This window comes from Streptomyces sp. LZ34 (genome assembly GCF_053890475.1).
The window spans coordinates 1,267,410-1,323,120 of the sequence record NZ_CM132680.1; the positions used below are offsets into that span (position 1 = coordinate 1,267,410).

Annotated in this window: 55 protein-coding genes and 3 pseudogenes (2 of these 58 only partly in view); 30 read left to right on the forward strand and 28 right to left on the reverse strand. The window is 72.0% G+C overall.

What is annotated here, in order from left to right; translation table 11 throughout:
* The 3 genes and pseudogenes from ACWY4P_RS04235 to ACWY4P_RS04245 all read left to right on the forward strand — a co-directional run.
* Positions 1-545 carry the final stretch of a right-handed parallel beta-helix repeat-containing protein gene (locus tag ACWY4P_RS04235; RefSeq protein ID WP_456208744.1) on the forward strand. It extends 802 nt beyond the left edge of the window, so 545 of the gene's 1,347 nt are visible here — the last part of the coding sequence; the start codon falls outside the window, past its left edge; it ends in the stop codon at positions 543-545.
* Positions 546-706: 161 nt separating this feature from the next.
* A pseudogene (locus tag ACWY4P_RS04240) lies at positions 707-970 on the forward strand (aldehyde dehydrogenase family protein); the annotation flags it as partial.
* Between the two features lie 8 nt (positions 971-978).
* Complete coding sequence (locus ACWY4P_RS04245) at positions 979-1,392, forward strand: aldehyde dehydrogenase family protein (RefSeq protein ID WP_456208746.1); 414 nt, start codon at positions 979-981, stop codon at positions 1,390-1,392.
* 11 nt (positions 1,393-1,403) lie between these two features.
* Here the strand turns inward: ACWY4P_RS04245 and ACWY4P_RS04250 are convergent, their stop codons facing one another.
* Positions 1,404-2,843 (reverse strand): MDR family MFS transporter, encoded by a 1,440-nt coding sequence (locus tag ACWY4P_RS04250; protein WP_456208747.1) that lies wholly within the window; start codon positions 2,841-2,843, stop codon positions 1,404-1,406.
* Positions 2,844-2,976: 133 nt separating this feature from the next.
* On the opposite strand from ACWY4P_RS04250, the gene ACWY4P_RS04255 reads away from it, so the two are divergent.
* Positions 2,977-3,582: a TetR/AcrR family transcriptional regulator gene (locus ACWY4P_RS04255; RefSeq protein WP_456208748.1), complete on the forward strand. Its 606-nt coding sequence runs from the start codon at positions 2,977-2,979 to the stop codon at positions 3,580-3,582.
* Positions 3,583-3,719: 137 nt separating this feature from the next.
* On the opposite strand, the gene ACWY4P_RS04260 is transcribed toward ACWY4P_RS04255, so the two are convergent.
* The 6 genes from ACWY4P_RS04260 to ACWY4P_RS04285 all read right to left on the reverse strand — a co-directional run bounded on the left by ACWY4P_RS04260 (position 3,720) and on the right by ACWY4P_RS04285 (position 9,265).
* Positions 3,720-4,721 carry a PfkB family carbohydrate kinase gene (locus ACWY4P_RS04260; RefSeq protein ID WP_456208749.1) on the reverse strand — a complete coding sequence of 334 codons (1,002 nt, stop codon included), beginning with the start codon at positions 4,719-4,721 and terminating at the stop codon, positions 3,720-3,722.
* Positions 4,718-6,211, reverse strand: coding sequence for a purine-cytosine permease family protein (locus ACWY4P_RS04265; RefSeq protein ID WP_456208750.1), 1,494 nt, complete (start codon positions 6,209-6,211; stop codon positions 4,718-4,720). The genes ACWY4P_RS04260 and ACWY4P_RS04265 overlap by 4 nt, the downstream gene beginning before the upstream one ends.
* A gap of 85 nt (positions 6,212-6,296) precedes the next feature.
* Positions 6,297-7,304: an ADP-ribosylglycohydrolase family protein gene (locus ACWY4P_RS04270; RefSeq protein ID WP_456208751.1), complete on the reverse strand. Its 1,008-nt coding sequence runs from the start codon at positions 7,302-7,304 to the stop codon at positions 6,297-6,299.
* Between the two features lie 46 nt (positions 7,305-7,350).
* Positions 7,351-8,067, reverse strand: a complete 717-nt coding sequence (locus tag ACWY4P_RS04275) for a GntR family transcriptional regulator (RefSeq protein WP_456208752.1) — start codon at positions 8,065-8,067, stop codon at positions 7,351-7,353.
* A gap of 102 nt (positions 8,068-8,169) precedes the next feature.
* Positions 8,170-8,517, reverse strand: coding sequence for a hypothetical protein (locus tag ACWY4P_RS04280; protein ID WP_456208753.1), 348 nt, complete (start codon positions 8,515-8,517; stop codon positions 8,170-8,172).
* Between the two features lie 499 nt (positions 8,518-9,016).
* Entirely contained in the window at positions 9,017-9,265 is a 249-nt protein-coding gene (locus ACWY4P_RS04285; RefSeq protein ID WP_456208754.1) for a hypothetical protein, read from the reverse strand.
* Between the two features lie 33 nt (positions 9,266-9,298).
* Here ACWY4P_RS04285 and ACWY4P_RS04290 point away from each other — a divergent pair, with 33 nt between their 5' ends.
* Positions 9,299-9,766, forward strand: coding sequence for an aldehyde dehydrogenase family protein (locus tag ACWY4P_RS04290; protein ID WP_456208755.1), 468 nt, complete (start codon positions 9,299-9,301; stop codon positions 9,764-9,766).
* A gap of 29 nt (positions 9,767-9,795) precedes the next feature.
* On the opposite strand, the gene ACWY4P_RS04295 is transcribed toward ACWY4P_RS04290, so the two are convergent.
* Both ACWY4P_RS04295 and ACWY4P_RS04300 read right to left on the reverse strand, forming a co-directional pair.
* Positions 9,796-10,167: a fic family toxin-antitoxin system, toxin component gene (locus ACWY4P_RS04295; RefSeq protein WP_456208757.1), complete on the reverse strand. Its 372-nt coding sequence runs from the start codon at positions 10,165-10,167 to the stop codon at positions 9,796-9,798.
* Positions 10,164-10,391, reverse strand: coding sequence for an antitoxin (locus ACWY4P_RS04300; protein WP_456208758.1), 228 nt, complete (start codon positions 10,389-10,391; stop codon positions 10,164-10,166). Before ACWY4P_RS04300 ends, ACWY4P_RS04295 begins: the two co-directional genes overlap by 4 nt.
* Positions 10,392-10,499: 108 nt before the next feature.
* On the opposite strand from ACWY4P_RS04300, the gene ACWY4P_RS04305 reads away from it, so the two are divergent.
* The 3 genes from ACWY4P_RS04305 (at position 10,500) to ACWY4P_RS04315 (ending at position 13,485) form a co-directional block, all read left to right on the forward strand.
* Positions 10,500-10,925, forward strand: a complete 426-nt coding sequence (locus ACWY4P_RS04305; RefSeq protein WP_456208759.1) for a GNAT family N-acetyltransferase — start codon at positions 10,500-10,502, stop codon at positions 10,923-10,925.
* Between the two features lie 122 nt (positions 10,926-11,047).
* Positions 11,048-12,484, forward strand: coding sequence for a hemolysin family protein (locus tag ACWY4P_RS04310; protein ID WP_456208761.1), 1,437 nt, complete (start codon positions 11,048-11,050; stop codon positions 12,482-12,484).
* Complete coding sequence (locus tag ACWY4P_RS04315; protein WP_456208762.1) at positions 12,481-13,485, forward strand: hemolysin family protein; 1,005 nt, start codon at positions 12,481-12,483, stop codon at positions 13,483-13,485. The genes ACWY4P_RS04310 and ACWY4P_RS04315 overlap by 4 nt, the downstream gene beginning before the upstream one ends.
* A 70-nt stretch (positions 13,486-13,555) precedes the next feature.
* Here ACWY4P_RS04315 and ACWY4P_RS04320 read toward each other — a convergent pair whose 3' ends face one another.
* Both ACWY4P_RS04320 and ACWY4P_RS04325 read right to left on the reverse strand, forming a co-directional pair.
* Positions 13,556-13,777 (reverse strand): hypothetical protein, encoded by a 222-nt coding sequence (locus ACWY4P_RS04320; RefSeq protein ID WP_014181418.1) that lies wholly within the window; start codon positions 13,775-13,777, stop codon positions 13,556-13,558.
* A 134-nt stretch (positions 13,778-13,911) separates the two neighbouring features.
* Positions 13,912-14,115, reverse strand: coding sequence for a hypothetical protein (locus ACWY4P_RS04325; protein ID WP_456208763.1), 204 nt, complete (start codon positions 14,113-14,115; stop codon positions 13,912-13,914).
* Between the two features lie 61 nt (positions 14,116-14,176).
* On the opposite strand from ACWY4P_RS04325, the gene ACWY4P_RS04330 reads away from it, so the two are divergent.
* The 3 genes from ACWY4P_RS04330 to mug all read left to right on the forward strand — a co-directional run bounded on the left by ACWY4P_RS04330 (position 14,177) and on the right by mug (position 17,036).
* Positions 14,177-14,947, forward strand: coding sequence for an SGNH/GDSL hydrolase family protein (locus tag ACWY4P_RS04330; protein WP_456208764.1), 771 nt, complete (start codon positions 14,177-14,179; stop codon positions 14,945-14,947).
* A gap of 93 nt (positions 14,948-15,040) precedes the next feature.
* A complete protein-coding gene (gene purB / locus ACWY4P_RS04335) occupies positions 15,041-16,474 on the forward strand; it encodes an adenylosuccinate lyase (RefSeq protein WP_456208765.1) in 1,434 nt (477 codons plus the stop codon).
* Positions 16,475-16,493: 19 nt separating this feature from the next.
* On the forward strand, positions 16,494-17,036 hold the full coding sequence (mug, locus tag ACWY4P_RS04340; RefSeq protein WP_456208766.1) for a G/U mismatch-specific DNA glycosylase: 543 nt from the start codon (positions 16,494-16,496) through the stop codon (positions 17,034-17,036).
* A gap of 4 nt (positions 17,037-17,040) precedes the next feature.
* Here the strand turns inward: mug and ACWY4P_RS04345 are convergent, their stop codons facing one another.
* The 3 genes from ACWY4P_RS04345 to ACWY4P_RS04355 form a co-directional block, all read right to left on the reverse strand.
* Complete coding sequence (locus ACWY4P_RS04345; protein ID WP_456208767.1) at positions 17,041-17,481, reverse strand: hypothetical protein; 441 nt, start codon at positions 17,479-17,481, stop codon at positions 17,041-17,043.
* A gap of 73 nt (positions 17,482-17,554) precedes the next feature.
* Positions 17,555-18,277 (reverse strand): ABC transporter permease subunit, encoded by a 723-nt coding sequence (locus ACWY4P_RS04350; protein WP_456208768.1) that lies wholly within the window; start codon positions 18,275-18,277, stop codon positions 17,555-17,557.
* Positions 18,278-18,283: 6 nt separating this feature from the next.
* Positions 18,284-19,261 (reverse strand): ABC transporter ATP-binding protein, encoded by a 978-nt coding sequence (locus ACWY4P_RS04355; protein WP_456208769.1) that lies wholly within the window; start codon positions 19,259-19,261, stop codon positions 18,284-18,286.
* A 101-nt stretch (positions 19,262-19,362) separates the two neighbouring features.
* Here ACWY4P_RS04355 and ACWY4P_RS04360 point away from each other — a divergent pair, with 101 nt between their 5' ends.
* The gene (locus ACWY4P_RS04360; protein ID WP_456208770.1) at positions 19,363-20,721 is read left to right on the forward strand and encodes a sensor histidine kinase; all 1,359 of its coding nucleotides are present in this window, start codon (positions 19,363-19,365) and stop codon (positions 20,719-20,721) included.
* Positions 20,722-20,730: 9 nt separating this feature from the next.
* Entirely contained in the window at positions 20,731-21,384 is a 654-nt protein-coding gene (locus ACWY4P_RS04365; protein WP_456208771.1) for a response regulator, read from the forward strand.
* A 119-nt stretch (positions 21,385-21,503) separates the two neighbouring features.
* Here ACWY4P_RS04365 and ACWY4P_RS04370 read toward each other — a convergent pair whose 3' ends face one another.
* Positions 21,504-21,842, reverse strand: coding sequence for a hypothetical protein (locus tag ACWY4P_RS04370; protein ID WP_456208772.1), 339 nt, complete (start codon positions 21,840-21,842; stop codon positions 21,504-21,506).
* A 193-nt stretch (positions 21,843-22,035) separates the two neighbouring features.
* Here ACWY4P_RS04370 and ACWY4P_RS04375 point away from each other — a divergent pair, with 193 nt between their 5' ends.
* Complete coding sequence (locus ACWY4P_RS04375; RefSeq protein WP_456208773.1) at positions 22,036-23,751, forward strand: serine/threonine-protein kinase; 1,716 nt, start codon at positions 22,036-22,038, stop codon at positions 23,749-23,751.
* Positions 23,752-24,489: 738 nt separating this feature from the next.
* On the opposite strand, the pseudogene ACWY4P_RS04380 reads toward ACWY4P_RS04375, so the two are convergent.
* Positions 24,490-24,613: pseudogene (locus ACWY4P_RS04380) on the reverse strand (transposase); the annotation flags it as partial.
* Positions 24,614-24,794: 181 nt separating this feature from the next.
* Here ACWY4P_RS04380 and ACWY4P_RS04385 point away from each other — a divergent pair.
* The 3 genes from ACWY4P_RS04385 (at position 24,795) to ACWY4P_RS04395 (ending at position 28,099) form a co-directional block, all read left to right on the forward strand.
* A complete protein-coding gene (locus tag ACWY4P_RS04385) occupies positions 24,795-26,090 on the forward strand; it encodes an RNA-guided endonuclease InsQ/TnpB family protein (RefSeq protein WP_456208774.1) in 1,296 nt (431 codons plus the stop codon).
* A 43-nt stretch (positions 26,091-26,133) separates the two neighbouring features.
* On the forward strand, positions 26,134-27,393 hold the full coding sequence (locus ACWY4P_RS04390) for an ROK family protein (protein ID WP_456208775.1): 1,260 nt from the start codon (positions 26,134-26,136) through the stop codon (positions 27,391-27,393).
* A gap of 94 nt (positions 27,394-27,487) precedes the next feature.
* Positions 27,488-28,099 (forward strand): hypothetical protein, encoded by a 612-nt coding sequence (locus ACWY4P_RS04395; protein WP_456208776.1) that lies wholly within the window; start codon positions 27,488-27,490, stop codon positions 28,097-28,099.
* A gap of 163 nt (positions 28,100-28,262) precedes the next feature.
* On the opposite strand, the gene ACWY4P_RS04400 is transcribed toward ACWY4P_RS04395, so the two are convergent.
* The 7 genes and pseudogenes from ACWY4P_RS04400 to ACWY4P_RS04430 all read right to left on the reverse strand — a co-directional run.
* A complete protein-coding gene (locus tag ACWY4P_RS04400; RefSeq protein ID WP_456208777.1) occupies positions 28,263-29,315 on the reverse strand; it encodes a LacI family DNA-binding transcriptional regulator in 1,053 nt (350 codons plus the stop codon).
* A 9-nt stretch (positions 29,316-29,324) separates the two neighbouring features.
* Positions 29,325-30,188: a glycerophosphodiester phosphodiesterase family protein gene (locus ACWY4P_RS04405; protein ID WP_456208778.1), complete on the reverse strand. Its 864-nt coding sequence runs from the start codon at positions 30,186-30,188 to the stop codon at positions 29,325-29,327.
* The gene (locus ACWY4P_RS04410) at positions 30,070-32,007 is read right to left on the reverse strand and encodes an ABC transporter permease (protein WP_456208779.1); all 1,938 of its coding nucleotides are present in this window, start codon (positions 32,005-32,007) and stop codon (positions 30,070-30,072) included. The genes ACWY4P_RS04405 and ACWY4P_RS04410 overlap by 119 nt, the downstream gene beginning before the upstream one ends.
* Before the next feature lie 41 nt (positions 32,008-32,048).
* On the reverse strand, positions 32,049-33,080 hold the full coding sequence (locus ACWY4P_RS04415) for an ABC transporter ATP-binding protein (RefSeq protein WP_456208780.1): 1,032 nt from the start codon (positions 33,078-33,080) through the stop codon (positions 32,049-32,051).
* 7 nt (positions 33,081-33,087) lie between these two features.
* Positions 33,088-34,149, reverse strand: a complete 1,062-nt coding sequence (locus tag ACWY4P_RS04420) for an extracellular solute-binding protein (RefSeq protein ID WP_456208781.1) — start codon at positions 34,147-34,149, stop codon at positions 33,088-33,090.
* Between the two features lie 408 nt (positions 34,150-34,557).
* On the reverse strand, positions 34,558-35,046 hold the full coding sequence (locus ACWY4P_RS04425; RefSeq protein ID WP_456208782.1) for a DNA glycosylase AlkZ-like family protein: 489 nt from the start codon (positions 35,044-35,046) through the stop codon (positions 34,558-34,560).
* A 167-nt stretch (positions 35,047-35,213) separates the two neighbouring features.
* A pseudogene (locus ACWY4P_RS04430) lies at positions 35,214-35,717 on the reverse strand (DNA glycosylase AlkZ-like family protein); the annotation flags it as partial.
* Between the two features lie 88 nt (positions 35,718-35,805).
* On the opposite strand from ACWY4P_RS04430, the gene ACWY4P_RS04435 reads away from it, so the two are divergent.
* Positions 35,806-36,516: an SMI1/KNR4 family protein gene (locus tag ACWY4P_RS04435; protein ID WP_456208783.1), complete on the forward strand. Its 711-nt coding sequence runs from the start codon at positions 35,806-35,808 to the stop codon at positions 36,514-36,516.
* A gap of 80 nt (positions 36,517-36,596) precedes the next feature.
* On the opposite strand, the gene ACWY4P_RS04440 is transcribed toward ACWY4P_RS04435, so the two are convergent.
* Complete coding sequence (locus tag ACWY4P_RS04440) at positions 36,597-37,061, reverse strand: hypothetical protein (RefSeq protein ID WP_456208784.1); 465 nt, start codon at positions 37,059-37,061, stop codon at positions 36,597-36,599.
* A gap of 111 nt (positions 37,062-37,172) precedes the next feature.
* On the opposite strand from ACWY4P_RS04440, the gene ACWY4P_RS04445 reads away from it, so the two are divergent.
* From ACWY4P_RS04445 to ACWY4P_RS04460, 4 genes are all read left to right on the forward strand, one after another.
* Positions 37,173-37,547 carry an ArsR/SmtB family transcription factor gene (locus ACWY4P_RS04445; protein WP_456208785.1) on the forward strand — a complete coding sequence of 125 codons (375 nt, stop codon included), beginning with the start codon at positions 37,173-37,175 and terminating at the stop codon, positions 37,545-37,547.
* A complete protein-coding gene (locus ACWY4P_RS04450) occupies positions 37,544-38,029 on the forward strand; it encodes an SRPBCC family protein (protein ID WP_456208786.1) in 486 nt (161 codons plus the stop codon). Before ACWY4P_RS04445 ends, ACWY4P_RS04450 begins: the two co-directional genes overlap by 4 nt.
* Positions 38,030-38,169: 140 nt before the next feature.
* Complete coding sequence (locus ACWY4P_RS04455) at positions 38,170-39,054, forward strand: aminoglycoside phosphotransferase family protein (protein ID WP_456208787.1); 885 nt, start codon at positions 38,170-38,172, stop codon at positions 39,052-39,054.
* A 39-nt stretch (positions 39,055-39,093) separates the two neighbouring features.
* A complete protein-coding gene (locus ACWY4P_RS04460; RefSeq protein ID WP_456208788.1) occupies positions 39,094-40,668 on the forward strand; it encodes a PH domain-containing protein in 1,575 nt (524 codons plus the stop codon).
* A gap of 34 nt (positions 40,669-40,702) precedes the next feature.
* Here the strand turns inward: ACWY4P_RS04460 and ACWY4P_RS04465 are convergent, their stop codons facing one another.
* Positions 40,703-41,446, reverse strand: a complete 744-nt coding sequence (locus ACWY4P_RS04465) for a GntR family transcriptional regulator (RefSeq protein WP_456208790.1) — start codon at positions 41,444-41,446, stop codon at positions 40,703-40,705.
* A 150-nt stretch (positions 41,447-41,596) separates the two neighbouring features.
* Here ACWY4P_RS04465 and ACWY4P_RS04470 point away from each other — a divergent pair, with 150 nt between their 5' ends.
* Entirely contained in the window at positions 41,597-42,376 is a 780-nt protein-coding gene (locus ACWY4P_RS04470; protein ID WP_456208791.1) for an SDR family NAD(P)-dependent oxidoreductase, read from the forward strand.
* Here ACWY4P_RS04470 and ACWY4P_RS04475 read toward each other — a convergent pair.
* Positions 42,370-43,308, reverse strand: coding sequence for an RNA polymerase sigma-70 factor (locus ACWY4P_RS04475; protein WP_456212808.1), 939 nt, complete (start codon positions 43,306-43,308; stop codon positions 42,370-42,372). The two genes, ACWY4P_RS04470 and ACWY4P_RS04475, sit on opposite strands and share 7 nt — an antisense overlap.
* Before the next feature lie 152 nt (positions 43,309-43,460).
* On the opposite strand from ACWY4P_RS04475, the gene ACWY4P_RS04480 reads away from it, so the two are divergent.
* Entirely contained in the window at positions 43,461-44,291 is an 831-nt protein-coding gene (locus tag ACWY4P_RS04480) for an alpha/beta fold hydrolase (protein ID WP_456208793.1), read from the forward strand.
* A gap of 177 nt (positions 44,292-44,468) precedes the next feature.
* Here the strand turns inward: ACWY4P_RS04480 and ACWY4P_RS04485 are convergent, their stop codons facing one another.
* A complete protein-coding gene (locus ACWY4P_RS04485; protein ID WP_456212809.1) occupies positions 44,469-45,371 on the reverse strand; it encodes a DMT family transporter in 903 nt (300 codons plus the stop codon).
* Between the two features lie 908 nt (positions 45,372-46,279).
* On the opposite strand from ACWY4P_RS04485, the gene pdxR reads away from it, so the two are divergent.
* The 6 genes from pdxR to ACWY4P_RS04515 all read left to right on the forward strand — a co-directional run bounded on the left by pdxR (position 46,280) and on the right by ACWY4P_RS04515 (position 54,182).
* The gene (gene pdxR, locus ACWY4P_RS04490; RefSeq protein ID WP_456208795.1) at positions 46,280-47,770 is read left to right on the forward strand and encodes a MocR-like pyridoxine biosynthesis transcription factor PdxR; all 1,491 of its coding nucleotides are present in this window, start codon (positions 46,280-46,282) and stop codon (positions 47,768-47,770) included.
* Between the two features lie 95 nt (positions 47,771-47,865).
* On the forward strand, positions 47,866-49,461 hold the full coding sequence (locus tag ACWY4P_RS04495) for an alkaline phosphatase D family protein (RefSeq protein WP_456212810.1): 1,596 nt from the start codon (positions 47,866-47,868) through the stop codon (positions 49,459-49,461).
* A gap of 30 nt (positions 49,462-49,491) precedes the next feature.
* A complete protein-coding gene (locus tag ACWY4P_RS04500) occupies positions 49,492-50,016 on the forward strand; it encodes a DUF1990 family protein (protein ID WP_456208797.1) in 525 nt (174 codons plus the stop codon).
* A gap of 154 nt (positions 50,017-50,170) precedes the next feature.
* Positions 50,171-51,412 carry a GNAT family N-acetyltransferase gene (locus ACWY4P_RS04505; protein ID WP_456208798.1) on the forward strand — a complete coding sequence of 414 codons (1,242 nt, stop codon included), beginning with the start codon at positions 50,171-50,173 and terminating at the stop codon, positions 51,410-51,412.
* Between the two features lie 67 nt (positions 51,413-51,479).
* Positions 51,480-53,171, forward strand: coding sequence for a DUF885 domain-containing protein (locus ACWY4P_RS04510; RefSeq protein WP_456208799.1), 1,692 nt, complete (start codon positions 51,480-51,482; stop codon positions 53,169-53,171).
* 105 nt (positions 53,172-53,276) lie between these two features.
* Entirely contained in the window at positions 53,277-54,182 is a 906-nt protein-coding gene (locus tag ACWY4P_RS04515) for an ATP-grasp domain-containing protein (RefSeq protein ID WP_456208800.1), read from the forward strand.
* Between the two features lie 35 nt (positions 54,183-54,217).
* Here the strand turns inward: ACWY4P_RS04515 and ACWY4P_RS04520 are convergent, their stop codons facing one another.
* Positions 54,218-55,711, reverse strand: the 3' portion of a protein-coding gene (locus ACWY4P_RS04520) for an AAA family ATPase (protein ID WP_456208801.1). 1,989 nt of this gene lie beyond the right edge of the window; only the last 1,494 of its 3,483 coding nucleotides appear in the window; its start codon lies beyond the right edge, outside the window — the gene reads right to left on this strand; it ends in the stop codon at positions 54,218-54,220.

Here is a 55,711-nt window from a genome sequence, read left to right on the forward strand (position 1 = left end):
GGCGGAACGGGTACATACCGGGAACAACCACGGGAGCCGGCAACGGAAGCGGGTTCAAGGCGGGTGGCTACGGCGGCGACTACGACGCCGGCGCCGTCAAGCACACCGTCCGCACGTCGGTGGCCTTCGCCAACAAGGCGGCGGGCTTCTACGCCAACCACCACCCGCTCGCCAACGACTTCTTCAACAACACCAGTTACGGAAACCACCCCGACTTCAACATGCTGGGAGTCGACTCGAGCGGCTCCGCCGTCGGCCGGGGCAACCTCCGTAACAACATCGCCTACACCGGCACCCTGACGTCGAACATGACCGGCACCAACGCCGCGTACAACTCCTGGAACCTGGGCGTCACCCTGTCGGACTCACAGTTCCGGAGTGTGTCGACGTCCGGCTGGGACGCGCCTCGCCAAGCCGACGGCAGTCTGCCCGTACTGCCCAACCTCCGCCTCGCGGCGAACAGCACCTTGATCGACAAAGGCGTCAATGTCGGTCTGCCCTACAGTGGGCAGGCGCCGGATCCCGGTGCCTTCGAAGCCTCCTGACGCCATCAGGGCACTTCCGGGCCGCGGTACTCGCTCATCGGCTGCTCCGAGTGCCCCACGCAACTCGGCGGCCACAGCGGTCGCATCGGCCTGGGACAGCACGAGCCACTCGTCGGGGCCGAGCCAGACGACCGTGTGGCGGCCGGATGCGCTGGTGTCTCTCGGTCATTCCGCGCGAACCGCTCGGGGCGACCGGCGTGATCACCCCGTGGAACTACCCTCTGCTCATGGCGGCCTGGAAGATCGCGCCCATTCTCGCCGCCGGCAACACCCTGGTCATCAAGCCGTCCGAGCAGACTCCGCTGACCACCCTGAAGTTCGCCGAACTCGTCGGCGATCTCCTGCCGCCCGGAGTGGTGAACGTGGTCGCCGGATACGGCGCGGTCGCCGGTGCCCGGCTTGCCAAGCACCCGGACGTGGACATGCCCCGGTCGTGATCTTCCCGGACGCCGATCTCGCGGCCGTCGCATCGTCACTGCGCGTCGCCGGCTTCGTGGCCCCGACCGTACTGGTCGACGTCCCCGAAGGGGCCGAAGCCGCCCGCGAGGAGATCTTCGGCCCTGTGGTCACGGTCGAGACCTTCGCCGACGAGGAGGAGGCGGTACGGCGGGCCAACGACGTCCCTCTCGGTCTGTCGGCATCGGTGTGGACCGAGAACGCTCGCCGCGGCCACGACATCGCCGCGCGCCTCGACTTCGGAACCGTCTGGGTCAACTCACATCTCGTACCGGCCGGCGAAGTCCCGTGGGGCGGCTTCAAGGGATCCGGCTACGGCCGAGACCTGTCGATCTACGCACTGGACGACTACTCGCGCACCAAGCACGTCATGCACAACCACGGTCGCTGATCCCGTCCTTCCTACGACGATGAGGCGTTGTCCTTGTCGGTGGGCAGCAGGAACGCCAGCGCGATGGGCAGGACGGTAAAGCCGATGGTCCACCAGAACGCGGTCCCGAACGCGCCGGCCAGGCCGGCGGCGGTGGGTGGGGCGGATGCGCCGGCGCGGGCCAGGATGACGGCGATCACCGTGGTGCCGAAGGGTGCGCCGATGCGCTGGACGATGTTGAACGCCGTCGTGCCGCGGGCGATGTGGTCGGCGGGCAGCCCGCGTACGGCGACCGCGGCGATGGTCGGGGTGCTGGCGCCGATGCCGAGGCCGCGCACCACCAGGGCTGCGAGGAGCAGCCAGGTCATGTCCCGCGTTCCGGCGAACGCGAACGGCAGGGTGCCCAGCGCCATCAGCGCGAACCCGGCGATGATGCGGGTGCGGCCGGAGACCCTGCCCAGCGGTTTCCGGCCGAAGATGATCAGGGCGGCGGCGCCCAGGCCCTGGGGCACCAAGAACAGGCCCGCTTCCACGATCGAGGAGCCGCGGACGGTCTGGAAGTACATCGGGAGCAGCAGCAGGCCGGCGAACATGGTGAATCCCGACAGGATGGTCAGGGCGCCGGCCACGCTGAACCCGCGGTCGGTGAACAGCCGTACGTCGATCAGCGCCTTGGCCCCGTCGTGCAGGGACCAGCCGGTGAAGGCGGCCAGCAGGGCGGCCCCTGCCGTCAGCGGGATCCATACGTTGGCGGCCGACAGGCCGTTGGTGGGGCCGAGGTTGCTGAGCGCGTAGGTCAGCGCGACCAGCGAGGGCGTGAGCAGCGCCAGCCCGACGCCGTCCAGCGCCCGCTTGTGCTCGGGCCTGGCCTGGCGCGGCAGGAAGACCGCCGCCAGGACGAGACCGATGACGCAGAACGGGATGTTCACCAGGAACACCCATCGCCAGCTCGCGCCCTGCACCAGGGCCCCGCCGGCGACCGGCCCCAGGATCGGCCCGACCTGCACCAGCAGCGAGAAGCTGCCCATGGCGGCCATGAGACGGGCCTTGCCCGCGGCCTGGGTCAGCAGCGTCATCAGGACCGGCAGGATCAGGCCCGCCCCCAATCCCTGGAAAATCCGGAAGCCGATCAGCGAGTCCAGGTTCCAGGCCAGCCCGCACGCGATCGATCCGGACAGGAACACGGTCAGGGAGATCATCCAGGTCGTGCGGCCGCCCAGCCGGTCGATCATCCAGCCTGACAGCGGGACGATCGCGGCCATGGCCAGCAGGAACCCGGTGATCACCCACTGGGTGTGGGGCAGGCTCGCCCTGAACTCCCCCGCCAGGTGATCGACGGCGACGTTCACGATCGTGGAGTCCAGGATGCTGGCGATCGCGCCGACGCCCAGGGTGAGGATCGTGAGATTGAGCCCCCGGGTGCCTGCCTGCGGCGGTGCGGCGGCTGCCGGTGATTGTTTCGTCGATTCCATCAGCGGTCCCCTACGTGGTCGGTGGGAATGGTCGGGCACCGGACCCGTCCCGCACTCAAAGTAATCGGATCGGCTCCGATAATGCAACCGATCCGACTTTGGATCGGCTCCGCTGATGGGTAGAGTGGTGTCCATGACCGGGACCGGAGGGCGCCGCGAGCGCAAGAAAGCCCAGACGCGCCAGGCCCTGAACGACGCCGCGCTGCGGCTGTTCAGCGAGAAGGGCTACGACAACGTGGGGGTCCGCGAGGTGGCCCAGGCTGCCGACGTCGCGCTGAGCACGCTCTTCAAGCACTACCCCACAAAAGAGGCGCTCGTCTTCGACGAAGACGCCGACATCGAGGCCGGCCTGGTCGCCGCCGTGCGCGACCGCGCCCCCGGCCAGTCGGTCCTGCACGCTCTACGCGACCATCTGATCGCCACCCGGACGAAGCCGCACGGCGACAATCCGCTGCATGCGGTCCACGTCGCGCTGGTGGAGTCCACCCCCGCACTTCAGGACTACGCCCGCCGCATGTGGCTGCGCCACGAGGGCGCCTTGGCCGCCGTCATCGCCCAGGCCACCGGCCTGGACGCCGACGACCCGACCGTCACCGGCCTGGCCCGCTTCGCCATGGAAGCGCCCGGCCTCGCCCGCACCGCCGACGACCCGCCCGCCACCATGCGCGCACTGTTCGACCTGCTGGAACACGGCTGGGCCGACACCCCCGCCGCCCGGACACCCGAGACGCACCCGTGAACGTCGTACGCCAGGCCGGCGGGATTCCGGGCACCGGCCGGAAGCGATCGGGATGGACGACAGGGCGCCACTGGTGGCGCCCTGTCGCATGACCGTCCAGCGGCGAGGTAACGGCCGTGGAGGAGCGCGCCGGCGGGCTACCGCCGCAGCGCCGACGCCAGCCGCGCCGCCGGTGCGTCCCCGTCGAGGAAGTCGAGCAACTCGCGGAGCGTCGGTCCGGTGGCGGGGCCGTGCCGGGTGACGGCGAAGGCGGCCGCGGCGTTGGCGCCCTGTGCGGCGGCGGTCAGGTCCAGCCCGTGGCCGAGGAGGGCCAGGAAGGCGCCCACGTGGGCGTCGCCCGCGCCGTTGCTGTCGACCGCGGTCACCCGGCGGCCGGGGAGGTGCTGGGCCTCGCCGCCGGGCGGGACCAGCCAGCAGCCGGCCGCGTCGGCCCGCAGCAGCACCCCGGTGCGGGGACCCAGCCGGGCGGCGAGCGCGGCCGCCGCTTCATGGGCGTCGGCCAGTCCGGTCAGCAACCGCCCTTCACGCTGGTTGCAGCTGACCCAGTCGCAGCGCGCCAGGACGGGTTCGAGCACCTCCTCGGGGATCTGGGCGACCAGCGGCCCGGGATCGAGGAAGACCCGGGTGTGCTCCGGCAACCGCGCCACAAGTGAGGCGAGGACCGGACCGTTGACCGGGTAGGCGAGCCCGTATCCGGAGATCTGCACCATGTCGCCGGGGCGCAGCGCGGCGAGCACGGCCGTGGCGTCGGCCTCGGTCAGCCGGGCCTCCGCGCCGAGGCTGGTGGCGAAGGTGCGCTCGCCGTCGTCGTCGACGAAGGCGACGCAGAATCCGGTGTCCGTCTCCGTGGCCGCAGGCAGCACCAGTTCGACGCCTTCCCGGGCGAGGTCCGCCCGTACCCGGTCGCCGAACGGCCCCGTGCCGTGGGCGCCCGCGTACAGGGCCGACAGGCCCAGGCGGCGCGCGGCGGTGAGGACGTTGAAGCCGCCGCCCGTGGTCAGGGCGGTGTCGCCGGAGATGATGTCGCCGCCCCGTTCGGGCAGTGCGGGCACCCGCATCACCAGGTCGACGATGGCGTTGCCCACCAGGACCAGCCGGTTGCCCGTCACATCGCCGACGACGCCGTCCTGGCCGCTCATGAGGTCTCCCGCGCGGCCGGAGCGGGAAGGACCTGCTGCTGGGGACGCTGTTCTGAGGCCTCCTGGCGGGGGGTGCCGTCCAGCTTGCGCAGCAGCGCGTAGACGCCGGCCGCGAGCACCAGGGTCACGACCCAGCCCAGCCCGTTGGTCCCGATCCAGCTGTGGGCGAGCGGCCCGGAGAACCACACGTCGGTCGCGCTGGTGCTCGCCTCGGTGAACAGCAGGCCCACCACGATGGCCGCCGCCCAGGCGGTCATCGCGGTCCAGGCCACCCCGCCGCGGAACCAGTAGCGGCTGGAGCGTCCGACGTTCATCAGGGCCTCGCTGTCGTAGGACCGACGGCCCATGAGGTCCACCGCGAAGATGCCCACCCAGGCGTTGATCGGCACGGCGAGGAGGGTGAGGAAGGTGATGAACGGGCCGTAGAAGTCCTTGGCGATCAGGATGAAGTAGATCCCGCCCGCGAAGGTGACGACGACGTCCAGGCCGACGGCGAGGGTGCGCCGGACCCGTATGCCCAGGGTGATCATGGTGAGTCCGGCCGAGTAGACGGACAGGTGGTTGGAGAGCAGCAGCCCGCCGAAGGCGGCGATGAGGTACGGGATGGACATCCACGAGGGCAGCATCGCGTTGATCGCCGAGACCGGGTCGGAGGCGGCGGCCAGGCCCGGCTCACCCGCCGCGAGCAGCGAGCCCAGCGAGATCAGCACGACCAGCGGGATGCCGGCGCCGAAGGCGGAGGCGGCCACCAGCCTTCCGCCGGGAACCCGCCGGGGCAGGTAACGGGCGTAGTCGGCGCCCGCGTTGGCCCAGCCGATGCCGGTCCCGGCGGCGATCATGCCGATGCCCACGACCATCGAACTCACCGGCCCGACCGGCGCGTGGAAGACCTTGTTCCAGTCCACCGTGGCCGCGAGGAAGGCGATCACGACCAGGTTGAGCAGGCCGAAGACGTAGGTGGCCCACTTGTTGATCCACATGATGGTGGCGTGTCCGAGGCCGCTGATCAGCAGGGTGCAGCCGATGAAGAGCAGCAGACACACCACGGTGAGCACGGTGTTCCGCCGGATGCCGAAGGCGACGTCGAGCAGCGCCAGCAGGGCGAAGGCGGCCGTGGTGGTGTTGATGGTCTCCCAGCCGAGCCGGCTCATCCAGGTGACCAGGGTGGGGCCCGCGTTGCCGCGCACCCCGAACACCGCCCGGGAGAGGGTGAGCGCTGGTGCTCCGCCCCGCTTGCCGGCGATGCTGAGCGCGCCCACCAGGGCGAAGGAGCCGAAGGACCCGAGCACGGCCACGACGGCCGCCTGCCAGATGTTCAGGCCGCGGAAGCTGACCAGCGCCGCGCCGAGCGGCAGCCCGAGGATGCTGATGTTCGCGGCGAACCAGGTCCAGAACATCTGTCCGGCGTGGCCGTGGCGCTCGGTGTCCGGGACCGGCTCGATGCCTCTGGTCTCCACGGTGCCGACGCGGTCGTTCTCTGAAGCCGCCATGGTGGTACCTGTCTTTCGCTCCGGCCTCTCCGGGCGCTCCGGTCTCTCCGGGCACTCGGGTGCGGGTTGCTGTGCGGGCATGAGTTCACTCGGCCGGATCGGCGCGCAGCGCGAGCAGGGCGGTGGCCAGCGGTTCCAGGTCGAGACCGTTGACCGAGCGCAGGGTGGCCAGCGCCTCGGCGGGCAGGCCCGAGGCCCCGCTGATGGCGCCGGCGATGGCACCGGCGATGGCACCGATGGTGTCGCAGTCGCCGCCGAGGTTGGCCGCCAGCAGGCAGGCCCGCCATGGGTCGCCCTCGGCCAGGGCCAGTACGGCGAAGGCCGCGGGGACCGACTCCTGGCTGGCGACGCTGGTTCCGACCAGGTCGCATACGCGGTCCAGGGCCTGCTGCTCGGGCAGACCGCGGACCAGGTCCACCGCCCAGCCGATACGGGTGGCGATGTCGGCGCCGGCGACCCAGTGGCCGCGCTCCGCACCGGCCGTGGCCGCCGTGATCGCCGCGGCGAAGGCGTCCTCCAGGTCGCCGCCGTCGACGCCCCGGCTCACCGCCGCGGCCACGGCGGCGGCGGAGGCGATGCCGATGGTGGTGTCGTGGGTGACCTGGCACGCCGCCGCGACCTGGTCGAGGAAGCGCTCCAGCGGTGTGTGGGAGAAGGCGACACCGACGGGGGTGATCCGCATGGCCGCGCCGTTGGTGGCACCGGACTTGCCCGCCTCCTCCGGCGGGACACCGCGGGACACGGCCTCCAGGGCGGCCTTGGTGGAGGGGCCGAGCAGGTCGAAGGAGCCCTTGGCCTTCATGTCGCGCTCCCAGTCCAGGAGCTCGTGCGCGAGCCGCAGCGGGTCGATACGTCCGCCGGACTCGGTGAGCAGCCGGCCGACGATGACGGCCTGGTCGGTGTCGTCCGTGACCGAACCGGCGGGCATTCCGGCACTCACCGGATTGTCCGACGGGCCGGGCTCGAAGCCGGTGACGGTGCCGAACCGGGCGACGATCGACCGTCGGGACATGATCTGGGTGGGCATCCCCAGGGCGTCGCCCATGGCCAGGCCGTACAGGGCGCCGAGCGCGCGGTCATGCTGGTGGTTCATTCGGGATTCCTGTGGGTGTGCGGATGTACGTCGGAGATGAGCCGGCTCATTCCGGCTGCTCGCCGAAGCCGAGGTGCAGCTGGAAACGGGCGGGGTCCAGCAGGCTGGTGACCTGCTCCACGATTCGGCCGTCCGCTCCGCGGCTGACCCGGCGGGTGTTGAGCCAGACCTCCCCCTCCGGACGGCGGAGCAGCGTCGCCTCGTCGGCGGCCAGCGGCCGCACGGACGCCCACTCGTCGCCGTGGGTGGCGCGCAGCCCGGCCGCGGCCAGGGTCTTGGTCAGCGAGTCGTCCAGCAGCCCGCCGCGCGGGACGTCGGCCAGGGCCGGGACCAGCGGAACCCTGCTGCGCTCCAGCGCGACGGGAGTGCCCTGCGGTAGCACGCGCAACCGGTCGAGCACCATGAACTCGGTTTCCTCGACGCCGAGTTCCTCGGCCAGCCGGGCATCGCGCACCGCCTCGAGGCGGAGTGTCTCCGTGGTGATCCGGGCGCCCTGGTCGGCCAGCGCCCTGGTCCAGCCCAGGCGGTTGTCCAGCAGGCTGCCGTCGAAGGCGACGAACGAGCCGACACCCGCGTGCGTGGAGATCAGGCCCTGCCTGCTCAGCTCGTCCAGCGCCTGGCGGACGGTGGTCCGGCTGACCGCGAAGCGCTGGGTGAGCGCGTGTTCGCCGGGCAGCCTGCTGCCCGGCTCCAGAGCGCCGCTGTGGATCTCGCGGGCCAGGACACGGGCGATGCGCTGATGCTTGAGGACCTGTTTGGGCATGGCTGGAAGCTAGCCATACATGTCCAGTCCTGTCTAGTGCCATGCTCACACAGGTTGGCTCCGACGACGAGATCACCGCGACCGTTGCTCGGAAGCCGCCCGTCAAGGCTGGTGCGTGACGCTCACCTGCACGGTCAGCGTGCCCCTGTTGTCCAGGCCACAGTTCTCGGTCTCGGCGTCGTTGATCCGCAGTTGCAGCGTGCCCTTCCCGGCCGCCCGGAAAGTCAGCCTCCGTCCGACGACATGGACGGGGAATGCCCGCTCACCCTCGATGCGCGCCAGCAGGGCGCCGAACAGCGCCGCGGGCTTGATCTCGGCCAGCGCCCATAACAGCCGCTTCGGCCCCCTCGGACGGGGCGACTGCCAGTGCGCGGGCCTGAGCGAGGTGGTGTGCAGGGCCGTCGGCGCGGTCTCCCCGGCCGGGACGAGCCGCTCCCGGCCACTGGTCACGGTGTCCGCGTCGGCCAACGGGGCCGAAGGCCGGAACCCGCGCGGCCGCCGACGCCGACGGCCCCGCGTCCGCGTTCCCCGCCGCGACGCCCCGCAGCGCGGAACGCGCACCGGCCGCCGAAGGACGCTCCTCCGGGAACTTGCGCAGCAGCGCCTCGACCACCGGGCGCAGTGGGCCGCCGCTCCGGCAGGACCGGTTCCTCGTATGCCACCGCGATGCAGTGTCGCGGGCTTCGCCGGTTTGCGGAACGGGGACTGTCCGCCGCAGACCGTGGCGAGGGTCGCGCCCAGTGACCACAGGTCGGAGGCCGGCCCGCCGGCCGTCGTTCGCTCGAACGGGCCGAGCATAACGGAGCGCACGGCAGCCATCAGATGACGGAGCCTCAACTCACTGGGGACAGGGAGCGGTTGGCGTCAAACGGATGGCCGGCCCGTCGGCATGGGCATCCTCAGTGAGCGCCCGGCGTTGGGAGGGCGTTTGGACAGGACCGGCGATCGTTCAGGAGGATCGGCCGAGACCGCGCAGGCTCCCCGAAGCGGTCTGCCGCCCGTAGGCATCTCGCACCGTGGTCGTGATGTCCTCCGGTCCCCGCACCGCCTTGACCACCATGCCCTCGTGGTCGAACAGGGGCGACAGCAGCCGGTACTCGAAGAGTTGGTCCCCACCATCGGACTGCGCTCGGGCCGCCTCGGCCATGGCCAGCGCCTGAAGTGGCCCGTGGGTGAGCAGACCCGGGTACCCCTCCACGTCACGGGCGTAGTCGCGATCGTAGTGGATGCGGTGGCCGTTGTAGGTGAGCGCAGAGAACCGGAACAGCAGTGTGGGAGACGCGTCGATCGCCCACTCGTCGTCCGCGGCCGGCACGGGCGGGCCCTCCGCGGGCGTCGCCGCCGGACGCGCGGCAGCCGTAACGGCTTCGCGGTAGACGATGTCCTGCTCCTCGTCGACGACGACACGGCCGTTCTGGACCACCTGGCGCACGTCGACGCGCTGGTCCGCAGCGGCGTCGCGGAGAGCGCCGCACTCGTCACGGGCGGCATCCGCGGGGAGGACCTGCCTGGCTACTTCTACCGGCCCACCGTCTTCACCGGCGTACGGGACGACATGCGCATCGCCCGCGAGGAGATCTTCGGTCCGGTGCTGTCGGTCCTCCCCTACGACGACGAGGACGAGGCGATCGCCCGCGCCTACGACACCGAGTACGGCCTCGCCGCGGCCGTCAACAGCGTCTGGACCTCGCGGGCGTAGTCGCGGACAGGCACGGCCGACGGCGCCCGTCAGGCGCTCCAGCTGCGCAGCTCGGCTGCGATGGTGTGGACGTCGGCGGTGCCGTCCTTGACCAGGCGGGCCAGGTCGCGGACGCGCTCGGGGGTGGTGACGATCCGCAGTCCGCTGGCGATGAGGTAGGCGTACGCGACGGCGGACGCGAACAGCGCGTTGGAACGCTCCAGGGCGGGCACCAGCAGGAGCAGCTGCAGCAGCGCGGCGGCCCGGGTCTGCGGGTCGGTGTAGACGGGGGTGCCGAATATCTCGGCTTCGTGTCTGCTGACGGCGGCGACCAGCGCACCGTAGTCGGTGACCTGCGGGTCTCCGGGGGTGCTGCGCTCGGCAACCATCAACAGCCAGGCGAGGTCGATCCGCACGTTCAAGGGCGCGCCTCGCCCTCCTTACCGAACTCCTCGTCGAACACGGTCCGGTACTGCTTCATGAAGTCGGCGGCCGCCTCCACGAAGGTGTGGCCCACCTCTCCGGCGTCCTTGCGGACGAGCTCTTCGATATAGCGGTTCATGCTCACGCCCCGCTGCAGGGCGCGCTCCCGCGCCACCTCCGCGGTGGCCTCGTCGACCCGGACGTTCAGCTGTGTCTTCGCCACGGCCTCACGCTAGCGCCAATCCGCTAGCGTCGGCAAGCCAGGTCTCATATCGCGGGACGGAGGGCTATTCGATCGACGCCGCGCCCCCGGCAGTGATGAGATCCCGCCATGGGTGACCTTCTGATCCGGGCCGCGGCGCCCGCTGACCTCGACGACGTACTGACCTTCTGGAAGGACGCGGCCGAGGGCACCAGCATCAGCGACGACCGGGTCGGCGTGGCGCGCCTGCTCGACCGCGACCCCGAGTCGCTGCTGCTGGCCGAGCGGGACGGCGAGCTCGCCGGGACCGTGATCGCGGGCTTCGACGGCTGGCGCTGCCATCTGTACCGGCTCGCCGTGCACCCCGCCCACCGGCGCCAGGGCGTGGGGACCGCCCTCCTCCGGGCGGCCGAGGAGCGGTTCGTGGCGCTCGGCGGGCGGCGCGGTGACGCGATGGTGCTGGACCGCAATGACCTGGCCCACCACGCGTGGCGCGCGGCGGGCTACGCCCCGCAGCCGGAGTGGAGCCGCTGGGTCAAGCCGCTGGGCTCCTGACGCCCGCGCCGGGCCCCTGACGCCCGCGAAAAGGCATGGGTGTCCTCCCATGGGTGACCCTCCCGATAGCGACATCGCGCGCTCCTCCCGTCGCTGCCGGACCATGGGACATGGGTGAACCGATGACCGAAGTGCTTCTCCTGGCCGTGGCGCTCCTGCTGGCCCTCGCCTGCGGCGGGTTCGTCGCGGCGGAGTTCTCCCTGACCACCGTCGAGCGCAGCGAGCTCGAGCGGGCGGCCGAGCGCGGAGAGCGGGGCGCGGCCAGTGCGCTGAAGGCCGTGCGCAGTCTGACCTTCCAGCTCTCCGGCGCGCAGCTCGGTATCACCGTCACCAACCTGGTGGTCGGCATGCTCGCCGAGCCGTCCGTGGCCGCGCTGCTGGCCGGCCCGCTCAAGGCGATGGGCGTGCCGGGCTCCGCCGTCCGCTCGGTCGCGCTGGTGGTCGGCACGGCCCTGTCGACGGTGGTGCTGATGGTCGTCGGTGAGCTGGTCCCGAAGAACTGGGCCATCTCGCGCCCGCTGCCCGTCGCCCGGGCCGTCGCCACCCCGCAGCGCGCCTTCAGCTCCGCCTTCCGCCCGTTCATCGCCCACCTGAACAACACCGCCAACCGCACGGTGCGCCGGATGGGCCTCGAGCCCGCCGAGGAGCTGGCCTCCGCGCGCAGCCCGCAGGAGCTGGTCGCGCTCGCCCGGCACTCCGCCCGGGAGGGCGCCCTGGAGGCGGACACCGCCGAGTTGTTCGTACGGACCCTGAACCTGCGGGAGCTGACCGCGGAGAACGTGATGACCCCGCGTGTGCAGGTCATCGCCCTGGACGTACGGGCCACCACCGAGGACGTCGCCAACGCCACCCGCGCCACGGGCCTGTCCCGCTTCCCCGTCTACCGCGGCAGCCCGGACACCGTCGTCGGCACCGCCCACATCAAGGACGTGCTGGCCGTCCCCGCCGAGGAGCGGCCCCGCCACCCGGTGTCGGAGCTGATGCGCGAGCCGCTGCTCGTCCCCGCGTCGCTTCCCGTGGACCGGGTGCTCGACCGGCTCTCGGGCGAGCGCAGCATGGCCGTGGTCATCGACGAGTACGGCGGCACGGCCGGGGTCGTCACCCTGGAGGACATCGTCGAGGAGGTCGTCGGCGAGGTCCGCGACGAGCACGACCCGCACGAGAAGCCCGACCTGGCCCCGGTCGGCACGGACGCGGAGGGCCGCACGCTGTACGACGCGGACGGCGCGGCCCGCGTCGACCGGCTGGAGGTGCTCGGCATGCCGGTGCCGCACGGCCCGTACGAGACACTGGCCGGGCTGGTGGCCACCGAGCTCGGCCGGATCCCGGTGCGGGGCGACACCCTGGAGGTGGCGGGCTGGGGCATCGAGGTGATCGACGACTCCGGCCACCGGGCCGCGCGGGTACGGCTGCGGGCGCCGCTGCCGTACGCCGGGGAGGCCGGGCGCGGCGCCCACCGCAGATCGCGGGGCTCGGGCCACCCGGGCGGCGGCTCCGGCCACTCCGACGGTTCTGGCCACTCCGACCCCTCCGACGACGGTGAGGGGGCCGCCCGATGACCCTGCTCCAGCTGCTGATCGGTCTGCTGACGCTGGTCGTCAACGCCTTCTTCGTGGGCGCCGAATTCGCCCTCATCTCGGTGCGGCGCAGCCAGATAGAGCCGCGCGCCGAGCAGGGCGACCGGCGGGCCCACGCCGTGCTGTGGGGCCTGGAGCACGTCTCCGCGCTGCTCGCCGCGGCCCAGCTGGGCATCACGCTGTGCACGCTGGTGCTGGGCGCCGTCGCGGAACCGGCCATCGCCCATCTGCTGGAGCCGGTCTTCCACGCGGTGCGGCTGCCGCTCGGGCTGATCCACCCGGTCGCGTTCGTGATCGCGCTGACCGCGGCGACCTATCTGCACATGCTGTTCGGCGAGATGGTGCCCAAGAACGTGGCGCTGGCCGAGCCGGTGCGCACGGCGCTGCTGCTGGGCCCGCCGCTGGTCGCCCTGGCGCGCGGCCTGCGCCCGGTGATCTTCGCCGTCAACGCCTTCGCGAACGCCCTGCTGAAGCTGATGCGTGTGGAGCCCAAGGGCGAGGTGTCGGCGACCTTCTCCGACGACGAACTGGTCCGGGTGGTCGTGGACTCCAGCGAGGCCGGGCTGCTGGACGACCGGGCCACCGAGCGGCTGCGGGACGCCCTCGAACTGGGCCGCCGCCGGGTGCGCGACGTGGTGCTGCCCCTGGACCGGGTGGTGTCCGCCCGGCTCGGGGTGACGCCCGAAGAGCTGGAGCGGCTGGCGGCCGCCTCCGGCTTCTCACGCTTCCCGGTGGTCGACGACTCCGGGCGCATCCTGGGCTATCTGCACGTCAAGGACGCGCTGGACGCGCGCCCGAGCGACCTGCCGTTCCGCCTCGATCAGCTGCGCCCGATCGCCCGTGTGCGGTCCCAGACGGCGCTGGACGACGTGCTGACCGCGATGCGCGACAGCCGGACCCACCTCGCCGCCGTCATCGGCCCGGACGAACGCCTGGAGGGCCTGGTCACCATGGAGGACGTACTGCGCGAGCTGGTCGCCTGACGCGGCGGTCGGCGCGTCCCGCCCGTCACTCATCCCGCAGTCACCCATCCCGCCGTCACTCATCCCGCCGTCACTCATCCCGCCGTGACTCGTGCGCGATGATGCACGCCTGCCAGTGGGCCAGCGCCTCGGCCTTGCCCCCGCCCCCTTCCTCCGCCACGGCCAGCAGCGCGTCGGCGGCCATCGCGGCCAGCCGGACGGCCACCCGGCACACGTCCCGCCGCTCCAACGGGTCCAGCAGTGCGACGGCCCCCTCCCCGTCGTCGGCGAGCGCGGCGGCCACGATGGCCATGGTCGTACGGTCGCATTCAAAGGCATCCACGCCGACCAGACTGCCCCGATGTGCCTCATCCGGAACCCGGCACGGGCCAACCGAGGGATCCGCCGGGCGCGCGGGGCGCGCGCGGGACAAGTTTCGCGCGCGCCTTAGGTGGGCCGGGTGCCGGACGGGTCGTAGCGGAAAATCGTGTACTCGATCCGCCCGATGACCTTCGTCCTGGTGGTCCGCCGGTAGAGCTCGGGCGGTCGGAAGATGTTGTCGTCGTAGATGTCGGCGCCCGGCTCCAGGTTCCAGATGGCGGTCGTGCCGTTGCGCGCCCCGCCCTCGAAGTAGATGTTGGTCATCCCCATGCGGCTCATCATGCGCGTGCCCGCGTCCGCGCGCAGCCCGCGGGATAGGATCTCCCGCGCCATGCAGATGAACACCACCTACACCAGCTTCGTCGCCGTCGGCGACTCCTTCACCGAGGGCATGTCCGACGGACTGCCGGACGGCACCTACCGGGGCTGGGCGGATCTGCTCGCGGGGCGCCTCGCGGCCCGCACCCCCGGCTTCCGCTACGCCAACCTCGCCGTGCGCGGCAAGCTCATCGGCCAGATCGTCGACGGCCAGGCGGACGCGGCGGCGGCAATGGGCGCGGACCTGGTCACGCTGGTCGGCGGGCTGAACGACGTACTGCGGCCCAAGTGCGACGTGGAGCGGGTCTGCGGGCTGCTGGAGGAGGCCGCGGGGCGGCTGGCGCCCAGCTGCAAGCAGCTGGTGCTGATGCGCAGCCCGGGGCGGCGCGGACCGGTGCTGGTGCGGTTCCTGCCGCGGATGGAGCGGCTGTTCTCCTTCATCGACGAGTTGGCGGCACGGCACGGCGCGATCGTCGTGGACCTGTTCGCCTCCGAGGCGCTCGGCGACCCGCGGATGTGGGCGGATGACCGGCTGCACCTGAACGCCGAAGGGCACCGGCGGGTCGCCGAGGCGGTCTGGCAGGCGCTGGGCCACGAGCCGGAGGCCGACTGGAACGCGCCGCTGGCACCCGCCGTACGGCCCGGCTGGGCCGCCCGGCGCGCCTCGGACGCGCGCTTCGCCCGCGAACACCTCGGGCCGTGGATCGGCCGGCGGCTGACAGGCCGTTCATCGGGCGACGGGCGCCTGCCGAAGCGGGCCGAGCTGCTGCCGTACGAGGGCTGAGGGGCCGGCCGTACGAGGGCTGGGCCACCGGCGTCCGGGCGTGACCACGGCCACCGCGCTGGCCTGCGTATACGCCCAGTAGACTGTCTGCCCGTGACTGGTAAGCCGCGCATCCCGAACGTCCTGGCCGGCCGCTACGCCTCGGCGGAGCTGGCCGTCCTGTGGTCCCCCGAGTACAAGGTGACGCTGGAGCGGCGGCTGTGGCTCGCCGTGCTGCGCGCCCAGAAGGACCTCGGGATCGAGGTGCCGGAGGCCGCCCTCGCCGACTACGAGCGGGTCCTGGAGACCGTCGACCTGGCCTCGATCGCCGAGCGCGAGAAGGTCACCCGGCACGATGTGAAGGCCCGGATCGAGGAGTTCAACGCGCTCGCCGGGCATGAGCACGTCCACAAGGGCATGACCTCCCGCGATCTGACCGAGAACGTGGAGCAGCTACAGATCCGGCTCTCCCTGGAGCTGGTCCGGGACCGTACGGTCGCGACGCTGGCCCGGCTGGGGAAGCTGGCCGCCGAACACGCCGAGCTGGTGATGGCCGGGCGCTCGCACAACGTGGCGGCGCAGGCGACGACCCTCGGCAAGCGCTTCGCGACCGCGGCCGACGAGCTGCTGGTGGCGTACGGGCGGCTGGAGGAGCTGCTCGCCCGGTACCCGCTCCGCGGCATCAAGGGCCCGGTCGGCACCGCGCAGGACATGCTCGACCTGCTGGGCGGCGACGCGGCCAAGCTGGCCGAGCTGGAGCGGCGGATCGCCGGGCACCTGGGCTTCGGGCAGGTCTTCACCTCCGTCGGCCAGGTCTACCCGCGCTCGCTGGACTACGAGGTGGTCACCGCGCTCGTGCAGCTGGCCGCGGCCCCCTCCTCGCTCGCCAAGACGATCCGGCTGATGGCCGGCCACGAGCTGGTGACCGAGGGCTTCAAGCCCGGGCAGGTCGGCTCCTCCGCCATGCCGCACAAGATGAACACCCGCTCCTGCGAGCGCGTCAACGGCCTCGCGGTGATCCTGCGCGGCTATGCCTCGATGACCGGCGAGCTGGCGGGCGACCAGTGGAACGAGGGCGATGTGTCCTGCTCCGTGGTGCGCCGCGTCGCGCTGCCGGACGCCTTCTTCGCCTTCGACGGGCTGCTGGAGACCTTCCTGACGGTGCTCGACGAGTTCGGCGCCTTCCCCGCCGTCGTCGCCCGTGAGCTGGACCGCTACCTCCCCTTCCTCGCGACGACAAAGGTGCTGATGGGGGCGGTGCGGGCCGGGGTGGGCCGCGAGGTGGCGCATGAGGCCATCAAGGAGCACGCGGTCGCGTCGGCGCTCGCGATGCGCGAGCGGGGCGCCGAGCGCAACGAGCTGCTCGACAAGCTCGCCGCCGACGAGCGGATCCCGCTGGACCGGGACCGGCTGGACGCGCTGATGGCCGACAAGCTGTCCTTCACGGGCGCGGCGGCCGACCAGGTCGGCGCGGTGGTCGCCCGGATCGAGGAGATCGCCAAGCGCCACCCGGAGGCGGCCGCGTACACGCCCGGGTCGATCCTCTGACCCGGCCGGGCACCCCGCGATGACCCCAGCCGAACTGGAAGCCGCCCGCGACCGCCTCGTGTCCGATGTGGTCGCGGACGGCCTCCGCGTGCTCTTCTGCGGCATCAATCCCGGGCTGATGACCGCCGCGACCGGCCACCACTTCGCCCGTCCGGGCAACCGCTTCTGGCCGGTGCTGCACGCCTCGGGCTTCACCCCGCGCCGGCTCCAGCCGTCCGAGCAGCATGAGCTGCTGTCGTACGGCCTGGGCATCACCAATGTGGCCGCCCGCGCCACCGCGCGGGCCGACGAGCTGAGCGACGAGGAGTACCGCGAGGGCGGGCGGATCCTGGCGGAGAAGGTCGCCCGTCTGCACCCGCGGTGGCTCGCCGTGGCCGGGGTGACCGCGTACCGGGTCGCCTTCGGCGACAAGCGCGCCCAGATCGGCCCGCAGGAGCTCACCATCGGCACCACCCGGATATGGGCCCTGCCAAACCCCAGCGGCCTCAACGCCCACTGGACCCTGGCCACGATGGCCGAGGAGTTCGGCCGGCTGCGCACCGCGGCGTACGCTGACGGCTGACGGCTCAGCGCACGCTGTCCTCCCCTATGGCCGCGACCAGTTGCAGGGGCAGCTCACGGTCCCCCTGCCCTATCCCGAGCCCTATCCAGCGCCCATCGGTCCGCCAGCCGTACACCCGCCCCACATAGCCGCACAGCGACCGCAGCGGCTCCGGCACCGGCTCGCCCATGGCATCGCGCTCCAAGTGGTCGACGAGGTCGAGGACTTCGGGCTCGCCCCAGCGTAAGGACAGCACCTGGACCAGCACCCGCAGCTCCGCCTCGAACTCCTCCTCGACCTCGATCAGGCGCTCCAGATCCGCGTCCCAGAAGTCCTCGCTGACCCGGAGGTCGGCGACGTGGAAGCCGGGGCCGCTCTCCACGGCCCCGGCGACGCCCCGCCGGTCGGGGAAGTCCCGGGCACGCAGCAGGTCGATGGTCGCCAGATGGTCCGCCGTGCTGGTCATGACCTCATTAAACAAGCGGGGTCCGACAACCAGGGGGGCGACGAGCAGGCGGGGCCCGGCAATTGGCCGCCCGTCAGGTGTCCCGGCGCTCGAGCGCCAGCCGCCCGCAGAACACCGCGGCCGCTGTGTACAGCGCCAGCACCCCGAGCCCCGTCCACGCGCCCAGCGGGCCTTCGGGGGTGGCATGCAGCACCTGCTGACCGGCCTGGTCGGGGAGGAACCTGGTGGCGGACGTGGTGCCGAACACCGGGGAGAGGAAGGAGACGAGGGGGACGACCAGCGCCAGGGCACCGACCGCGCTGCGCAGCACGGCTGCGACGCCCGAGGCCAGCACCGTCAGCAGGGCGAGATAGATCCCGCAGCCGACCGCCGCGCGCAGCGCTCCCGGAGCGCCCGGGCCCACGCCCTCGTCACCGAGCAGCGCCTGGCCGCCGAGCAGCGACGCGAATCCGGTGACCAGGCCGATGGCCAGGGCGCACAGGCCCACGACGGTGAGCTTGCACCCGTAGTACAGGCCGCGCCGGGGAACGGCGGCCAGCCAGAGGCGGAGGCCCCCGCTGGTGTATTCGTTCGCCACCGCGAGCACGCCGAAGCAGACGGCGGCGATCTGCCCGAAGGGCAGGCCGAAGAAGGAGTGGAAGACCGGATCGAAGTCGCTCTCCTCGCCGTCATAGGTCGCGCTCGCCACCGCCGAGATGCCGGCGGTCGCCGCCAGACCGCCGAGGAGGGCGATCACAAGGGATCGCAGGCTGCGGATCTTCATCCACTCGGAGTGCAGCACCGCTTTGACCGACATACGACTTCAAACCTCCTGCTTCGCTGTGTTCACTGTCTTGGCCCCGGGCACAGACGCAGACGCGTGCGCAGACGCGGTGAATTCCGCCTTGTCGGCGGTGAGCCGCAGATACGCCGCTTCCAAGGAGGCCCTGTCGTCGACCAGTTCGAGGACGGGAATGCCGCGGCGGGCCGCGAGCGTGCCGACCTCCTCCGGCGTGGCCCCGTCGACCGTCCAGTGGTCCGGCCCGTCCGGCTCCGCGGTCAGTCCCGCGCGGCTCAGCTCCGAGCGCAGCCGCTCCGGCTCGGTGGTGCGCACCCGTACCCGCGGTTGGCTGTGCTCCTGGATGAACGCCTCCATGGACATGTCGGCGAGCAGCTTGCCCCGGCCGAGCACGACGAGGTGATCGGCGGTCAGCGCGGTCTCGGCCATGAGATGGCTGGAGACCAGGACGGTGCGGCCCTCTCCGGCCAGCCGCTTCATGAGCGTACGGATCCAGATGATGCCCTCGGGGTCGAGCCCGTTGGCCGGTTCGTCGAGCATCAGCACGGGCGGGTCGCCGAGCAGCGCCGCCGCGATGCCGAGCCGCTGCCGCATGCCGAGCGAGAACGTCCGGATGCGCCGCTTCGCGGCGGAGGCCAGCCCCGACTCCTCCAGCACGGCGTCGACCCGGCTCGCCGGGACGCGGTTGCTGAGCGCCAGGCACCGCAGGTGGTCCAGGGCGGTGCGGGCGCCGTGGGCGGCGCCCGCGTCCAGCAGCGCGCCGACGTGGCGCAGCGGCTCGTCGTAGTCGCGGTACGGGCGGCCGCCGATGGTCGCGGTGCCGGAGTCCGGCCGGTCCAGGCCGAGCACCATCCGCATGGTGGTGGACTTGCCGGCGCCGTTGGGCCCGAGGAAGCCGGTGACCCGGCCGGGCAGCACCCGGAAGGTCAACCCGTCCGCGGCCCGCACCGCCCCGTAGTCCTTGGTCAGCTCGTGTACGTCGATCGACGTCGCGGTGGTCATGGTCTCCACGCTCCCCGTGCCGGGCCACCCGTGGCTTCCCCCTCGCGCGGGGTCGTCCTCCCCCGCGCGGGGGAGGGCGCGGGCGTGGGGCGCAGGGCACGATGGCCGATGTGTCAACGTCGCCCACCGCCCTCACCGCCCGTATCCCGCGCGTCGTACGGGCCGCCCTCGCCCCGCTGACCCGGGCGGTCACCTACACCCGCTGGCTGCATCTGCTGATGGGGGCCGCGGTCGCGGCGGTGTGCGGCCTGGTCTACCCCGGGCTCTTCGGCCTCCGCCCCGCCGACCTGCTGTGGCTGCCGGTGCTGCCGGTGCTGCCGCTGGCCGCCGTCGCGATGATGCCGGCCACCCGGCTGGCGGAGGGGCTACAGGCACGCCTGCTGCTCACCCCCGGAGAGCACGCGCGCCACCAGCAGGGCCACCTCGCCCCGAGGATCGCGGCCGCGCCGTCCACGTCCCGGGGCGACCGGCGGCGTACCGCGCTGTGGCTGGTCCTGCGGCTGGAGGCCGGCTGTCTGACGGCGCTGCTGAGCGTCCAGCTGCCCGCGCTGACGGGGGCGCTGGTCGGCGCCGCGGCGCAGGGCACGTCCACGGTGGTCATGGGCGTACGGATCAGCGGCCACCACTGGTGGTACGCGCTGCTGGCCCCGCTCCCCCTGGCGGCCCTGATGGCCCTGGTCGTGGCCGCCGGGAGCCTGCTGACGGCGGCCGCGACCCGCCTGCTCGGCCCGTCGGCCGCGGAGCGGCTGGCCGCGCTGGAGGAGCGTACGGAACGGCTCCTGGAACACAACCGGCTCGCCCGCGAGTTGCACGACTCCATCGGGCACGCGCTCACGGTCGCCGTGGTACAGGCGGGCGCGGCGCGCGCGGCGGGCTCGCCGGAGTTCACGGACCGCGCCCTGGCCGCGATCGAGGAGACCGGGCGGCACGCGCTGGAGGACCTGGAGCGGGTGCTGCGGCTGCTGCGCGAGGACACCGCCCGGGGCCCGGCCGGCCGTCCCGGCCTCACCGACGCCGAACGCCTCCTGGAGTCGGCGCGGGCGGCGGGCTCGACGCTCGACGCGGAGGTGACCGGCCCGCTGGAGGAGCTGCCCGGGCCGGTGTCCCGCGAGGGCTACCGCATCCTCCAGGAGGCGCTGACGAATGTGCTGCGGCACGCGGGCCCGGTGCCGGTGGCCGTACGGGTCGCCGTCGCCGCGGACACGGGGGCGCTGCGGCTGGACGTGCGCAACCCCCTGCCCGGCCCCGACCGTCCGGACGGGACGTCCGCCGGGCCCGGCCGGGGCACCGGCCTGCGCGGCATCCGCGAGCGGGCGGCGCTGCTCGGCGGCGAGGCGGAGGCGGGCCCGTACGAGGGCGAATGGCGCCTGTGCGTGACCCTCCCGTCGGACCGAAGCCACGCGCACGGGTGGCCCAGGGGGAAGCGCCCGGCCGACCGCGCACCGACGAGCGCACACTAAGGTGATCGTGTGCCGATCAGCGTCCTCCTCGTCGACGACGAGCAGTTGGTGCGCGTCGGGTTGCGCGCGATCCTGGAGTCCCAGCCGGACATCCGGGTCACCGGCGAGGCCGCCGACGGCGCCTCGGTGGTGCCGCTGGTGCGGCAGCTGCGGCCGGACGTGGTCGCGATGGACGTCCGGATGCCGCTGCTGGACGGCATCGAGGCGACCCGCGCCGTGCTGCGGGCGGTGCCCGACCCGCCCCGGATCCTGGTCGTGACGACCTTCGAGAACGACGAGTACGTCTATGAGGCGCTGCGCGCCGGCGCGGACGGCTTCCTGCTCAAGCGCGCCCGCCCCGCCGAGATCGTGCACGCGGTGCGCCTGGCGGCGGAGGGCGAGTCGCTGCTGTTCCCGGCGGCCGTACGGTCCTTCGCCGCGGCCCGCGGCGGCAACGAGCGGGCCCGCGAGGCGATGGAGCGGGCGGCGCTCACCGAACGCGAGGCGGAGGTGCTGCGGCTGATGACCCGCGGCCTGTCGAACGCCGAGATCGCCGGGCAGCTGGTCATCGGCGCCGAGACGGTCAAGACACACGTCAGCGCGGTGCTCACGAAACTGGGCGCGCGGGACCGCACCCAGGCGGTGATCGCGGCGTACGAGTCGGGGTTCGTGGTGCCTGGCTGACGGGGCTCTCGCCGCTTCCCTCTGCGGCTACCCGGGATCATTCGCAGTGCGTCGGGCTTCAGGACTCTGCCGAGAAGGGCGTGATTCGGACAGGCGGGCGTCGTTCGTCCTCCAGCCGCCTACGTGGAAGTTTCGTACCGGACGCTGTCGAGGCCGCCGATCAACATGTGGGAGCAGAAGCCGCCGCCCGGCGGCTGCGGGGGGCCGACCGCGCCGAGGTCGATGAGAACGCCCTGTTCGCCATGGTGGCGCAGATGCGTGAGATCACCGACACCGCCGCGGCGGCCACCCGCCAGGCCCGACGCGAGAAGCAGCGCCGTACCGACAGCAAGCGCCGATCCGATCGTTCCGAAAGTCCTTCCACAAGTTCTGTTCCGGAAGCACCGGACGCTGCCGACTTCCAGTCGGCCATGGCAACCGATCAGCGATACCCCGCCCAGGGGCTCGAACTCGGGCACGCCTCCGCAGCCGGGGGCGCGCCGGGGATGGAAAGCTGATCCGGATCAGGGCGGCCGTCTTGGCAAACCCCCCTGCCGTTTGGCAGGTTTATGGGTAACGGTCGTGTCGCCTTCACGGTCGCGTCATGATTCCCCATCGCGCCGGTTCCCCAGCGAGAGGGCCAGGAATGTTCGAAACGGGGGAGGCGTAGCGGTGCGAGACCAGCTTCTCGGGGGCCGTTACCGGTTGGTGCGGCAGCTCGGCGAAGGCGGAATGGGGCAGGTATGGGAGGCGCAGGACGAGAGGCTGGGCCGGCCCGTCGCAGTCAAGTTGATCTCCCTGCTCGCCGGTGGCGGAAGTCGCGGCGACGAGGCACGCGCCAGATTCCTGCGCGAGGCACGGATCACCGCCCGGCTGCAGCATCCCAATATCGTGACCATCCACGACCTCGGCGAGACCGGCACGGGGAACGACAGGGTCCCGTTCCTGGTGATGGAGCTGGTCCGAGGCGAGGGCCTGGACGCGAAACTGTGCCGAGGCGTCGCCACCTTGCCGGACGCGGCCCGATGGGGCGCACAGATATCTGACGCGCTTGCTGACGCGCACAACGCCGGAATCATGCACCGGGACATCAAGCCGTCCAACATCCTCATCACCCCTTCCGGCGTCGTGAAGGTCCTCGATTTCGGCGTCGCGAGAGCGGCCGCCCCCTACGCGACCGCGGACCGCCTCACCCAGACCGGCTTCATCGTGGGCACACCCCCGTACATGGCACCCGAACAAGCACGTGGCTTCCCGGAACCGGGCAGCGATCTGTACGCACTCGGCTGCCTGCTCTTCGAGCTGATCACTGGCCAGCTACCGTTCCTAGCCCCCGACACCGTGGGCTACCTCACGGCACACCTCACCCAGGAACCGCCCAAACCCAGTTCGGTGTCCGCAGGCATCCCACCCGCCTGGGACAACCTCGTGCTGACCCTGCTACACAAGGACCCCAACCAGCGGTACCCGAACGCCGCCGACCTCTCTCGGGCACTACGACAACTCGACCACGCCCACGTCCCCACAACCGCCGGGCCGAGCAGAATCCCCCCACAGTCGGAACCCCGCGCTGCTCTCCTCGCCCAGCTCGCTACCGCCATGCGGGCCGCGCACGACGTCGCCGCGACCCGTATCCCTGACACTTTGAGCAGTACACAGCACCTTCTGCGACAGCTCGACCGCGCACCCGAACCCCAATCCCCAGCAGACGACCGAACCCAGCCCTTCACAACGCCAGGCACGACTCCGCCCACGCACGCGGTCTCCACCCCCGGGGCAAGCAGAGTCTCTCCTCAACCGGATACGGCAGTCGCTGCCAAGATTCCGCGGAGCACCGGAGCTTCCGCATCACCGGAGTTGCATAGGCCTCAGTCTCAGCCCGAAAACCGCGACCCTGTGACCATTTCTGTCCAGAAGGGTCACATATTGACGTACACTTGGTTTGTCTGCTGCGCAGTGGCGGCGACGGGGGCCATCGCGGCGCAAGTCTCAGGTAACAACAAGTTGTTGGCGCTTACTGCCTTTCTCATATGGCCAACTGTGATGCATCTACTTTCTTGGGCCGTTCTGCACAACGTCGAACCTTTGGTGTTTGACGACAAAGGCATCACATGGAAAGTGAAGGGGGCCCGGCACCGCATCCGTTGGAGTTCGGTGAAGTACATCCGATTGGTCGGTCGGGGGCAGGGCGCGAAGCTCGTCGTCTGGTATCTGCCGGGCAAGGAGCCGGAGTTCTCCCCGTGGCCCAAGTATCGTGAGGGCTACTGCATTCTCATGCCTACCGAGTGGTACGGTACGTGGGGTGATTCGGTGAATGAACAGGTCCGATGGGGCTTGGAGACCTTTGCTGGTGACCGGTATTCAGACGAAAGGGTTCCCGCCAGATAGCGAAACGCAATGTGATTCGCGAAGGCGAAAGGCTGCGTCTACTCAGCACAGGCCCCGGCCCTCGCGATACATCACGACCGACTTCGAATGCACCAGTGGTTTAGGGCGCCCGCTGACTCCGGTCAGACTGCTTGGCCGAAGCCGGCGATGCCCAGGTTCTGCTCGCGCAGTGCGGTGGGATATGAGATCCCTCGTCGTAGCGAGGTGCCGATCAGGGACGGCCCCGCCGGAGTCGATGCTCCCGCCGTCAGCACGTGCAAACCACTCGGGTCACCCTTGCAGCCGACTTCGGAACCTGAGACTGATCGCGGCGAACACCAACGACGGACTCGCCTCAACGCAAGCCCGCGGCCGGGTCGGCGGGCTTCGGCCGGAGCTCACGGCAGACCAGGCCGCGTTCGCCCAGCGCCTGAATCCAGCGGTACCACCGGGACGAGAAGGGGACGCGCCGGCGGGAGGGCAAGGACCTCCCACGGGTCCATCACCGCTCGTGCTCGCCCTACATCTGCCTGGGCGGACACCGCAGTTTCGAGTGGTGGGAGCAGAAGCACCACCGCAACGGCAGTCCGGCGCCCAAGGTGTTCTTCTCCGTCGAGCACTGCCGCCCCTGCCCCATACGGGCGCAGTGCACCAAGCCCCTCCGAGCACCGAGGCAGGAACATCACCTTCCTCCCGTGCGAAACCTCCCGCCAGACCAAGGTCGTTGCGCATGCCGGTAGTGCCGGACCAGCTCCGGGTACTCCTGGCGCTGGCGCCGGGAGCTGACGCCCTTGGGAGAGTTGACCAGCTTCGAGATCGCGACCTTCGGTGGGAAGTTCACGAGCAGGTGGACATGGTCGGCCTCGTCGTTGAATTCCACCGGCTCGGCTTCGAACGTCCGCGCACACGTGCGCGGGACCCCATCGTGCGCATCAGATGCGCGTCGGCGAACACTTTGTGTCGTACTTCATTACGAAGATCAAAAGCACATGCGAGAAAGGGCAATGTCTGCCAGTTCTGATCGATCCATGCTCCGAGGAACCAACTGTCGTACGGTGATCGGTATGAAGCTCCGGTACAACTTCCGCGTGTACCCGAGCGCTTCGCAGTGCGGCAAGCTAGCGAGGGCGTTCGGGTGCGCTCGCGTCGTCTGGAACGACGCCCTCCGCCTGCGCCGCGACGCCCACACCAAGGGCCTGCCGCGCCCGACGGCGGCCGAGCTGTCCAAGCAGGTCATCACCGCCGCCAGGAAGACCCCGGAGCGGGCCTGGCTCGGTGAGGTGTCAGCCGTGGTGCTCCAGCAGTCCCTGCGCGACCTGGAGAGCGCTTACAGCAACTTCTTCGCCTCGAAGAACGGCACCCGCAAGGGGTCGGCGATGGGCCCACCCAGGCTGAAGAAGAAGACTGCCCGGCAGGCGATCCGGTTCACCGCGAACGCCCGCTGGTCCATCACCGAAGGCGGCAGGCTGAGGCTGCCGAAGATCGGCGACATCCCCATGCGCTGGTCCCGCGAGCTACCTTGCGAGCCCACGTCTGTGACCGTCATCAAGGACCCGTCCGGCAGGTACTTCGCCAGCCTTGTGGTCGAGGTGGACGGCAAGCCCTGGCCGGAGCTGGACATGGAGGAGACGGATACCGGGATCGACCTGGGTCTGTCCTCCTACGCGGTGCTGCGCGGCCGGAAGATCGTCTCCCCGAAGTTCTTCCGCCGCCAGGAACGCAAGCTCAGGCGCGCCCAGCGTGCCCTGTCCCGTAAGCAGAAGGGATCGAACAACCGGCGCAAGGCCAGGCAGGCCGTCGCCAGGGTCCATGCCCGCATCGCCGACCGGCGGCGCGACTTCATCGAACAGAACACCACCCGCATCGTCCGCGAGAGCCAAGCGGTCTATGTAGAGGATCTGAACGTGAAGGGCATGGCCACCCGGCACGGCCGACTCGGCAAGAGCGTCCACGACCAGTCCCTCGGCACCTTCACCCGCACCCTCGAAGCCAAGTGCGTGCGGTACGGTCGGACCTTCGTGAAAGTGTCACGGTGGTTCCCCTCCACCCAGCTGTGCTCCAATCCGAGGTGCGGACGCCTCACCGGCCCCAAGGGCCGCGAACAGCTCCACGTCCGCGCCTGGACCTGCACGGGGTGCGGCACCCGCCATGACCGGGACGAGAACGCTGAGGTCAACATACGCGCCGCTGGACGGAAACGCGCTGCTGAAATGCGGCGCGAGGCGGAGCGTCAAAACGCCTGTGGAGAGCACGTCAGACCCCGCACGCCGGGGCAGCGCTCGTCGAAGCAGGAACCCACCCGAAGCCCCACCGTTCACGACGGCGGGGCAGGCGGGAATCACCCACGCTCACGCGGGTGAGGACGTCAAGATCCGGCAGACACGCACAGGAGAGGAGGCCCACGTGGGGCGGCTCACCGGCGGGGATCCGTCCCTGCTGCGGCGCATCAACTCCGCCGTCGTCCTGCACGCGCTGCGCGCGGCGACCGTCTCCCCCGATTTCCAGGACCCCGGCGACGGCACGGACCCCGAGCGCGACGGCGACCACGCGTCCGAAGGCGCCCCCGACCGCGCACCCGGCTCCGCCACCCTCACCGACCTCACCCGGGTGACCGGCCTGTCCCGCCCCACCGTCGAGGGCGTGGTCGAGGGGCTGACCGCCGACGGACTGGTGGTGGAGATGCCCGCCGAGGAGGGCGGCGTCCGCCGCCAGGGGCGCCCCGCCCGGCGCTTCCGCTTCCGGGCCGAGGCCGGCCATCTGCTCGGCGTGGAGATAGGCGCCCACCGCGTCGCCGCTCTGCTCTCGGACCTCGACGGGCGCCCGCTCGGCTCCACGGTGCGGGAGGTCTCCGAGAAGGCATCGGCCGACGAGCGCCTGGATCGGGTCCGCACCGCCGTCGCCGACCTGCTGCGCCGGGCCGGCGTGGCGCGCTACTCACTGCGGGCGGTGGGCGTCGGCAGCCCGGGCATCGTGGAGGCCGACGGCACCGTCCACCTGTGCACCGCCCTCCCCGGCTGGACCGGCCTGCGCCTCGGGGAGCGCCTGCGTCGCTCCTTCCGCTGCCCGGTGCTCGTCGAGAACGACGCCAACACCGCCGCCGTGGCCGAACACTGGAAAGGCGCGGCCGTCGGCTCCGACGACGTCGTCTACGTCGTGGCGGGCCTGAGCCCCGGCGCCGGCTCGCTGATCGGCGGTCGGCTGCACCGCGGCTTCGGCGGGGCCGCGGGCGAGATCGGCGCCCTCCACCTGCTGGGCCGCGAGGCCAGCCCGGAAGAAGTCCTCTCCACGACCGGCGAACCGCTCAACCCCCTCGACGAGGGCCAGGTCGCCCGCGTCTTCGCCCTCGCCCGCGCCGGCGACACCCGCGCCCGCGCGGCCGTCGACCGCTTCATCCGCCGCCTCGTCCACGACGTGGCGGCCCTCGTCCTGGCCCTCGACCCCGAAGTCGTCGTGGTCGGCGGCTGGGCCACCGGCCTCGACGGCATCCTCGACCCCCTCCGCGACGAACTCGCCCGCTACTGCCTCCGCCCGCCCCAGGTCGCCCAGTCCCTCCTCGGCGAGGCGGCCGTGGTGACCGGCGCGCTCCGGCTGGCCCTCGACCATGTGGAAGAGGAGCTCTTCGCCGTCGAGTCCACGGTCACCGCCCGCCGCGCGGGGCGCTGACCCGGTCACCGCAAGGCAACAGCTCCGCGCAGGGCGACAGCTCCGCCGGAGGCTCGGCTGCCCTATTGCGCCCCAGGTCGTAAGGTCGTCCCTCATGGGAGCGGACATAGACGGCGCGATCGAGACCCGCACGGCAGACGGCCGCTGGGAGGTCGAAGTCGACCTGCTGGATTTCCAGCTGGGGCGGGACCGCGATGCGTGGGACTGTCTCTTCGGCTTCGGCGGAGGCGGCGACGCCGAGCGTCCGCTCTTCGCCGGCCGGGGGCTTCCGAACGACGTCTCGGACCCGGTCCGGGAGACCGGCATCGGTGACTACCAGCACAGCCATACCTACGCCACCTGGGCCGACGTCGCCGCCGTCGACTGGGACGCGCCCCTATCCGACCGGCCCGCCTGGTACTGGGCCGGCGAGTGGCGCCCGGGCGCGGACGGCCGACTCGCCCTGCACGCCATCGTCCCGGCGACACCCGACCTGTGCGAGGCGGCGGCCGACACCTTCGGCGGCGACCTGCTCCTCGCACCGTCGGAGTGGCCACCGGGCGGCGAGGTGCGTCTGGGCGGGGCGGTGTACCGCCCCGTGGTCCTCACCGCGCGGATGCTCGCCCCTCCGGACGAGAAACGCTGGGGCCCGGTGTGGCAAGCGATGCGGGATCTCGCCGCCCGATACGGCGACGAAAACGTGCGCCTGGTCGTCTGGTTCGGCTGACCCGGTCCTCCATATTGACGTCGTCCTCGCCCGCGAACGGAATCAGCCTTGGCTGCCATGAGCAGGAGCAGGAGCGTGTGGCACCGCAGCGGGGCGAGCACCGGTGGGTGGCGGCACAGGCCCCACGTCACCGTCGCCGCAGCGGACCGGATCTGTCGGCGCATCAGCCGCCAGGCGGCGGAGCGAGTGTCCTTCCGGGCATGAAGTGGCCTGTCACCGCCTCGTGCTGGACGGGGTGTTGATGCGGGCCCTTCATGAGCCGGGCCATGACGGCTGTGGCTCGCTCCGCGACGGTACGCACCGGGATCTGGAGCGTGGCGAGGCCGGTGCGCCGGATTCCGGGGATGATGCCGTCGCAGCCGGTGACGGAGAGGTCCTCCGGTGCGCGGATACCGGCGCGCTCGGCGTGGTCCAGGAAGGTGAGCGCGCGCATGTCGTTGGGGAACATGGCCGCGGTGACGCGGCCTTCGCTCACCAGCCGCACGATATCCTCGCAGCGGTCGTCCGCGGCCGAGAAGCGCTCGGCGGCGAGTCGGTGGACCCGCACCCCCCGGCCTGCCAGGTGGGCTGCCATGGCCGTGCCGCGGCGGTTCTCGGCGGTGGAGACGGCCGGGGTGGGAGTCACCACCGCGACGGAGCGATGCCCTGCCGAGGCCACGCGGTCGGCCAGGATGGCCCCGTGGGTGTCCTCGTCGTACGAGACCCCCTGGATCCGCGGATGGTCCTCCACCCGGCCGACCGATACCACGGGCACGGAGTCCAGGAAGGGTTCGAGGTCGGGAGCCTTGACGACACCGGTGGCGACGAACAGCCCACCCACCCGGAGACCGAGCATACGGCGGAGCGCGTCGAGCTCCTGCTCCGCCCCTTCGGTACGCGAGGGCACGGCCGTGATCAGTTGCAGCCCCGCATGGGCGGCGAAGCCCTGGATCTCGGAGTGGAGCAGACCGTAGGCCGGGTTCCGGGGGTCGCGCAGCAGCAGCCCCACCAGGTCCGAAGAGCTGTTGGCCAGTTGCTGGGCCATCTTGTTGGGCACGTAGCCCAGCTCCCGTATGGCCCGGTAGACCTTTTCGCGGGTTTTCTCGGAGACCGGCGGTGAGCCTTGCAGGACCCGGGACACGGTGGCGCGGGACACCTGGGCGAGCTTGGCCACGTCCTCCATGCGCACGCCCAGCGGCGACGACGCACCCCTTCTCGCGGACGCCTGTTCATTCACGGGACCACCTTATCGACCTGCCTCGGGCCGCAGTTCGACGCCGGCGTCCGGGACCGCGGCCGTCGCTCCCGCGGGCTCCCGGGCCTCAGCCTTCCTCAAGAGCCCGTTCCGGTACGGTACGAGCAGTCCCGGCCAGTCGGTCTGAATGATGTCCGCGCCCAGGGCGGCCAGCCTGCCCCAGCCGGCGTCCGGGTCGTCCAGCACGGACGTCTCGTCGTCCCAACCGCAGAACAGCGGCACGCGGCCGCTTTGGTTGATCGCGTTGAGGAAGGCGAACAGGCCCCTGGAGTGGAGCCAGTCGAGGTAGTCCGGCGAGGCGAATTCGTGGTCGTCCGTGGTCGCCAGCAGTTCCATGCCCACGGTATTGATCTCCTCTCCCGCTTCGAGGACCTGGAGGACCTCGTCGTGGGAGCGGACCATCGGCGCGTACGGATACTTGACCTCGTGAGCGGCCAGCCGGCCCAGCAAGTCGTCGGCCACCGGTGACTTGATCACAACGCGCGCGGCTACGTCGTATCCGTCCAGGAAAGGCAGCAGGCGGGGCCAATACCACCACGAGCGGTCCAGGTTGAAGAGCGCGGACGGGTTCATTCGCAACACTTCGTCCAGCGTGGTGAGCCCGTACGGGACCGACTCGACCGAGCACCAGCGGTACTGGAGACGGCGGATGGCGGCACTGTCGAGTGTACGGATGTTTTCCGTGATCCCGAAGTGCATCGATTCGTAGCCGTCGTGGAAGAGGAAGAACTCACCGTCAGTGGATTCGACGACGTCGATCTCCACCATCTCGGCGCCCTGCCGCAGCGCCGCCTCCACCGCGCGCTGGGTGTTCTCGGCGATGGTGCCGAGCCCGGTTCCGCGGTGGACCGCCACGAGTGGACGGGCGCGGCTGAAGGCCTCGTTGAGCACGGCGTTCTGTCCCGCGAAACGGGGGTGTCCGAACATCACTTCTCCTGTGTGTGCTCCGGCGGCGACGACCGGGGGTGGCGCGGCCGTATACCAGCCACATGATGACGGCCGTGATCACCATGAGGATCACGGTGTAGACGAAGGTGAGCGCCGTGGCGTCGCCGCGGGTCTCCCCGCTGGTGGCGTTCTTGATCACGATGCCGAGCGGCTGGTAGAGCGGGTGCGCAAGGAAGACCGCGGTGTCGTAGTCGTCCAGCAGACTGCTGAAATTGAGCGCCGCCACAGCGGCCGCGGTAGGAGCCACGATCGGGAAGAGCACCCGCCGGAAGACGCGGAAGGGCGAGGCTCCCAGGAGCGCCGCCGCCTCCTCCAACTGGTCGGGGACCGCGGCGAAGGCGGCCTTCAGCATGCGCAGGGTGAACGGGATCTTGTGAATGACGTAAGCGATGGCCAGGATCACTACGGTGCCGGTGAGCACCGCACCACCCACGAGCCCTTGGGGGTGGTCGAAGGTCATGATCAGCCCGAGGGCCACCATGGTGGAGGGCAGGATCCAGGGGATGTGGAGCAGGTATTCGACGACGGCGGTGACCGGGGTGCGGACACGTTGCAGGATCCGGGCGACGAAGAGCAGGCCCATGACAACGACCGCGGTCGCCGCGGCGCTGTAGCCGACACTGACGAGGAACGGCCACAGGGCGCTGAAGTCCGAGAAGACCCGTGCGTAGTTGTCGAGGGTGAAGCTGTCGGAGGTGAGTGCGGCGCTCTGGATCGATGCCACGTCGGTGAAGGAGAACACGACGATCAGCAGCGGCGGCACGGCGTAAACGAGGAACAGCGCATAGGCCATGGCGTGGACGAGGACGTTGGCCACCGGGTTCTCGATCCTCTGCTTCCGCATGGCCGTCGGCGCCTTGGAGACGGCGAAGTAGGTGCCGCCCTTCTCCAGCCGGTTCAGCGCCGCGAGCAGCAGGATGGACGCCAAGCCGAGGACGATGGCCAGGGTCGCGGCAAGGTCGCGGGAGCCCGGTGAGCCGGCGAAGGTGAGGATCATCGGGGTGATCGTCTGGAAGTCCGCTCCTCCCAGCACCTGGGGAGCGGCCAGGGCGCTGAGCCCGCCGAGGAACGTGAGCACGGTGATCGCGTAGATCGTCGGTTTGAGCGTGGGCAGCACGACGCCGCGCAGCACCCTCCAGTTGGAGGCGCCCATCATCGTGGCCGCCTCGACGGTCTGGTGGTCCACCTGTCTCAGGGCGTTTCCGAGGAAGAGCAGATGGTTCCCGGTGGTCGCGAAGGTCATCACGAACACCACGGCGGGCATGCCGGAGAACCAGCCGCGGTCCATGTCCGGGAACACTTCGGTGAGGATCTTGGTGACGAAGCCGCTGTCCCCGTAGATGAACTTGTATCCGGCCACGAGCACGATTCCGCCGTAGATCAGGGTGGTGGCGTATCCGAGGCGGAGGACGCGGGCGCCCTTGATGTCGAAGTAGCCGGTGACCAGGACGATGAAGATGCCCACGGCGTTCACCGTCACGGACAGGACGACGGCGAGCAGGAAGCTGTTGCCAAGCGAGTCCATGGCCCGCTGGGAAGCGAGCAGTTTCGTGACCGCGCTGGAGGAGAACCGCCCTTCCGGGAAGAACACGGCACCCAGGAGCCGGAGGTTCGGGTAGACCAGGAAGGTCACCGAGAACCACAGCAGGACCGCGGCGACGATGAGGAAGAGCGGGGAACGGAGCAGCGCCCTGGCCGAGCCGTTCATGGATCCGGCGCCGCTCACGCCCCTCCCGCTCCTGGGGCGTCCGATGCCGGTCCTGCCGCTCATGATCGCGCCTCGTACTGCAGCACATCCCTGGCGTCTATCACCAGTTGCACGGGCCTGCCCTGCTCGAAGCCCGGGGTGCCGTGCTCCTGGACGATGCTCATGAACCGCGCTCCGGCCCCTTCGACCCGGTAGTTGCTGTACACACCGTGGTAGCTCACGGAGCGCACCGTGCCGGGGATCGCCGTGGCACCCGGCGGTACGGCATCACCGGGTTCCGCCATCCGGACCTTCTCCACTCTCAGGTAAGAGGACTTGGCCGGGTCGAGCCCCGCTCCGCCGGAGCGGCGGAGCAGGTCCAGCGACTCGGCCGAGAGCCGATTGGCGTCGCCGATGAAGTTGCACACGAACTCGCTGGCCGGCGCCGTGTACACCGTGCGTGGGGTCCCCACCTGCTCGATCCTGCCCCCGTCCATCACCGCCACGCGGTCGCTCAGGGCGAGCGCCTCGTCCTGGTCGTGTGTGACATAGACCGTGGTGATGCCGAACTGCTCCTGGAGCTCCTTCAGCTGCTGTCGGAGCTGATGGCGCAGTTGGGCGTCCAGGTTGGACAGCGGCTCGTCCAGCAGCAGAATCTTGGGTTTGAGTACCAGGGCCCGCGCGATGGCCACCCGCTGTTGCTGGCCTCCGGAGAGCTCGGTGACCGGCTTGTCCATCTGCTCCGCGCCCAGGCTCACCTCCCGGGCGATCGCCTCGACCCTGTCCTCGGTCTCGGACTTGGAGACTCTGGCGGTTCTCAGGCCGAAGGCGATGTTCTCCCGGACGGACATGGCGGGGAACAGGGCATAGCTCTGGAAGACCATGCCGATCTGGCGCTTGTGGCTGGGCAGCCGGGTGACCTTGCGGCCCTGGATGAGGATCTCGCCACGGCTGGGCTGGACGAGACCGGCCAGGGCGCGCAGCGCGGTGGACTTACCGCAGCCCGACGGCCCGAGCAGGGTGAAGAACTCCCCCTCGTTGATGTGGAGTTGATAGTCCGGCAGCGCCACGAAGTCCCCGAAGCGGACCTCGATTCCGTCGAATGTGATCACGTTCTGGTCAGCTCTTCACGTCTTCGAGCGTGACCTTTTCAACCCATTTGTCGATGTTCTTGGCGACGAGGGTCCAGTCGATGGCCTGCGGAGTCAACGAGTCGGTCTGCTTGATGGCGTCCTGGTCCGCGTTCGCCACCGCCTTGGTGTTGACCGGAGCGGTGAAGAACTTCTTCGACCACTTGGCCTGGATGTCGGCGCTGCCGAACCAGTTGATGAACTTCTCCGCCGTCTTCTGCTTCTTGGTGCCCTTGATCATCGCCACCTGCTGCACGGCGAACGGCACACCCGTCTTCGACTTCACCGGCTCGGTGGAGATCCCGAACTGCTTCTCGCGGACCACCTTGCCCGCCAGCCACATACCGCCGGCGTTGACCTGCCCCTTCTTCATCCTGGAGTAGAGGTCTTCGCCCTCGACGGCGGGGCTTCCGGCGGCGAAGTACCGCTTGACCTGGTTCCAGCCCTCGGCGCTGACGCCCAGTTCGCCCTTCGGGTCCGCGTATCTGGCGAGGATGCCCGCCAGGATCATCTGGGGGGTGGCTCCGCCGAGATCCCTGGGAACCTCGTACTTCCCCTTGAACTGCTCCTTGGCCCACAGGTCCGTCCAGTCCTGCGGGGCGTCGGCAGGGGTCCGGTAGGCGGCCTTGTTGTACACGAGCATGACGGGCTCACGGACGATGGGCCAGAACTGCTTGCCCTGCGCGTCGCCCAGCGAGGGGTCGACCTCACCGGCCCACGACGGGGTGAAGGGCTGCAGCACGCCCTGACCCTTGAGTTTTTCGAGAAAGACGTTGTTCAGCCCGAAGGTGACGTCCGCCACCGGGTTGTTCTTCTCCGCGGCCAGGCGGTTCATCACGTCACCGCCGCCGAGGTCGACGATGTTCAGCGTGAATCCGGCGGCCTTGGCTTCCTTCTTGAGCCAGTCGCCACGGCCGTCGGAGACGGAGTTGCTGTAGATGACCAAGGACTGGCTGCCGCCGCCTGCCTGGCCGGGAGGGGTACAGGCGGTCGCCAGCAGTACGCAGCCGAGCCCTGCGACAGCTCCGGTGAACACAGTACGACGCTTCATGGGACGGCTCCGAGAACGAGGGGGGATACATCGATGAGAGCGCGTACATCCTCGATCGTCACAGCCCATATCCATGGACTCCAGAAGTCGAACCGAAGAGATGATCGCGCGTTCATTTGGAACTGTGCTGTGCGTCCGTGACGAGTTCCCCTCGGGAAGGTTGCGTGATGCTGAACCTTGCGGTGGCACTCCGCACTCTCCGGTCGACGCTCTGCAGCGTGCTCAGTGGTGAAGCCGCCAGAACGACAGCGACTCGATGCTGCTCGCTCCGCCGGACGAGGGCGGGCGTTTCTTTCGGATCACCTGGGGCGGCCGGGCCGCGCCACTGCTTCAGGCTGCTGTCCCGGCCGCCCAACGCGGAGAGCGCGGTGGCCGGGCCTGGTAGCGAGGTGACCCACCGGAGGGCTCTCAGCCCGGGAGCAGTCGTACCTGAGCGTCGGGGAGCTTGGCCCACCAGTAGTGGTAGCGGCGGTAGACCGCCGCTACGCGGTCGGCCAGCAGCGTGGTCAGGGAGCGGGCCTCCGCAGCGAGTCCGTCCCACGCCGCGGGCGGAAGGTCGTGGAAGGCGGTGGCCTCGATGCCGCCGTCGACCGGGCGCCACACGCCGGCGACATGGCCGTCGACCAGCAGCGTGGGCAGCACGTCGCCGTTGATGCGGATCACCAGCCGGCGGTAGGCCGGGGGGATCACACGGCTTCGGTCGGCGCAGGCGAGGAGGATGCTGTCCCACATCGCCATGAGCCGGGGCGGGGCCGGGGTGTCCTCGGGCGGGCGCGGGGCGCCGGGGATGTCGAACAGCGTGCTGCCGTCGGGCCCTTCAAGCTGCTCGACGGCGCCGTCGAGGGCGCGGAGCGCCTGGCGGACGGGCGCGCGCCGCACCATGGCGAACTGCGCCACGTCCGCCACCGACGCCGGTCAGCCCTTCCAGATACCGCAGGATGAGGGGCGTCAGCGCCTTCGGCGTCGTCTCCCGCCCCATGGGCGCGGGGCCGGTCCGCGCCGCGACGTACGACGGCCGGGTGCCGAACGACCACGGCCCGCCCGTCGGGACATGGTGCAGTGGCGCGTACGCCCGCAGCCCCCGCCACGCTCCGGCTCGCTTCTCCGCGCCGAGCCGCTGTTCGAGCCACGCCTCCATCTCGGCGGCGGTCCGCGACTGGTCGGCGAACGTCAGCAGCTCCGGCACCAGTTCGTCGCCGTCCGCGGGGGTGAGCCCCCGGGGGCCGCGCACAGCGCAGCCAGGCGGCGAAGCGGTAGCCGAGACGCGAGGCGTACAGCGTCGACTGCATCGCCTCGCGGAAGCACTGGTAGTCGTCGGCGTGGACCGCGTGCAACGTGATCCGCATCAGGGTCGCTTTGACGACCGTACGTCGAGTGAAGGCGGCGTCCAGATCGTCCGGAGCGAAGCCGGTGAGCCGGTTCCACAGCGCGAGGTACGGCGAGGCGGCGTGCTGAGCCTGCAGCGCCACGACGCGACGAACTCCGTCGACGACGCCCAGCGGCTTGCGTCCCAGCAGCAGTTGGCGGCTGAGGGTGGCCCGGTTGAGTTCGCGCGCGGTGATCTTCACGGTCGAGGATTGTGCCGTGGACCGGCCACGGCCGCCAGCGCCCGCGCATACCCGTACGGTGGCAACGGCGCGAGATGGAGGAGGAGCGATGGACGGGATCTGGGCAGGGGTGCGGGAGCGCGTGCTCGCGCTGCGGAAGGCGCCGCGGTGGTGGGTGGTGTTCGGCGCCGACTACCCCGACCACGGCCACAACTTCGAGCTCCTGCCCGTCCTCACCGAGGAGCAGTTGCGGGCGGTGGAGCGGCGGCTCGGGGCCGAACTGCCCGAGGAATACCGCACGTTCCTCTTGGAGGTGAGCGCCGGCGGCGCGGGCCCCGACTACGGCCTGTTCCCGATGAAACCCCCCAGTCCCGACACCCCGCCCGCCACCGGCCACTGCGCGCTGCCCTTCCGCCCCGAGCTCACGGCCGAACTCGACGAACACGAGTACGCGGAGCCCCGGGGGGCCGACTACCAGGACGACGATGTCTTCGCCACCGCCTACGCCGCCTGGGACGCCCGCCACGACGAACTGCTCGACGCCGTGACCGAGGGCACCCTCTGCATCAGCTCCCAAGGCTGCGCGTACTACTCGCTCCTCGTGGTCACCGGCCCGCTGCGCGGCACCATGTGGAACGACGTACGGGCCCTCGGCGAGGGCGTCGCGCCGGTCGAACTGCGCGGCAAAACGGGGCACGTCTCGTTCGCGGAGTGGTACCTGGACTGGCTCGACTACGCGGAGCGCCGCGCCTGGGACGAGACGACCGAGCCCCCGCCACGCCTCCAGTTCACCTCCGACCAGACCGCCCGCGGGCGCTGAGGACGCGTCCCAGGTCGTACGTCGGCCACCGTCGGCTTCGGGGGCGAGACGACCGCCTGGGCCTCGGCCACACCCCTACGTCAGTCGTCGCCGTCGTCGACCCAGAATTCGGCGCAGCGGCGGCAGCGGCCTCCCCAGCGTGGCGTGTCCCAGTCGTGTTCGATGACGACGTACCGGTCCATGTCTCCGCAGCGGTGGCAGATGTGGACGTAATCGCAGGGCGTCGCCTGCCGGTTCCGGGTGACGTACTTGGGCCGCCGCTCCGGCGGCAGGTCGGCCACCAGGGAACCTCGGTAGAACTGGTGCCGGTAATACTTGCGTTCGTGCCCGCACTTGGCGCAGACCGCCAGCGTGGCGCACACGTGGTCCGTAGGACTGTCCGGCCCGTACCGGTGGGTGAGGCGGGTGTGCAGAAGCCGATCACAGTGCACACAGCACTGTTGCCGCAGGCACGGCTCCGAAGCGGGCGACACATACGTGACCCTGTGGATCCCGGCGCGGCACAGCGCGCGCCGCACGACCCCGCCGCGTGTGGTGGTGTTCATCGTCGGCAGTCATTCCCGCGGGCGTCCGCCCCCATGCGTGCGGCGCCACACCGCCGACGGATGTGTGAGCGGCCTTGCAGCGAGTGGGCAAGACAGCTAACCTACAACCAAATGGTTGTAGATGAATCGACCGACGAGACAGTGGACCGCCTGTTCCACGCGCTGGCCGACGCCACCCGCCGTAGCATCCTCCGCCGCTGCGTGCGGGACGAGCTGTCGGTGTCGCGGCTGGCCGAGGTCTACCCCATGAGCTTCGCCGCGGTGCAGAAGCATGTGGCGGTACTGGAACGGGCCGGGCTGGTCACCAAGCAGCGCCGCGGGCGGGAGCAGCTCGTGCGGGCCGACCCCGAGGCCATAGTCCGCGCGCGGCAGGCGCTCGACGAGCTCGAGACGGCCTGGCGCGGGCGAGTGAATCGGATGTCCCACCTGCTCGCGCAGGACACCGACCCCGACGAGAACAACCCGACGGAAGGACCCGACAGATGAGCGTCACCAGCGTGGACAAGGACTTCGACAGCCTGACCCTCACCCTGATCGCCGACTTCGCCGCGCCGGTCGACCGGGTGTGGCGACTGTGGGCCGACCCGCGGCAGCTGGAGCGTTGGTGGGGACCGCCGACCTACCCGGCGACCATGGAGCAGCACGATCTGACCCCAGGCGGAGACGTCACCTACTTCATGACCGGTCCTGAAGGCGACAAGCACCGCGGCTGGTGGCGGATCACCTCGGTCAACCCGCCGACCTCCCTGGAGTTCACCGACGGCTTCGCCGACCCGGACGGGACACCGAGCATCGACATGCCGACCACCACGGTGCGGGTGCGGCTCACCGAGCACGACGGCGGCACGCGGATGGAACTGCGCTCGGCCTACGACTCCCGGGAGCAGATGGAGCGGCTGCTGGAGATGGGCATGGAAGAGGGACTGCAGCAGGCGGTCGGCCAGATGGATGCCCTGCTCGCCGACTGACCCGATCCGATCCGGCCTCGCAGTCGGCCACATCGAAGACGGAGCAGACCCAGATGACACACGATCCCGACGGAGATCCCGCCGCGGTGGCCCCGGGCCTGCCCTCGGACACCGGCAGCCGAAGGATGGCCTGGGCGGCGATGCCACGCGAGGTGACCGCTCGGGTCGAGCGGCTGCTCGGCAGCCCGGTGGCCACCGCCGTCAGCCAGCCGGGCGGGTTTTCCGAGGGGCTGGCCGCGCGGGTGCGCCTGGCGAACGGCAGACGTGCGTTCATCAAGGCGGCAAGCTCGTTGACAGCGCCGGCAGTGGCGGACTTCCACCGTCGGGAGATCGCGGTCTCGCGGCGGCTTCCCGGAGAGGTGCCGGCGCCGCGGCTTCTGGACGCCTACGACGACGGCACCTGGGTGGTACTGGTCTTCGAGGAGATCCCCGGACATCTGCCCGCTCAGCCGTGGCAGCCGGACGAGCTCGACAGGGTGATCGCGGCGGTCACCGAGATGGCGACGGTTCTGACGCCGTCCCCCGTCGAGGCGGCGATCTTGAGCAAACCGCGCCTCGGCGGGTGGCCGGCTCTGGCGGAGGACCCCGCTGCCCGGGCGAAGGTGGAGAAACTGTCACCGTGGGCGGCCCGCCACTTCGATGCACTGGTCGCCCTGGAAGAAAACGCTTCGCTGGATGGCGGCACGCTCCTGCACGGAGACCTGTACCCGTTCAACATCATGCTGACCGCAGACCGTGTCTTCGTCGTCGACTGGCCGCACGCCTGGATCGGGCCCCGCCACTGCGATGTCGTCACGCTGCTGTCGAGCGCATCCCTCAGCGGTGTGGATCCACAGCCGATCGCCGAGAGCCACCCGCTGACCCGCGCACTCGACCGCGTCCAAGTCGACGAAGTACTGGCATCGCACGCGGGTTTTCTTCTGCGCTCCGCCGCCTCGGCCGGACCGGACACCGATCGCAACCTCGTGGCCATGATGACCGCGTTGGGCCTCGCCTCGCTGCGCTGGCTGGAACGGCGGCTTTGAACCGGCGCTCAGCGGCCCTGCTGGTGGCAGGATTTACGCATGACCGATACCTGGGAAGTGACCTGCCGTCCCCCGTGGAAGCGCCCCCTCTGGTTCTTCGTCGGGCTCGGGGCGGCCGGGGCGAGCCTGGCCGTGGTGCGCATGGTGTTCTGGGGCAGGCTCCTGGATGTGTGGCTGGGCGCCGGGCTGCTTCTCGCGCTGGTGGGCATCGCCTCGCTCCACGCTGTCACCGCCCAGGTGAGCGCCGACGCGGACGGCCTGCGCTCCCGGACACTGCTGCGCCGCCGGAGCGTGGCGTGGCGCGACATCGCCGACCTGCGCGTACGCCTGAAGTACGCAAACACCCCTCGGGTGCAGGAGACCCGTCGCGTCAGCGTGGTGCTGCGCGACGGACGCAAGCGGCTTCTGCCTCTGCCACAGAGCTTGTCACCCCACGACCCGGACTTCGACGCGAAGCTGGAAGCGCTCCGCGCACTGCACCGCCGCTACGGAGCCCCGGAGTCGAGCCACCTCCGCGTCGTCTCGTACCGCACCGCCGGGCGCGGCTGGGCCGGGTCGCTGGGCCTGTGCGCGCTGCTGCTCGCGGGCGCGGGCCTGGCCGCGTGGTTCGTGCCGAGCTTCGCGTCGGACGAGCGGGCGTGGCGATCGGCCATCCCGTGCACCGCCGGGACGCCCGCCACGGAGCGCGACACATGCCTGACCACCCTTCCGGCCGTGATCGCGCGGACCGAGGCCAACCCGCCCAAGCAGCGCAGCTGGCTGTACTTCACCGACGGCCGGCCACTGGAGCGACTCATGGTCTCGAGCGACGCCGCCGGGGAGTTCCAGGCCGGCGACAGCGTCGAGCTGACCGTCTGGCGCGGCCAGGTGAGGGAGGTCGCCGGAGAGGGCCATGTGTGGCGCGAGCACATCCCCGGCGCAGGGGAACTGGCCGTCCTCGCGGCCGTGTTCGCCCTCGCCGCGGGCTACCCCGGCGCCCAGGTACTGCTGCGCCTGCGCGGGCGCCGGCTGCCCGACGACGAGGTCCTCCCATCGGCCCTTCCGTTCGCGGCCGCGCTCGCCGGTACCGCCCTGTGGTTGCTGCCGCTCTGCTACCTCCACCCCACGACCCTGCTCGCCTCCCCTGCCCCGATCACCTGGGCGGCCACGGGCTCGCTGGTCACACTGGCCCTGTTCGCCTGGGCCTGGCGCGCCACCCGCGTCCGTGCGCCCGGAGCGTTCGGGGCGACCGGAGCGGCCCAAGTGCCCGAAGTGGACGCCGAGAAGGAGACGGAGGCGTTCCTGGCCGCCCGCTTCCTGGAGCACACCGACTACAACCCGCTCGGCTTCGGCACCCACATCGTCCTCGGAGGCGGCCCGCCCGCGGTGACACCCCACCCCGGGCCGGGCCGGTTCGCGGCGAAGCGGATACCGGTGGAGCGGCTCACCGTCAAGAACGTGCGGCGCGCCCGGGGCAGCGACGGCGACACCGTCCCCAGAAGCTGGCACATCGCCGAACTCGACGACGCGGGCGAGCCGGTTCGCCTCGCGGCCGCCCCGGACGACCTGACCCGCATCATCCGCGAGCTGGGCCCTGCGAAAGCCCCCGCGAACACCGCGAGCACCGGGCCATGACCGCCTTCGGGCCGTCCCCGGCGGTCCGTTCAGGTCAGCCCGCCAAAAGTTCCACGTCCGCGCCGTCGCCGAAGGTGAGGCGGCAGGTGTCGGCCCGGTAGGTGGCGACGGCTACGGCGACCGTGTGGCCGGCCGCCGTGTAGCGGGTGGTGACGAGGAGGACGGGGGCGCCGGGCAGACGGTCCAGTTGTTTGGCGTCGTCGGCGCGGGCGGAGCCCAGTTCGACGGACTGCTCGCGGCTTTCGAGTGCGACGCGGCGCAGTTCGCGGAGGACCGCGCGGGCGCGGGGGGCGCCCGGCGGGGTGTCGATGGCGGTGAGGCCGGGCACGGAGCCGGACGGGACGTAGAGGAGCTCGGCGGCGATCGGCTGACCGCGGCTGACACGGGCGCGGCGCACGGTGTGCACCAGGGTGCCGGGCGGGATTTCGAGGAGCCGGGCGACCGCGGCGGGCGGCGCGGCCTCCGTGCTGTCGACGGGCTGCCAGTCCGCGTCGTCCGCGTCCTCCCAGCTGTGGGCCTGGTCGCCGACCGCGACGCCCATACGGGGCGGGGCGACGGTGGTGCCCACGCCCCGGCGGCGCTGCAGCCTGCCCTCCAGCTCGAGCTGTTCGAGGGCCTGCCTGAGGGTGGCGCGGGCCACGCCGAAGCGGGCCGCGAGCTCACGCTCGTTGGGCAGGATCTCACCGACCGCGAACTCCGAGTCGAGCGCGTCGCTGAGCACGGTCTTGAGGTGCCAGTACTTGGGCTCCGGCACCGTGTCGAGCTGCGTGGTCCCCACCCTGTCCTCCACAACAGATCTACGCGCTTGATATGTGTGTTTCTTTATTAAAGGTTGTTGCAGTATCTAGTCCGACCATAAGGCGGCGCGGTGACTTGGTCAAGACCAATCCACGGGCCGCCGGGCCGCCGGGCCGCCTAGAATTCCGGCATGACGTCACAGGCCTACCTCTCCGAACTGTTCTCGCTGGACGGCCGGGTCGCCGTGGTGACCGGCGGCAGTTCGGGCATCGGCCGCGGTATCGCCGGCGCCCTGGCGCGCGCGGGCGCGAGCGTCGTGGTGGTGGCACGCAGGGAAGCGGAGTTGGCCGCCACCGTCGAAGAGCTGACGGGGCTGGGCTGCCGGGCGGCCCGGGTGAGCGCCGATCTCGGCACCCGCGACGGTGTGCGCGCGGCGGCCGAGGAGGCGGCCGCGCTGTTCGGGGAGCCCGACATCATCGTCAACAGCGCCGGGATCAATCTGCGGCCCCCGATGGGCGAGCTCGGCGAGGAGGCGTGGGACACCACGATGGCGGTGAACCTGGAGGCGCCCTATCTGCTGGGGCAGCGGTTCGGCCCGGGGATGGCCGAACGGGGCTTCGGCCGGATCATCCACATCACCTCCCAGCAGGCGCACCGGGCGTTTGTGCAGAGCGGCGCGTACGGAGTGTCCAAGGGGGCGTTGGAGTCGCTGGCCCGGTCACAGGCCGAGGCGTGGTCGCCGTACGGCGTCACCTGCAACACGCTCGTGCCGGGGTTCGTGATGACACCGCTCAACACGCGGCTGTCCGCCGACCCCGAGCGGGTGGCGGCGCTGGCCGCGCGCACGATGGTCGGGCGCAACGGCCTGCCCGAGGACTTCGCGGGCGCGGCGGTCTTTCTGGCGAGCCGCGCCTCCGACTATGTCACCGGGCAGTCGATCTTCGTCGACGGCGGGTTCTCCGTTCACTGAGCCGCGTCCGCCGGGGGCACCTGCGCCAGCTGTGTCAGGTGTGTCAGCTTGTCGGGGTTGCGCATGATGTAGACGGCCTGGATCCGGCCGTCGGCGACATCGAGGGACAGGGCCGTGTCGGGACGGCCGGCCGAGAACAGGACCATCGCCGGGCCGCCGTTGAGCTCGGTGAAGACCAGCTCCGCGTCCGGGACGGTGTCCTGGCCCACCGCCGTCAGGAAGCGGGCGATCTTGTCCGCCGTCTCCATGATCCGCAGCGGCGCCTTGGACTTGCCGTCGGTGTCGCCGATGAGGCGCGCATCGGGCGCCAGCAGTGCGAGCAGCCCCTCGAGGTCGCCGCCCTGCGCGGCGGTCAGGAAGCGCTCCGTCAGGTCACGGCGCTGCCCCGGGTCCACCTCGAACCGCGGCTTGCGCTCCTCCACATGGCGCCGCGCCCGCCCGGCCAGCTGCCGCACCGCCGCCTCCGTACGGTCCAAAGTGGCGGCGATCTCCCCGTGCGGGAAGCCGAAGGCCTCGCGCAGCACGAACACCGCGCGCTCCAGCGGTGAGAGCGACTCCAGGACGACGAGCACGGCCAGCGAGACGGAGTCGGCGAGTACCGCCCGCTCGGCGGTGTCCGGGACGGTGTGGCCGAAGTCGGTGGCGATCGGCTCGGGCAGCCACGGGCCGACGTACGACTCGTGGCGGGCCTGCACCTGCCGCAGCCGGTCGATGGCGAGCCGGGTGGCGATCCGTACGAGATAGCCGCGGGGTTCGCGCACCGCCTCGCGGTCGGCGCCCGACCAGCGCAGCCATGCCTCCTGGACGACGTCCTCCGCGTCCGTCACCCGACCCAGCATGCGGTAGGCCACTCCGGTCAGCAGGGAGCGGTGCTCTTCGAAGACTGCCGTCGCGGTGTCGGCCGCGGTGTCAGAAGTGGCCACGAGGCCCATCATCCCACCCCGCCGGGGCATGACACGCACCGGGTCTACCCCTGGGTAACTCCCGCTGACATCCTGTCTCGCGACGTCACCGAGTCACCACATCAGCACGACACCGCGTCACCGAGTCACCATGTCGCCTGGAACCGACGAGGAGCCGCCGTATGGCCGCCACCATCACCTTCCCCATCGACACGCCCACCGGGCGGCAGCCCGCGCGCGTCGTCTACGAGCGGCGCGGCGCCGGCCGGCCCCTGGTGTTGCTGCACGGCATCGGACACCACTGGCAGGCCTGGGAGCCGGTGCTGGACATCCTCGCCGTCGAGCGCGAGGTGACGGCCGTCGACCTGCCCGGCTTCGGGGAGTCCTCCGCGCTGCCGGACGGCGTCGGGTACGGCCTGGAGGGCGTGGTGCCCGTGCTCGCCGCGCTGTTCGAGGCGCTCGCTCTCGACCGTCCGGACGTCGCCGGGAACTCCCTGGGCGGGCTGCTCGCCCTCGAACTCGGCCGCCGAAAGCTCGTACGGTCGGTCACCGCGCTCGCCCCGGCGCGGTTCTGGAGCGAGGCCGAACGCCGCTACGCCTTCGGGGTGCTGACGGCCATGCGGGTAGGCGCCCGGGCGATACCGCTGCCGCTGATCGGCCGGCTGGCGCGGACGGCGGCGGGGCGGGCGGCGCTGACCGGCACCATCTGCGCCCGGCCCGGGCGGCGTTCGGCCCCGGCGGTGGTCGCCGAGGCGCGGGCCATGCGCGAGGCGACCGGGTTCGAGGCCACCCTCGCGTCCGGGCGCGGAGTCGTGTTCACGGACGACGTCCCCGACGTGCCGGTCACCATCGGCTGGGGCACCCGCGACCGGGTGCTGCTGCCCCGTCAGGGCGTCCGGGCCAAGCGCGCGATCCCCGCCGCCCGGCTGGTCCGCCTCCCCGGCTGCGGCCACGTCCCCATGAACGACGACCCGGCCCTCGTCGCCCGCGTCGTCCTGGACGGCAGCCGCTGACCGGCCGCGCGCGCCGAAGGGGCGCGCCGCCCGCGCCGGAGGCGCTGATGTGTGCTGTGAGGGGGAGAACGCGCGCAGGCCCCGAGGCTGCGATCGCCGCGTGGCCGACCGTCGGCAGGGGGTACCCCCGGCCGAAGGCTGCGGGAGGCTCAGGCGCCCCGGCGGGGGCGCCCCCGGCTACCGCCGGGAGGTACCTCCGCCCAGCGGTGGCCGGGCGAGAACCGAGCCGCGGCCCACCAGGCCCGAGCCCAGGGCCACGCCCAGGGCGACCAGGAGGCTGCCGACCGCCTGCGCCGGGCCGTAGCCGCCCGCGCCGACGAGCGGTGCGGTCGCGGCGGCGGAGACGGGGATCAGGCCGGAGAACAGGGTGGCCCGCTCGGCGCCGATCCGCTGGACGCCGACGTACCAGCAGACGAAGCCGACGACGGTGACCACGGCCGCCTGCCACAGCAGCGCCGCCGTCTCTCCCCCGTCCGGCACCCTCAGCCATCCCGCGCCGTCGAGCACCAGGCCGAGCAGCGCGGACTCCACGGCAGCGAGGCCGCAGGCCGCGGCGGACAGCAGCCGGGGGCCGAGCGGCCGCAGGACGGGGACGGCGAGTACGGCGAAGCCCACCTCGCCCGCGAGCGCCCCCACCGACCACAGCAGCCCGGCCGTGTCCGTACGCCCCCACCCCTGCACCGTGATCGCGCCCGCGGCGACAGACAGCGCCCCCGCGACCACCACCGGGGCCGGGCGCCGCCCGTCGAGCGCGGGCGCGATCACGGCGACGACCACGGGCGCGCAGCCGACGAACACCCCCGGCACCGCGGGCTCCGCACTGCCCTCCGCCGCGAGCACGGCCAGGTTGAACCCGACCATGCCAACGGCCGCGAGCGCCGCCAGCCGCCCCCACTGCCGCCCGCTCAGCGCCCGCAGCGGACCCAGCACCGCCCGCCCACCGCGCCCGGCGAGCGGCAGAAGCAGGACGCAGGCGAGGCCGTAGCGCAGTGCCTGGCCTCCCGCGTGCGGGTAGTGGCCGAGCACGCTGTTGGCGGTGAACGAGGCACCGACCAGGCAGCACGCCAAGCCCGCGAGCAGCGCCCCCAGCAGCCCATGGCGCGACCGCCCGCCACCGCCGTGCCCCGGCGTCGCGCGGGGCGCGGCGACACCCTCCGCGGCGACACCCTCCGCGGCGAGACTCTCCGCGGCGACATCCTCCGCGGCGACGGTCTCCGCTGGGCGGACGGCCGGCCTGGGGTCGGCGGCGGCCGGGTCGGCCATGGCGAGCGGGTCAGCGGGGCGCGCCGGGCCAACGGCCCTGGTGGGGATCGCCGGTTGGGCTCGGCCGAGCCGACCGGCCGGGCGCGCCGGACCGGCCGTGTCAGGGGCGCCACCGGCGCCGAGCGGGACAGCCGGGCCGCCGACACCGGCCGCATTCGTACCGCCGCCGGCGGCACGGGCGGCGCCGCCACGGCCCGCCGCCCGGCGTACGCCCCGGGCCTCGCCGGGCCCGGGGCCGACAGGGCCGGGCGAGCCGGCAGGGCCTGCCGTGGCGTCGGTGATGACGGGGTCGGCGGCCGCCGGGACGGTCGTGGCGGCCGGGTCGGTCCGGCCCGCCGGACCGGCCGGGTCAGGGACGCCATCGGTGCCCAGGGCGTCGGCCGGGCCGCCGACGCCGGCAGGACGAGCGGCGCCGCCACGGCCTGCCGCCCGGCGCACGGCCCGCGCCTCGACCGGCCCGGGGCCGGCGGCGCCGGCGGTGGCATGGGTGGTGGCGTCACCGGCGGTGGCTCGACCCGCCGGGACGGCCGGGCCACCAGCCGCGGGTGTACCCGTATCGCCTCCGTCCGCGCGGCGCGGCGCGCCGGGTGCGGGGGCGTCTGGGGGCTCGGGGGTGGCAACCGCGGGGCGGTGGCGCCCCGCCGGTACCGTGCCCTCGGGGAGATCGCTTCGTTTCATGGCGCCGACGCTAGGCAGCCGACCGGCACCCTTTAAGGTCCAATCCGATGGCTGATTCACGGACCACTTCCTGGACCGCCGCCTGGGAGTTGCTGCTCCCCACCGCGGCCGCGCCGCCCCGTCGGCGCGGGCGGATGCTTCAGTCCGCGCTGCGCGAGGCGGTGCGCTCCGGGCGGATCGCCGCCGGGACACGGTTGCCGTCCAGCCGGGAGTTGGCGGCCGATCTGGGGGTCTCGCGCGGGCTTGTGACCGACGCGTACGAGCAGTTGACGGCCGAGGGGTACCTCAGCAGCAGCCGGGGCTCGGGCACCTGGGTGAGCGGGGCGGCGCAGACCGCGGCGGTGCGGGAGCACAAGCGGCCGGTCTCCGGCGGCGCGCCGGAGACCGGATTTCTGCCCGGCACCCCCGATCTGTCGCTGTTCCCGCGCGCCGCGTGGTCGGCGGCGCATCGCCGGGTACTGGCGCGCCTTCCGCACAGCGGGCTCGGCTATCCGGATCCGCGCGGGCTGCCGGAGTTGCGGGCGGCCGTGGCGGGGCTGCTCACCCGCCGCCGTGGGGTGGTGGCGGACCCGGAGTCCGTGGTGATCTGCTCGGGCGTCGCGCAGGCCATGACGCTGCTGGGCTTCACGCTGGCCGGTCTTGGCCACCGGGCCGTGGCGGTGGAGGACCCCGGCAGCCCCGAGCACACCGCGCTGCTCTCGGCGGCGGGCCTGACGGCCGTCCCCGTGCCGCTGGACGCCGAGGGGCTGTCGCCCGCCGCGCTGGCCGCGTCGGGCGCGCGGGCCGCCCAGCTCACCCCCTGCCACCAGTTCCCCTCGGGCATCGCGTATTCGGCGCGGCGCCGTTTGGAGCTGCTGGAGTGGGCGCGCGCCGCCGACGGGCTGCTGGTGGAGGACGACTACGACGGCGACTTCCGCTACGACCGGGCACCGGTCGGCGCGCTGCAGGGCCTCGACCCGGCCCGGGTCGCCTATGCCGGCTCGGTCAGCAAGTCGCTCGCCCCGGGGCTGCGGCTGGGCTGGCTGGTGATACCCCAACAGCTGGTGGACCTGGTCGTGGAGCGCAAGCGGACCATGGATCTCGGCAATCCGGCGCTGGATCAGGCGCTGCTGGCCGAGTTCATCGAACGCGGCGACTACGACCGGCAGTTGCGGCGCTGCCGGCGCGCCTACCGGGAGCGGCGCGACGCGCTGGTCGCGGCGCTGGCCGAACACTTCCCGGGGACGGAGGTGACCGGGATCGCCGCCGGGCTGCATGTCATCGCGCGGCTGCCACGGCGGTACGGACCCCAGGCGCGCTTCCTGGAGCGCGCGGCGCGGGCGGGGGTGGCGCTGCGCCCGCTCGCCGACTACGGGCATCGGCCCGGGCGCGTCCCCGCTCGCCCGCACACCGCCCGCGCTGCCACGGACGACGGAGCGGACGACGGACACGTACGTCTGGTGATGGGCTACGCCCATCTCTCTCCCGCCCGGATCGCCCAGGCCGTGGCCCTGATCGCCAATGCCGGGGTCCCGGGCCTTCCCGCCGCCCCGCGGTGAGTTGTTCACTGTCCGTTCGAATGCGAGGCATCTGGCACCGATAGCAACGGGACCGCACACCGCACAGCGGTTCCATGAACAACGGGAGGTTCGGCATGGCGCGGGAATCCGACAGATCCGATAACCGAGGGCTCGAGCGGCGGCAGGTACTGCTGGGGTCGGCGGCCGCGTCCGCCGGGCTGGCGCTGCCGGCGCTGGCGTCGTCGACGGCGTCCGCCGCGCCCGCGCAGGCGCTGTCCGGGCGGCCGAGCGCCCAGTGGGGCGTCCAGGTGGGCGATGTCACAACATCCTCGGGCCTGGTGTGGGTGCGCTCCGACCGTCCGGCCCGGATGGTCGTCGAGACGTCCGCGACCGAGTCGTTCGCGAAGGCGCGGCGCTGGCGGGGCCCGGTGCTGGGGGCCGGCAGCGACTTCACCGGCACCACCGCGCTGCACGGGCTGCCGCCGGGCAGCCAGGTCCACTACCGGGTGCTGCTCGCCGACCCGGACGACCCGCGCCGCACCGGCGAGCCGGTGTACGGGACGTTCCGCACCGCGCCGGCCCGCCGTCAGGGGGTGCGGTTCGTGTGGTCGGGCGACCTGGCCGGGCAGGGCTGGGGCATCAACCCGGACCTCGGCGGCTACCGGATCTTCGAGGAGATGCGGCGGCTGGACCCGGACTTCTTCCTGTGCAGCGGTGACAACATCTACGCCGACGGCCCGCTGACGCAGAGCGTGGCGCTGCCCGACGGCCGCACCTGGCGGAACATCACCACCGAGGAGAAGTCCAAGGTGGCCGAGACGCTCGCGGAGTTCCGGGGCAACTTCCGTTACAACCTGCTTGATGCCAATCTGCGCCGATTCAACGCGCAGGTGCCGACCATCGTCCAGTGGGACGACCACGAGGTCCTCAACAACTGGTACCCGGGCGAGATCCTCACCGACGCCCGCTACACCGAGAAGAACGTCAACGTGCTGGCGGCACGCTCGCGGCAGGCGTTCAGCGAGTACTTCCCGATCTCCACACTGCGGCCCGACGGCGAGGGCCGGGTGTACCGGGTGCTGCGGCACGGCCCGCTGCTCGACGTGTTCGTGCTGGACTGCCGTACGTACCGGAACGCCAACTCGCCGGACCGGCAGCCCGAGGACACCCAGGGCATCCTCGGCGCCGAGCAGCTGGCCTGGCTCAAGCGGGAGCTGTCGGCGTCGCGCGCGGTGTGGAAGGTGATCGCCTGTGACATGCCGCTGGGTCTGGTGGTCCCGGACGGGGCTACGGACTTCGAGGCGGTCTCGCAGGGCGACCCGGGGGCGCCGCTCGGCCGTGAGCTGCAGATCGCGGAGCTGCTGCGGCACATCAAGCACCGGAAGATCACCGGCACGGTGTGGCTGACGGCGGACGTCCACTACACCAGCGCCCAGCACTACGACCCGTCGCGGGCGGCCTTCAAGGACTTCGCCCCGTTCTGGGAGTTCGTCTCCGGGCCACTGAACGCGGGCTCGTTCCCGGCGGTGAAGCCGGACGGCACCTTCGGGCCGGAGCAGCCCTTCGTCAAGGCGCCGACCAGGGCGAACGTCTCACCGGCCGAGGGCTTCCAGTTCTTCGGCGAGGTGGACATCGACGGGCACAGCGGCGAGCTGACGGTCCGGCTGCGCGAGCTGGGCGGAGGGGTCCTGTTCACCAAGGTGTTGCGCCCCGGGCGCGTCGGCCAGTGACGCGCGGGGCCGGGCTCGTACCGTACGAGCATGTCCACCACCGGCCCCGTATCCCGTCTGACCTACCCGGAGACAGGCGCCACGCGGCAGTGGCCGCTGCCCGCCGGCTACCGCCATCTCCGGGCGTGCGTCCCGGTGGGCCGCGGCCCCGACGCGTTCGGGGCCGCGGGCCGGGCGCTGATGGACTGGCGCATGCACCGGGGGCTTGGTCTGACGGTGCGCTGCTGGGAGCCGACCGCCGTGGCGGGCCTGCCCGTGGTGATCGGGCTGGGGGTGGGGCGGCTGCGGCTGCGCGCGCCGTGCCAGGTGGTGTGGACAGTGGCGGAAAAAACACGGACCGGCTTCGCGTACGGGACGCTGCCCGGGCACCCGGAGCGCGGCGAGGAGTCGTTCGTCGTCAGCCTGGAGCGGGACGGGGCCGTTATGCTCACGGTGACGGCCTTCAGCCGCCCGGCGGCCTGGTACACGCGTGCGGCCGGGCCATTGGTGCCGCTCTTTCAGCGGGCGTACGCGCGGCGCTGCGGGGCGGTGCTGCGGCGGCTGGCCGCGGCATGAGAGCCTGAAGAAGCTGAAGTCCGTCAGGCTGTCAGGCCTCACCTTTCAACCGTTCCATTCCAGACAAAAACGGTTTCACACGGCAAATGCCCTCTTAACCCATCGGTCACAATGCGTTCGTGATCACGCAACACCCTTCGGCAAGGGTGTACGCATGACCCACGCGACCCCTCACGACCACACCCGGCGCCCCCACGGCTGGCGGCGCGATCTGGTGGAGCTGGCCGCCCGGTGGTCACGGCGCCATGCCAACGGCCCTGTCACGGACGGTACGGAGAGCACGGACGGCGCACCCGACGCGAACGGCACGAACGGTGCCCGGAGCGCCGACACCGCCCTGTGGCGGATGCGGACGACCGTACGGGACGCGCCCGGGACCCTCGCGGCGCTGTGCGTGGTGCTCGCCCGCCACGAGGTCGACATCCTGGCGCTGCAGACCCACCCGCTGGCTGACGGCACCGTGGACGAGTTCCTGCTGCGCGCCCCCGCCGGACTGCCGCCCGCCGAGCTGACCCACGCCGTCACGGCCGGCGGCGGCCGGGACACCTGGATGGAGCGGGCCGACACCCACGACCTGGTGGACGCGCCGACCCGAATCCTGTCCCTGGCCACCCGCACCGCCCTGGACGCCGCCGAGCTCCCTCTCGCGCTGCGCCAGCTGCTCGGCCGCTGCACCATCCGGTCACTGCCCGCCAAGTCCCTGAGCGGCCGCCCGCTGGACGGGGTACCGCCGGTCGAGGGCGTGCTGGAGGAGACCGTGATGCGGCTGCGAGACCCGTCCGGCGGCGCGATCACCATCGAGCGCTCGTACCTCCCCTTCACCCCGACCGAGTTCGCGCGCGCCCGCGCGCTGGTCGAGCTGGACGCCCGGCTGGGCCCGCGCGTCCCGCGCCGCCACGATGTGCTGACGCTGCCCGAGGGCAACGAGATCACCGTGCGCCGCGCCGACACCCGCGACCTGGACGGGGCGCGCGCGATGCACCAGCGGTGCTCGGCCGAGACGCTCGCCCTGCGCTACCACGGCCCGGTCGCCGACGCCGACCGCTACCTCGGCCATCTGCTGAGCCCCCGCTTCGGCCGCACCCTCGCCGCACACACCGCCTCCGGGCGGCTGGTGGCCCTCGGCCATCTGCTGTGGGACGGGGACGAGACCGAGATCGCGCTGCTCGTCGAGGACGAGTGGCAGCGGCGGGGCATCGGCGGGGAGCTGCTGCGGCGGCTGGTCGCGATGGCCACCGAGACGGGGTGCGAGAGCGTCTACGCCGTCACCCAGTCGGCCAACACCGGCATGGTCGCGGCGATGCGCGCGCTGGAGCTGCCGCTGGACTATCAGATCGAGGAGGGCACGCTCGTCATCACCGCCCGGCTCTCGCCCGCGGTGATCCCCTCGAGATGATCTCGGTCAGGTACGTAACATCCACATGCCCGTGACGCGACCCCTTCCGTCGTACGAGGATGGCCGCATGTCCGAGACCAATGACGCATCCCTGCCCCGCCAGGTGGCCGACGCCTACGTCGACGCCCTCATCGAACTCGATCCGATCACCGGCACCTACCTGGGGGTGCCCGAAAGCGCCCGGCGCCTGCCGGACTTCTCGCCCGCGGGGCAGGAGGCGCTCGCGGACCTCGCCCGCACCACCCTGGGCCGGCTCGGCGAGGCCGAGGCGCGGCCCGGTGCGGACAGCGACATCGAGCGGCGCTGCGCCCGGCTGCTGCGGGAGCGGCTGACCGCCGAGCTCGCCGTGCACGAGGCGCGGGAACACCTGCGGGCGGTCAGCAACCTCCACTCCCCGCTGCACGCCATGCGCGGCGTCTTCACCGTGATGCCGGCCGAGACCGAGGACGACTGGGCGGCGGTCGCCGCGCGGCTGCGCGCCGTACCGGCCGCCCTGGAGGGGTACCGCGCCTCGCTCGCCGAGGGGCTGCGGCAGGATCTGCCCGCCGGCCCCCGCCAGGTGTCCACGGTCGTCGGCCAGCTCGGCCAATGGATCGGCACCGCCGACACCGACCGCGGCTGGTTCTCCGACTTCGCGGCCGGCGGCCCCGAGGCGCTGCGCGCCGAGCTGGACGAGGCGGCGGCCGAGGCCACCGCCGCCTTCGCCACGCTCCGCGACTGGCTGCGCGATGTGTACGGCCCGGCGGTCCAGGGCACGCCGGACGTCGTCGGACGCGAGCGCTACCAGCGGTGGGCGCGCATGTGGAACGGCACCGACCTCGACCTGGACGAGGCGTACGCCTACGGCTGGTCCGAATACCACCGGCTGCACGCCGAGATGCGCACCGAGGCGGAGAAGATCCTCCCCGGCGCCACCCCCTGGGAGGCGCTGCGCCACCTCGACGAGCACGGCCAGGCCATCGAGGGCGTCGAGGAGACCCGCGCCTGGCTTCAGGGCCTCATGGACCAGGCCATCGAGGCGCTGGACGGCACCCACTTCGACCTGGCCGAGCGGGTCAAGCGGGTCGAGTCGATGATCGCGCCGCCGGGCACCGCGGCGGCGCCGTACTACACCCAGCCGTCGGTGGACTTCTCACGGCCGGGCCGGACCTGGCTGCCCACCATGGGCGAGACCCGCTTCCCGGTCTACGACCTGGTCTCCACCTGGTACCACGAGGGCGTGCCCGGCCACCATCTACAGCTGGCGCAGTGGACGCATGTGGCCGACCGGCTCTCCCGCTACCAGGCCACGGTCGGCATGGTCAGCGCCAACGCGGAGGGCTGGGCGCTGTACGCGGAGCGGCTGATGGACGAGCTGGGGTACCTCACCGACGCCGAGCGGCGCCTGGGCTACCTCGACGCGCAGATGATGCGCGCGGTGCGGGTGATCATCGACATCGGCATGCACCTGGAGCTGGAGATCCCCGCCGACTCCCCGTTCCACCCCGGGGAGCGCTGGACGCCGGGGCTGGCGCAGGAGTTCTTCGCCCGGCACAGCGGCCGGCCCGCGGACTTCATCGAGAGCGAGCTGGTGCGCTACCTGGGCATGCCGGGCCAGGCCATCGGCTACAAGCTGGGCGAGCGCGCCTGGCTGGCCGGGCGCGAGGCGGCCCGCAAGGCCCACGGTGACGCCTTCGACGCCAAGTCCTGGCACATGGCGGCCCTCTCACAGGGCTCGCTCGGCCTGGACGACCTGGTGGCCGAACTCTCAGCGATCTGACGGGGTGAGGGGGTCGGGCCGGGCGCATCGCCGAGGCGGACGCATTGCCATGGCGGACGCATCGCCGTTGCGGCGCGGCCGCCCGGCTTCCTAAAGTCAGCCGCTATGAGCACCGTCTTCCTCTTCCCCTGCGATCCGCTCGCACCGCGGCGCGTCGACCCCGAGTTCGCCGAGGAGGCGCGGGCCGCCCGCGCCTTGGGGGTGACAGTGGCCCTGGTCGACCACGAGGCACTGATGTCCCAGGGCGCGGCGGACGCGGTCGCCCGGGTGCCGCGGGACGCCGGACCCGCGTGGTACCGCGGCTGGATGGTGTCGGGCAACCGATACGCCGAGCTGTCCGCGGCGCTCGCCGACCGGGGCTGCGCCCTGCTCACCTCCCCCGAGCGGTACCGCGCCGCGCATGAGCTGCCCGGCTGGTACGACACCTTCGCCGCGCTGACCCCGCGCAGCGCCTGGCTCCCGTCGCCTCCGGACCGGGCGCCGGGCGAGGCCGAGCTGGCGGACCTCGCCGCCCGGCTCGGCGGCGGCCCGGCCGTGGTCAAGGACTGGGTCAAGTCCCGCAAACACGAGTGGACCGAGGCCTGCTACGTCCCGGACCTGGCCGATGCGCCCCGCCTGGCCGCCGTCGTGGCGCGCTTCGTCGAGCTACAGGGCGAGTTCCTGACCGGGGGCGTGGTGCTGCGCGCGTACGAGCCGTACGCGCCGGTGGGCGAGGCCCGCGTCTGGTGGGTGGACGGCGAACCCGCCCTCGTCGGCCCCCACCCCGACTCACCCGAGCTGCGCCCTTCCCCCGACCTGGCGGCGGTGGCGCCGGCCGTACGGGAGCTGGGCTGCCGGTTCGTGACCACGGATCTGGCGCTGCGCGAGGACGGGCGGTGGCGTGTGGTGGAGGTCGGGGACGGCCAGGTCAGCGGGCTCCCGCGGGACGCCGACACGGACGCGCTGTTCGAGACGCTGGCTGCGGCGGGCGCGACGGGGCCTGGTGTCGGCAGCCGCGTAGGGCCGCGCTGACGGGGCGGATCGCGGACCGGCGGGGTCCGCCCGCGTCAGGTCCGCCCGCCCGCTCCGGCCGTGCCCCCGGCCGTACGGTGGCGGACCGCCGATCCGTCGCGGCCCTTCACCACCTCCAGCCGCACCGGGATGCGCTGGCGGAGGTCGGCGACATGGCTGACGATGCCGACCGTACGGTCCCGCTCGCGCAGCGAGTCCAGCACATCCAGGACCTCGTCGAGGGTCTGCTCGTCCAGGCTGCCGAAACCCTCGTCGATGAAGAGGGTGTCCAGCCGGGTGCCGCCCGCCTCGTCCGTCACCACATCGGCGAGGCCGAGGGCGAGCGACAGCGACACGAAGAAGGTCTCGCCGCCGGAGAGGGTCGCGGTGTCGCGCTCGCTGCCGGTCCAGGCGTCGATGACATGCAGGCCGAGCCCCGACCTGCCGCGGCCGCCCGTCCGTGCGTCGGAGTGCACGAGGGTGTAGCGCCCGGCGGACATGCGCCGCAGCCGGGCGCTGGCCGCGGCGGCGACCTGTTCGAGCCGCGCGGCCAGGACGTACGCCTCCAGGCGCATCCTCCGCTCGTTCTCGGCGGAGGTGCCCGCCGCGAGCGTGGCCAGGCGGGCCAGGCGGTCGTGCTCCTCGCGCAGCGGGGCGAGCCGCCGCGCGTCGGCGACGGCCTGGGCGGAGAGCCGGTCCAGCTCCTGGCAGCGGGTGCGGGCCGCCGCGTCCCGCGCCGACGCCTCGCGCAGCGCGCGGGTGGCCGCCTCGGCCGCCGCCTCGGCGGCGGTGGGGTCGGCCGGGGGCTCCTGCGCGGCCGCCACCACCTGCGGATCGGCCAGCTCGGCCGCGACGGCCGCGGACTCCGTCTGCCGCTGCTCCAGACGGTGCCGCAGCCCGCGCTGGTCCACCGCGGGCAGTACGGCGCGGGCCGCGGCGTGTGGCGTCTCGAAGCCCGCGCGGCGCGCGGCGTCGACGAGCCGCGCCCCGGCCTCCGCCAGCCGCCGCGCGGCGGCCTCGGCCTCCCGGACCGCCTCGGCGGCCCGGGCCAGCAGCCCCGCGTGACGTTCCAGCCGGGCGGCGCGCTCGGCCACGGTGGCGGCACCGCCGCGGGCCCGCTCCAACTCCGCCAGCAGCGCGGCCCGCTCCCGCAGCAGGGCCTCGCGCCGCGAGGTGCGCGCGGCGGCGCGCCGCTCGGCCTCCTGCCGCTGGGCCACGCGCCGCTCGTGCTCTTCCTCGGCGTGGGCGAGCGCCTCGCGCGCGGCGTGGCCGTCGGCCCCGGCGCCGCGGGCCTCGGCGAGCGCGGTCTCCAAGTCCGCCGCGGCCCGGTCCAGTTCGTCCGCCGTTCCGCCGCCCGCGGCGGCCTCCGCGCCCGCCAGCGCCTCCCGCAGCGACTGGAGCCGCCGCTCGGCCTCCTCCCGCCCGGCCTCCGCCCGCCGGTAGGCCGCCAGCGCGGCCTCCTCCGCCGTACGGTCCACATGGCCGGCGCCCGGGCGCGCGGGGCGGGGATGTTCGGTCGCCCCGCACACCGCGCACGGCTCGCCGACGCT

Coding starts and splice junctions, on each gene's coding strand:
- ACWY4P_RS04330 (WP_456208764.1), top strand. CDS start 14,177: ATGCAGATGAACACCACCTACACCAGCTTCGTCGCCGTCGGCGACTCC.
- ACWY4P_RS04460 (WP_456208788.1), top strand. CDS start 39,094: ATGACCGATACCTGGGAAGTGACCTGCCGTCCCCCGTGGAAGCGCCCC.
- ACWY4P_RS04510 (WP_456208799.1), top strand. CDS start 51,480: ATGTCCGAGACCAATGACGCATCCCTGCCCCGCCAGGTGGCCGACGCC.
- ACWY4P_RS04475 (WP_456212808.1), bottom strand. CDS start 43,308: ATGGGCCTCGTGGCCACTTCTGACACCGCGGCCGACACCGCGACGGCA.
- ACWY4P_RS04440 (WP_456208784.1), bottom strand. CDS start 37,061: ATGAACACCACCACACGCGGCGGGGTCGTGCGGCGCGCGCTGTGCCGC.
- ACWY4P_RS04265 (WP_456208750.1), bottom strand. CDS start 6,211: ATGGCGGCTTCAGAGAACGACCGCGTCGGCACCGTGGAGACCAGAGGC.
- ACWY4P_RS04260 (WP_456208749.1), bottom strand. CDS start 4,721: ATGAGCGGCCAGGACGGCGTCGTCGGCGATGTGACGGGCAACCGGCTG.
- ACWY4P_RS04450 (WP_456208786.1), top strand. CDS start 37,544: ATGAGCGTCACCAGCGTGGACAAGGACTTCGACAGCCTGACCCTCACC.
- ACWY4P_RS04495 (WP_456212810.1), top strand. CDS start 47,866: ATGGCGCGGGAATCCGACAGATCCGATAACCGAGGGCTCGAGCGGCGG.
- ACWY4P_RS04470 (WP_456208791.1), top strand. CDS start 41,597: ATGACGTCACAGGCCTACCTCTCCGAACTGTTCTCGCTGGACGGCCGG.
- ACWY4P_RS04275 (WP_456208752.1), bottom strand. CDS start 8,067: ATGCCCAAACAGGTCCTCAAGCATCAGCGCATCGCCCGTGTCCTGGCC.
- ACWY4P_RS04315 (WP_456208762.1), top strand. CDS start 12,481: ATGACCCTGCTCCAGCTGCTGATCGGTCTGCTGACGCTGGTCGTCAAC.
- ACWY4P_RS04435 (WP_456208783.1), top strand. CDS start 35,806: ATGGACGGGATCTGGGCAGGGGTGCGGGAGCGCGTGCTCGCGCTGCGG.
- ACWY4P_RS04395 (WP_456208776.1), top strand. CDS start 27,488: ATGGGAGCGGACATAGACGGCGCGATCGAGACCCGCACGGCAGACGGC.
- ACWY4P_RS04310 (WP_456208761.1), top strand. CDS start 11,048: ATGACCGAAGTGCTTCTCCTGGCCGTGGCGCTCCTGCTGGCCCTCGCC.
- ACWY4P_RS04320 (WP_014181418.1), bottom strand. CDS start 13,777: ATGGCCATCGTGGCCGCCGCGCTCGCCGACGACGGGGAGGGGGCCGTC.
- ACWY4P_RS04350 (WP_456208768.1), bottom strand. CDS start 18,277: ATGTCGGTCAAAGCGGTGCTGCACTCCGAGTGGATGAAGATCCGCAGC.
- ACWY4P_RS04445 (WP_456208785.1), top strand. CDS start 37,173: ATGGTTGTAGATGAATCGACCGACGAGACAGTGGACCGCCTGTTCCAC.
- ACWY4P_RS04250 (WP_456208747.1), bottom strand. CDS start 2,843: ATGGAATCGACGAAACAATCACCGGCAGCCGCCGCACCGCCGCAGGCA.
- ACWY4P_RS04255 (WP_456208748.1), top strand. CDS start 2,977: ATGACCGGGACCGGAGGGCGCCGCGAGCGCAAGAAAGCCCAGACGCGC.
- ACWY4P_RS04360 (WP_456208770.1), top strand. CDS start 19,363: ATGGCCGATGTGTCAACGTCGCCCACCGCCCTCACCGCCCGTATCCCG.
- ACWY4P_RS04345 (WP_456208767.1), bottom strand. CDS start 17,481: ATGACCAGCACGGCGGACCATCTGGCGACCATCGACCTGCTGCGTGCC.
- ACWY4P_RS04355 (WP_456208769.1), bottom strand. CDS start 19,261: ATGACCACCGCGACGTCGATCGACGTACACGAGCTGACCAAGGACTAC.
- pdxR (WP_456208795.1), top strand. CDS start 46,280: ATGGCTGATTCACGGACCACTTCCTGGACCGCCGCCTGGGAGTTGCTG.
- mug (WP_456208766.1), top strand. CDS start 16,494: ATGACCCCAGCCGAACTGGAAGCCGCCCGCGACCGCCTCGTGTCCGAT.
- ACWY4P_RS04505 (WP_456208798.1), top strand. CDS start 50,171: ATGACCCACGCGACCCCTCACGACCACACCCGGCGCCCCCACGGCTGG.
- ACWY4P_RS04305 (WP_456208759.1), top strand. CDS start 10,500: ATGGGTGACCTTCTGATCCGGGCCGCGGCGCCCGCTGACCTCGACGAC.
- ACWY4P_RS04500 (WP_456208797.1), top strand. CDS start 49,492: ATGTCCACCACCGGCCCCGTATCCCGTCTGACCTACCCGGAGACAGGC.
- ACWY4P_RS04385 (WP_456208774.1), top strand. CDS start 24,795: ATGAAGCTCCGGTACAACTTCCGCGTGTACCCGAGCGCTTCGCAGTGC.
- ACWY4P_RS04515 (WP_456208800.1), top strand. CDS start 53,277: ATGAGCACCGTCTTCCTCTTCCCCTGCGATCCGCTCGCACCGCGGCGC.
- ACWY4P_RS04420 (WP_456208781.1), bottom strand. CDS start 34,149: ATGAAGCGTCGTACTGTGTTCACCGGAGCTGTCGCAGGGCTCGGCTGC.
- ACWY4P_RS04455 (WP_456208787.1), top strand. CDS start 38,170: ATGCCACGCGAGGTGACCGCTCGGGTCGAGCGGCTGCTCGGCAGCCCG.
- ACWY4P_RS04325 (WP_456208763.1), bottom strand. CDS start 14,115: ATGGGGATGACCAACATCTACTTCGAGGGCGGGGCGCGCAACGGCACG.
- ACWY4P_RS04270 (WP_456208751.1), bottom strand. CDS start 7,304: ATGAACCACCAGCATGACCGCGCGCTCGGCGCCCTGTACGGCCTGGCC.
- ACWY4P_RS04480 (WP_456208793.1), top strand. CDS start 43,461: ATGGCCGCCACCATCACCTTCCCCATCGACACGCCCACCGGGCGGCAG.